Here is a 57671-nt window from a genome sequence, read left to right as displayed (position 1 = left end):
TAACATATTCTAGTTGTTTATCCGTAAGATTTTGTTCTTTGTTTTCGAGCAACATCTGCGATAAGATTAATAAACTGTTCAAAGGTGTTCTAAGCTCATGAGACATGTTTGCTAGAAATTCAGATTTATATGTTGAACTCGCTATAATCTCTTTTGTCTTTTGCTCAAGTCTATCTTTTATCTCTTCTAATTCTTTTGTTTTTAACTCAGCACTTCGATATTGTGCCTCAATTTCATCATTCATCGTACGCAATTCTTCCTGCTGCAACTGTAATTCTTCAGATTGTGTTTGAAGTTCTTCATTTAAAATCTGTGATTCCTCTAGAAGCTTTTCTACCTGTTGATGCTTAAAAATTCTGCTAAAGGTAGCTCCCAGCATTTCATTTGCCTGCACAAGAAAATCCTGATGAAGATCTGTAACTGGTTGAAGTGTTGCAAGCTCTATCACACCTAACAACTCATCCTCAAGAACAATAGGCACAATGACAATCCTCGTTGGATTGGTATGGCCTAGCCCTGAAGAGATTTGAATGTAATCATGAGAAATGTTTTCTAACAAAATCATCTCTTTTGATTTTGCACATTGACCAACTAAGCCTTCACCAATATGAATTCTATTGAGTGCAAGTTTATTACTTTTTGGTGTAGTATACGCGTAAGAAGAAAGCTTTTCTAAATAAGGATTCTCCTCATCCACATGTAATAAATATAGGACACCATAACTAGCCCCAATGGTTTGGGAGAGTTTCTGTATGTAACGTTCGCCTGCTAAGTTTAAATCATTAACCCCTTGTATGAGGACAGATAATTCGGCAATGCTTGTTTTTAACCAGTTCTGATCTTCTATTTTTATTCGATATTGCTGTTCAATTTGTTCTTGTTTTTCTAAAGTACTGACTAATTCATTATAAGCGTTTGCAATCTGACCGATTTCGTCATTCGAATGAATATCTACTCTCGTATACCCATAATGATCATCTGCTAATGTGACTAATACACTCTTAAACTTTCGTAACCGTTTTGTTATATTATTTACAACGATAAACGTAATTGTTAAAGCAAAGAGAAGACCAATCGCCCCAGCCATCAATATGTTTTTTAACACATTACTATATGCTTCCTCTGTTTGCTTTAAAGTATCCTGCATGACCTTTTCTTGAAAGTTTATTAGTTCTTCTACAGTATCAGTTAGATTTGCTTTATCTTCTTTTACACGTTCTAGCAAGTTTGAGCCGCTATCACTTGCTTGATTCGATATTAACTCATCATAACTAAATCGAAAAGAATCATAGTTGTTAGAGAGTTTTGCAAATATATCCTTTGCCTGTTGAATATCTATTAACTTCTCTAACTCTACTAATTTCTGATTCGCCCTTTGAAAGGCCTTCTCGGACAATTGAATGGATTGTTGATCAATCTCATTTCTTTCACTTATGTTATCTAAATCAATAGAACTCATTTCATAACGAATATTATTCGCATGTTCAATCTTAATATAACGATCATTCACAAGTTCATTCATCTGCTGTGTCTGGTTTTGATAGGTATTAATAATAATACTTGTGATAATCCCCATTGCAATAATCACAACTCCAAAACCGATGTATAAAGTTGTTTTAAAGTTCACGAAGCTTTGCTACCTCACTTTCGCTTTAATTTTCATAAGATTTAGTCCCCTACTATAATATCACTAATAGGCCATCTTTTTTCCTATTGATGGTAAGTTTGAAAGTATTTTATTTTTGGTATAAAAGCTAGAGGATTATCGGTAGAATGGCTAGCTTCTATTTTATCTATGAGAAGTTTTATAAAAAGTGATTTTATACGAAAGTGTTTTTTGATACAAAAAAAGAGTCAGCATTACTAACTCTTTTCTCATTCATTATTTAGTTCACAAAAACGATCTTCCTTTGAAACCAGGAGCTTAAGTATTTAACTTATAAATCATTAGCAATCAACAACTAGTTAAGTATTTTTCCAACTACTTTAGGAGAAACAATAAAAAAGAGGGGATAGAAATATAAGTATCACTGTTTCCAGCAGTTCTATTCTTTTATATACAAAATGGCTGGCAACAAGTACTTTTAAAAAGTACTTTAACTGTGCTCACACTCCCGCTCATACACCATTATATTATCCTGATGTCTTTTTCTGAAAATAGTTGAAAATATATATTTTTTCTCTACCATAAACTGCTCAAATTGTTCCCCTGAACCTTGAATTTTTACAAACTCTAAATACTCGTATGAATCACTTATCCGTTTAGTTATTTGGCTTTGATCACTTGTCACTGTGCCATGACTTGTGATCAAAGTCCGTTCACTATTCTTTTCGAATATACTTTTCAAGGTTTTTAATGTTCGACCATATTGTTCAAAACTAAAGTAGACAAAAGGAAATTCGATGTCTGAAAGATAATCTCCTACAATCGCTAGATTTTCAGATTCCACTGTTACGATGAGACCATCGTGATTATGCCCAAAAGCATAGTGAAAATTGAACAATGTTTTACCTACCTGAAATTGTTCGCCATCCTCTTTAATCATAAAATCTATTCTAGGGTATTCCAATTGATAGGGACGAACAATATAAAATTCATCGTCATAATTGATCGCTGCTTGTAATTGACTTCCTTTTAGATTATTCGTTACAAATTGCTCACTTGCTATTGTTTTAGCATCAGGAAATGCTCCGTAACCCACAATATGATCAAAATCAGAATGTGTAAAGAAGAGATAGATAGGACGATCATCTTTTATCTTATCAACATATATACGAATTTGTTCAATTTCGTATGGAAGATATCCAGGGTCAACAACAAGTATTAAGTCTTCTGTTGCGACAACTGTTGTATTCAATTGAAAAACGGCACTTTGAAACACGGTCACATTGTTTGATTTATGAATGATCATTAGGATACTCCTTTCCAGTTTATTTCGATTGTATTACTTGATTCCGCAAAGTACGAATCCATGGATCAGAATATATTTCTGAATCTTTTTGCAAGTACTTAATTGCTTTTAATGCTGCGTGATGGGCATCCTCTGTTGAGCCCCTTACTCCGTCATATACAACTTTTACATGGTAATCATGTTGATGTGCGTCCACACATGTATAATGCACACATACATCGGTTAAAAAACCACATATAATCAAAGTGTTTACATCAAGGCCCTTTAACAAGATTTCTAGATCTGTTGCAAAAAAACAACTGTATCTACGTTTTTTTATTATATATTCTCCGTTTTGAGGAGACAGACCGTCAATTAGCTCTACATCGTCTGTCCCTTCCAAACAATGAATGCCTTCTGATCCATCTAACTCTCTACCAAAGTCAACTCGCTCTTTTCTGTGCATTTCCTGAGTATAAATGATTGGAATGCTCGCTTCTCTTGCAGCATCCACTAGATTTTTAATGATGTTAACCGCATTTTCAACATCAAAAACTGAATCCATAAATCCCTTTTGTGCATCAATAATCAAAAGTGCAGCTTTCTCTTGGACGTTTGCCATGTTCATTAGCCTCCTTATTCAAAGATTAATGGATTAATAACTGTAGTGGGATCAATCTCTTTTTCCATATGTTCATTTTCTACAAAAAAGGCTGAAATTTCTTTAATCATTTTTTCCGTCTCAGACTGATTTGTAATTAATAACTCTTCTGCTTCAGCTTTCTTGAACAATTCAATTCCATCCATATATAGACCTACTTCTTGAGCCTCTACACCAATAACTTCTCCAACAATTTTTGCTGTCCCTTCCTCTTCACCTTGAAATGCCTCGACACCTTGATCAATTGCATCAACCAGCTTTTTAAGTTCATCTGAATGTTCTTTTATCATCTTTTCACTTGTTGCCATGACATCGACAATAACCCCTGGAGCATCTGCGGTTGAATAAAGGAGTTTATCTCCTTGAGCTTGTGCTTCAGATAGAAATGGTTCCCACGTAACAGCCGCATCCACTTGTCCACTTATTAAAGCAGCTCCTGCAGCATCAGGGTCCATGTTAATTAAATTCACATCTGCATCTGTTAACCCTACCTCTTTTAACGCATAGTTAAGTAAGAAATGATTGACTGCACCAACAGTGGCTGCGACATTTTTCCCTTTTAAATCTGCTAAAGACTCAATTTCAGCTTTTGCAATAATTCCATCCGCTCCATTTGATACATCTAATGCGTGAAATATATTTAATGGATTTTCTTCATCTTCACTACCCTTTAAAACAACTAGTGTATCTAATGTTGTAATCGTGATATCCACTTGTTCAGAAAGTAATGCCTGTGCAGCTTCTGTTGGATTCGCAAATTCCACTAATTCAACATCAAGCCCCTGCTCTTGAAAGTAACCTTTAGCATCAGCTACAAATACTCCTGCACTTCCAACCCAAACATTATAACCAAGTTTTATTTTCGTCTTCTTTTCAACAGCAGCAGGTTCACCCCCTCCACACGCTGACAACAAACTAATGATTAAAACAAAACCTAACATTCCTATCCACTTCTTCATGGAAGATTCCCCCTTTTTAGTTTTGATAAAAAATAAAAGCCCGAGAGGAAATATTATATCTCCTCCCGGGCTTTTATCCCTCCGTGTACATGTGTATCCACATGTGTTTTCTCTTGGACCAGCCAATTCTTCATTGCGGAACCCTAGAAAACATCGCTACAATCTAAAAATATAGCAATAACTAAACCTTCTCAACAAGGGTGTTAGGAAAGCTTACATGTTTTTTCTTAGAGCAATGAGTCATTTACAATACAAATAACGGAACCAGTATCACCTGATTCCGTTATCAATGTTTTTATATTTCATCAAAATTCTCTGATCCGAAGTTATCGAGCAATGCACGAACCTCATCTGTTGACTTTGTATTCATTAATCTATTTCTTAACTCACTTGCCCCTCGAAACCCTTTGACATAGATCTTAAAAAAGCGATGAAGAGCCGTGAACGGACGAAGCTCTAAACCTGAATATTGATCATGAAGATCCATATGCAATCTTAAGAGATCTAGCAATTCTTCACTACTATGTTCTCTCGGCTCTTTTTCGAAGGCAAATGGATTATGGAATATACCTCGTCCAATCATAACACCATCAATACCATATTCTTGAGCAAGCTTTAAGCCAGTTTGATAGTCTGTGATATCCCCATTGATCGTCAAGAGTGTATCTGGAGCCACCTCGTCACGAAGTTTCTTAATTTCCGGAATTAGCTCCCAGTGAGCAGGTACTTTGCTCATTTCGTCTCTTGTACGCAGATGAATGGAAAGATTGGCAATATCTTGCTTTAATATATGCGTTAGCCATTCACGCCATTCGTCTAATTCCGAGAATCCAAGCCTTGTCTTTACACTAACAGGCAATCCCCCTGCTTTTGCAGCTTGTATTAAATCTGCTGCAACATCTGGCCGACGAATCAGGCCACTTCCCTTTCCGTGCTGCGTCACATTAGGTACTGGACAACCCATATTGATATCGATTCCCTTAAATCCAAGTTCCGCCATACCAATACTCATTTGCCTGAAGTACTCAGGCTTGTCCCCCCATATATGGGCTACAATCGGTTGTTCATCCTCTGTAAAAGTCAAACGCCCACGAACACTTTTTTTTCCCTCTGGATGACAATAACTCTCCGAATTTGTAAACTCCGTAAAAAACACATCCGGTCTTGCTGCTTCACTCACTACATGACGAAAAACAACATCCGTCACTTCTTCCATTGGTGCTAGTATAAAAAATGGCCGTGGTAAATCACGCCAAAAATTTTCAGTCATCTTCAAACTCAAATCCTCTCATTATGGGATGATAGTTTACCTCTTATCCCAAAATTAAAAAAGCAAATGGTTCTGCTCCTTTAACACTTATACCATGCTTGAGTACTTTTTATCAAATTGATTTGATTTGTTAATTTTTACTTCTATATTATTTTGTCTGTCTACTAGGGTTTAGTGGTTCTGTTACTTTAAAGTTTGGCAAAATTAAGGGGGAGGGTATCGGGAAAATACTCAGTGATTTCGAGTTAACAGGAAAAAGTCCCCGAATTTGTTAGAGCATTTTAAAGAAATCGGAGTAAGTCTGACTTTTTTGCTCTTATAATGAATTTTGTGTATGGTTTAGTAATACCTTTCTATAGAAAAGCATTCACATTTCTCTTTTTCGTATGCTTTTGTCACTTTTTTACTGAAAAACGATACGCGTATGGATGTTTTTTACAATTTTAGTCCTTTATGTGGTTAACTTTTCCTTTTTTTTGGAGTTTATGTGTATGCTTTTATACTGCCTACTGCCTACCTTTATAAAAGCATTCACATTTCTCTTTTTCGTATGCAATTATCACTTTTTCACTGAAAAACGATACGAAAAAGGGTGTTTTTTACAATTTTTATCCCTGTCGCCCTCATTTTTACCTTTTTTTGGGTTTAACGTATACTTTTATACTGCCTACCTTTATAAAAGCATTCACATTTCTCTTTTTCGTATGCAATTATAACTTTTTCACTGAAGAACGATACGTAAATGGGTGTTTTTTACAATTTTTATCCCTTTCGCTTTCATTTTTACCTTTTTTTGGATTTAACGTATACTTTTATACTGCCTACCTTTATAAAAGCATTCACATTTCTCTTTTACGCATGCTTTTGTCACTTCTTCACTGAAAAACGATACACAAGTGGATATCTCTTGCAATTTTGGTCCTTTTCGTGGTCATATTTACCTTTTTTTGGATTTAATGTATACTTTTATACTGCCTACCTTTATAAAAGCATTCACATTTCTCTTTTACGCATGCTTTTGTCACTTTTTCACTGAAAAACGATACACAAGTGGATATCTCTTGCAATTTTGGTCCTTTTCGTGGTCAATCTTACCTTTTTTTGGATTTTTCGTATACTTTTACACTGCCTACCTTTATAAAAGCATACAAATTCCCCTTTAACTTTTGCATTCTACACTTTTCATACCCAAAACTATTACCTAAAGCTGTAATACGTAGACTTCCCAGCCTTATCCATCACAAGATGCTCTTTCAATATTTTTTGCATTCTAAGCCTAGTCATGCCAAGCCTACACCAATCATTTGCAGCGGAAACGGTGATTTGTCTTTTCGGAAAAAGCGCCCTATATTCTTCAATCGTCCGCATTATACCAACATGTAGTTCCTCTTTTCCCCCACACCTCTCACACATAAGACCTCTACCATCTAAGCGAATCGAGAGTGACCCACAATTTAAGCATGAAACACCCTTTTTCAAAGAATCATAGGTATATTCAGGGATATGCATACTATTGTAAGGAGAATCTTCAATGTGAAGAGAGGCCAATTTCTTTGCTAAATCTATCATATGTCCGTTTGAATTCATAGAAAGGGAACCTAATCTTTTTATAAAAGAGTTAATCTGTGTAGGTAAGATGATTGGTAGCTGTCTAGTTGCCTGATAGAGCGTGAAGTCGGGATTAACAAAAATAACACTTGCTTCTATGGGAAGATTAAGACCTAAAGTTTGAGTTAGTGGTCTAAGAAAGGATTCTGATCGCTGTATCTGAGGGATAGGATTTTTTATCTCAATGCCAGATGATAAATACCATCGATTACCTTCGATATAAAATTCTCCTTCATAATTTTTGATATCGAAAAGATAAATTTTGTATGGAGAAATGAGCAGTGTATCAATTTGAAAAGTTGTATTCCGCCATTCTAGAAGAAGATCATTTAGCTGAAGATAAGTGGAGACAGGGGATTGATTGATTAGTTCGTCAAAGTGACACTCACCTTCGAAGCCTTTTTCATCAGCTTGGAACTTTTTTAATTCTCCATCCGTGAACGTCATTCGGGGCTTTAAGTAGTAACGTAATTGTAAGGGCTCGGGGATTTTTCGAGGTTTAAGAATCATTTTACAGCATTCCTTTCAAATACTTAGTCTATTTTTAATAGGTGTATGTAAATATAGAGGCAATATGAGGTTGTCTTTATAGTTTCATGGTTGGCTAATTTTGTCAACGACCTATATATAATTCATCAAAATCCATTTCTGCTTGTTACACCTTTTAAAGACCAAAAGGCAACACCCAAAGGGGTAGTTGCCTTCTTTCAAAATAAGTTGCGCCACACACTCCACATAGCTTGGGTCGCGATGGTAGTTTAGCAGCTTTAAGCAAGTGGATCGATAACTCCATTGATCGTCAGAAGTGCATGGTGTCACCTCATCAAGATATTTCTTTATCTCAGGGATTAGCTCCCATTTAGCATCTACTTACAGTTATTAAAAATGATTATGAGAACGTCCCTATGCTTCCCCTAAAATCTATACCTAGTTCCTACGATCCAATCTAATAACTCTTCCTCATCTATAGCAACAACTCGATCATCCGTTTTAAGCTCTTTACAAATAGAAAGTATCTTTTCATTCGGTAAAGTTGTCAAGGAAAAGGAGAAATTACTTCCATTAACATGCCATTCATTATCTATCATATAGAAAGAAATCGTTGTTGGATCTAAAAGGAAGCCACAGCCTAATGCTTTAACATAGGACTCTTTTAACACCCATAGCTCTGTTAACAGATCCCTGTCTTTTTGTTGCTGGATGATAATTTGCTCATGCTCTGATAAAAATAAACTACCATCAATATCCACTAATTCACTTTCAATATCAATGCCTAATTTACCAGATGACAGACCTACTGCAACGGTACCGTCACTATGGGAAATCGAGATCTCCCCACTATATCCAACAAAATACGGTTTCCCTCTATCTGTATGTGTTATAGGATACGAGCTATCTAACTCATCTTTTTGAATCATTTTAAGTAAAAAGATTCCTAATAATGAATCATATTTTTGCCTAAAAAGCTGATATTTCTCAAGATACTTCTTTTCATAAAAAGAGGCATGACGGTATAACTCATCATATATCATCTTACTATAGGTTGCTTCTGCCGTATAAATTAATGGGTTTGTTACATCCCTCATACTATTCCATCTCTTTGGGAATAGGTAAAAAACCTACTTCGACCGCATGTGTTAACATACGATGTATGAAATCCTCATCAGGAATAGGAAAGATAATGCCCTTTTTATTAAGCGCATTTGTTGTAGCAGGACATGCATATACTAAAGGTGAATTCTTTGCTCCATCACCCTCTAATCCTGCCATCGCCAACTCTAATCCCTCTTGATTTTTCGGATTATCATTATATAACCAGTCCTCATAGACGTTTAGATCAACTAGCTCAATAGGATAACCAAACGACTTAATACTGCTTAACATGTCTGCATATGACACATTATGAGGATTACAAATATGAAAAACCTTTCCAACAGATTGATCATCTAAAGCTAATGCAACAATTGATTTACTAGCAATATCAACCATCGCAAAATCCATATTTGCATCTACCTTTGGAGCTTTACCTAGTAATATAAAACTCTTAATCATGCGATAGACAGCATTAGAATTAATGTTTGTCTGGAACTTACCTGATTCAAAATGACAAGTTACGTTACCTGGTCGATAGATTGTCACTGGTATGCCTTCATGATAAAACTTTTCTACTAGTTTCTCAGACTTTAATTTACTGTTCGTATAAAGATTTGGAAGATCAGGTGCATCTGAAATATTTTCAGACGTTATGAATTTGTCCCAATATCCCTCTAAAGCCAGTTCTTCCGGAATTCCGATCGTTGAAACATAGTGGAAACGACATCCTTGATCTTTAGCAATTTGCAGTAGATTTTCTGTTCCTACAACATTGGACATTGTAAAAGATTCTTCACTCCCAAAATGGCGTACATCTGCACCACAATGAATAATTGAATCAATTTGTCCCAATTTATTATGATCTTTCACATTTAACCCTAAATTCTCTTTACTAAAATCTCCAACAAGGAGCTTTATTCTCTTATGAATATTCTCATCATCCAGTGATCCCGTTGTAGCATAGTAATTTAATGTTGATTGAACCTTAGACCATCCCTCTTCTTCGCTAGATGCTCTTACTAATACATAGATCACATGTGTAGAAGCATTTAACAAATCTAATAAAATATGAGACCCCAAATACCCTGTAGCTCCAGTTAAAAGAATAGTTGTTTGTTCTTTCAGTTGAACTTGTTTATTTGTAGATAAAGTTATTGGATGCTCAATAAGTTTAATTTTTTTATTAAATTGTAAAGAGTCATTTACGTTCGTTTCATTCGTTTGATTTGTTAAAATATACTGTGATAATGACTCAATAGTAGGATTCGTAAAGAAATCATTTATTTTCAATGATTTATAATCTTTCTTCAGAAGAGTTAACGCACCTAATACCTTAAGGGAATGACCACCTAACTCAAAGAAGTTTTCGTCAACCCCAATATTCATTATCCCTAAGACCTCTTGCCACACTTTCAGGAGCTTAGCTTCTACTTTATTAGAAGGCTTCTTCTTATCCTCATCATATGAAGCTGAATTCTCTAGTGGTAACGTAATTAAATGGTTGCGATTGACTTTAAGTGTAGGAGACAATGGAATAAAAGGCAATTCAATAAAATAAGTAGGAATCATATAGCTTGGTAGACCGTCTGAAATAATATCTATAACTTCTTTCTTTGTAGCACGATGACCTTCTTTTATTGAGTAGTAAGCAACAAGGACTTTATCACCATTTACTTCCTTTGGAACCACTGCCCCCTCCTCAATAAAATCGGCTCTAAACATTCTATTCTCTATTTCTCCTAATTCAATCCGATAGCCTCTTATTTTGACTTGCAGATCAACACGTCCTAAGAACTCAATATCACCAGATGGCAATAATTTCACTCTATCACCAGTGCGATAAACAACTCGATCGGAATAAGGAACTTTAACAAATGCTTTTTCTGTTTTTTCAGGTAAGTTATGATATCCTTCTGAAACAGAAATGGAGTCAATTAACAATTCTCCTTCAACCCCAACTGGATTCAACTCCAAATCATCATTTACAACATAAAACTTATAATTTGAAAAAGGTTTTCCAATCGGTACATTTTCTACTTTACTATCCTTTTCCCCGTCTACTCGATAGTAAGAGGCAGCAGCAGTTGCTTCTGTGGGTCCATATAAATTAACAAGTTGAACATGCTTAAATTTGTTATGAAATAAGCGAACCACTTCACCTGTTAATGCTTCACCTCCAACACCAATCATTTTTAAGGAGTGAGTTTTTTTCGTATCATCTTCATTTGCATAAGTAGAAAACTGTTTTAATGCAGTGACTGGAAAAGCCATAACATGGGTAATTCCATATTTCTGCACAGTTTCAGCAAATGCAGACACATCAACACGTTCCTCTTTTGTTAAGAAATGTAATCTTGCGCCATTATAGATCATTGTGCACACTTCAATAAAAGAGGCATCAAAAGACAACATAAAAAATTGTGCTAATACATCCGATGGAGAAATAGCAAATTCACGTTTCAATGCATAACCAAAATTAACAATGCTTTCATGGCGAATTTTTACTCCTTTTGGCGTACCAGTTGATCCTGAAGTATATATAATATAAGCAAGGTTAGAATTTTCAACAACGACCGTTGGCGCAGTATTCTCTTCTGAAATATCTTCAATAGATAGATAAGGAACGGCTGATTCTATCATTAAATTAGCTAAAATATCTTTTTGTTCTTTAGATGTTAGTACAAGCTTACTCGAGGAATCCTTAATAATATATTGATTACGTTCCTCAGGATTTTCTGGTGTTAATGGCACATACACTGCCCCAGACTTCATAACTCCTAGCATCGCAATAATTGCTTCAATACTTCGATCCATAAAAACCGAAATGTAATCGCCAATTCGAATTCCTTGTGAAATCAGATAATTAGCAACCATATTCGATTTCTCGTCTAAAGCCTTAAACGTAATTGTTCGATCTCGACCATCTGAAACAGCTATATGCTCTGGATACATGGTAGCTGTTTCCACAAAAACATTATGTAAGCCTATATTAGTAGGGAAAAATTGGTCTGTATGATTAATTCCTGACCATAAGTTCTCATCCTCTACTGATAGTACCTTCACAGGCTTTTGTTTGACTAATGTTGTCATCTATAAACACATCCTACTTATTTATTTGAAAATAACCTTAGTTTTTAAAATGATCCCTCTGCAAAGTTTTTAGCACCAAAAACCTATAGAGACTTTTTCCCTATAGGCCTAGTGAATAATAAAGAATTTTAAGTACTATACTTTTAAAGTTGATACAGCTTCTTCAAGAGTATCAATTACCTTTTTCATATCCTGTGCCGAATCAACAATTGTATCAAATGAAACCTTCTGGGCCTTGATACTATCTGTTAATGAAATAACTGTATCGCTATTTTGTGTTGTTAAATCTGTAAACTGTTCAAAAGTAGCTGTAATTTGTTGATTTTCTGCAGACATTTGTTCTGTTGCTGCAGATATTTCATCCATTTGAGCAGACACATTGCGCGCAGAATCAAGAATATCAGCAAAAAGAATTCCTGTCTCTTTTACAAGAGACACACCAGCGTTCGCGTATTTGACCCCATCATTAATTGAAATAACAGCTTCTTCTGTTTCTTGTTGTATATAATCTATCAATGATTTAATTTTTTCTGCAGAACCTTTTGATTGTTCAGCTAGCTTTTTCACTTCATCAGCAACAATTGCAAATCCTTTCCCATGCTCCCCTGCTCTTGCTGCTTCAATGGAAGCATTTAAGGATAAAAGACTTGTTTGCTCAGAAATACTTGTAATCAGACCAACAATCGAATGAATTTCATTAGAACGTTCATTAAGATTTCGAATAAGTTTTTCGGAGTTTTGAGACGATTGATTAATCAATCCCATTTGTTTTCCTACTTGATCAACTGAGTCACTCCCTTTCATTGCAAGACTCTCAGTTTCTTTCGATCCTTCACTAACATTAGAAATATTACGAGCCACTGTCTCTACTCCAGCAGACAATTGTTGTAATGAAGAGGAAATCTCATAAGCAGATCCACTTTGAGATTCAAATCTTCCTGACATTTCTGACACGTCAGTAGTAATACGATCCATTTTTTCACTAGTATTACTTACAGAAGTGAACAATGAGTCATAGTTACTTGACGTATTCTTCGAAGCAGATCCAATCGAATTAATTAAACTTCTTATATTATCAACCATCACATTAAAGCTTACTGCTACCCTACCTATCTCATCATTCGACTCTTTTAATCTCACATCGTAATTACCTGCTGTGACAGATTCGATCCCACTAGCAAGCTCACCGATCGGTTTATATAGTTTTCCTAATAAGAAATATTCCAGCACAGCAATAACTAAAACGACAATTAATAGAATAATTCCTACAGTCATTAAGATATTTCTTTGGCTATCGACAAAGCTTTGTGCATTAAAGTCCATTCCGTAATAAGCATAAACCTCACCATTTTCATCCACATATGGTTTGGCAACTGTAATCCAAGTTCCTAAACCATCTGAGTAAATATCAGAAACCACTATTTCCTTTTCAGCCGTAAGCTTCTTTACTAGCTTGACAATATTATCAGGCTGACCATACATATCCCCAACTGTTAAATCCGCTTCCGCTTTAAGTATGTCTAATAATTCTGTTGGTGAAGCAACTAAACTCGTTTCTGAACCATTTTCCAGCTCGGTACCAAAGATATAACCTTGTGCAACTGAAGGTTGGTAATTTGATAATTGATCAAAATGACTGATCAAACGCTGAGCAGCTTCACTACTCTCATCATCTGTTTCCATTACTTCCATTACATCTTTAGGATCAATATCCTGTGACCACGTTTCAACAGTTTGTTCAGCATCTGTTACAAGATTCTGTAACATAAACTTAGAATTAACAAAGTAACTTACCCCCGTTACTAAAATAGCAACTAAAGTAGTCGTGATGATACTAAATAAAATACTTTTTGTTTTTAATGATATATTAGAATACCATTTCTTCATTGTTGTACACTTCCCTTAACTTATTAATCAAATTCTATTGCGAAATAACAAAAAATTGCTACAAGTATTCTATCGGCTATATCATCAAATTGCTTAACTCTTTTAAAAATAATCTTTGTTAAACTTGGTTGGTGCTTTCACTGAAGGAAATCGTTTTTGCTGACAGTCAGGGAGTCTAATACCATTCACTTCAATCAACAAAGTAGAAAAATCAACATAAAGCTATAAAATAGCCTAAAAATAAAAAGCTACTTCAATAAGAAGTAGCCCAAAAGAATCACACAATCCCCGTAGTAATTGAATGAAATGCAACTGGCTGACTTATACTTATGTCTAGTATTTAGTCCCTATAGTTTTGCGTCCTATTTTTTCAAATAGTTTGCCTATATTAAATTAGATATATAGCCCTAAGTAATATATCATACTTTTCTCATAATTGGTATACGGAAATAATAATACTGAATATTCCGATAAATAAACGAAGGTGTCATAAGTATAGATTTTGGGACACCTTCCGGGTTATGGTATAGATGCTGTAGATGAATCTTCTGAAATGATTATGCATTAAAAGTAAAAAGGAGTGAGCATCAAGCTACACTCCATAAAGAGAACATTCAAGAAGATATTGAATTGTGCGTATCCACTTTAAGCTGTTTTGCTAATCAAACCGAGGTAACTAAAGAGATGTTACATTTCAAAGCAAACAGTGTTACATTAAACTATTAAAACATTACTGTCTAATTGAAGATCTACTAATTTACAACCCTTCTTGAATACATGGATGTATCATCGCCGTTAAATATCTCATTTTACGTTACACGGTAAAAATTAACAGACACGGCACTTAGCATAGATTTATTTTCTAGTGTCATAGGTGTAGCTTCATCTACCATAGGGGTAATCGTACTTACAAACAGTGATTTGCACAGCCAAGTGTATTTGTCATGTGAAACCTCAAACTTTGGGCAAGTTCTAGCATAACCAGTAGGTGGAAGTTCTTGTAAGTTTATGATCCCGTTGTTCATTACGTAGATAAGTGCGTTGTCATCTGTCTTTAGTGTATATTTAGCTTCTACTTCCATTATTCCATCTGCCCTAATTAACTGCCAGTCAGCTCCACCTGGAACAACTATTCCTTTTAGGTTTTTTCCTTCGAAAGTTCCTCCTGTTATCGGTGCTATATTCCGAATACCGGTTGAGACTGGGCCAATCTCTAATTCTTTGCTAATCGTCACATACGCATGAAATACAAATTCTAATCCAATCGATGACAAGATGAATCAACTCCTCCTAGTTAACTATTATGAAATAGACCCTCGCTTTTAATAGAGTACAAGCCGTAGCCCTCTTAGTTCATAAGGACCTTACCCGACAGGCAGTCCTGACCCTTTGCCAAGTGCTTGTTATTTTGTTTCGGCTATTTTTTCAACGGTAACGGTAGATATGCTGGATTTCTTGACTCTTTGATTAGTCTCAATAAGTCCAAAACTTATGATAGCTACGAGGAAAGTCGCTATCGCGGATACAATCATGACGAAAGAGAAACCATGGACGTCAGCTAAAGCACCTGAACCCCCTACAATAAAGGAACCAAAGATTTCGCCCACTCCAATAATAATAGCGACTGAAGTTGCAGTTAGATGTGGTGGTACCGTTTCTTGAGGAATGACATTAAAAAAAATAGGCGTTAGAGTTCCCAACATTCCACCGAATAACATTAAGAGGATAATCCCGAAAGTACTGACCGGGAAAAAGTATAAACCAAGTGGAGCTAATACTCCTAAAAGGGCGAAAATAATCAATGTCTTTTTTCTACCAAAATAATCTGAAAACATTGGTATACCAATCGTTGTAAGGATTCCCAAAAGCCCCATTGCAGACATTATCATTCCCATTCTTTCAATAGACATCTGCCCTACCGAAGTCAAAAATAGTGGTACATATGAATAGAAAATCCAAATACCTCCCATACCAAAAATTGCAATAAGCATGCAGAGAACATATTTCTATATTTGAAAATGTCGGTAAAACTTGTTTTTTGCTTTTGCTCAGTTTGGTGGATTTTGTCAGGACTTATTTCATTAGTAAACAGATATACTAGTAATCCTAAAATTAAACTAGGAATACTTATGATGACAAACGCCCAATGCCAATTAAGCATAGAAATAGTCTGAGTCACAAGAATTGGACCAAGAGCAACAGCGATAACAGCGACTCCCGCATTGACGATGCCTGCATTTCGTCCAAAGCGTCCCGGGGAAGATGCAGAAGCGATCATTAACATAGCCAACGGATAAATTGGTCCTTCACATACACCGACCAAGAATCGTATGATTAACAGAGAATGATACGAGTTTGCAAGCCCTGATAATGCAGAAAATACAGCGGTTGCCAGGATAGCTGCAATTAATAATGGCTTTCTTTTTCCAGTTTTGTCAGAAATCATACCAATTATAGGCCCTGAAATAGCAAATCCGATTGTTTGCCACATATTGATTTGTCCAACTTGCCCAGTTGTTAATTCCAAATCTCCCACCATAGCAGGGATTATATAGGACAATGCTGATCTATCTAAAAATAAGAAACCCCATGCAAAAAAGATAAGAATGACTAGTCGATACTCATAGAGACGTGATGAATTTGACAGTTGATTTTTCATCCTCTACCTTCCTTTCTTTTCTAGCTAACTTATTTTAAAAATACACATTTGCTTTTGTTAAAATTTAGGGTCAATCGGAGTTGCCATGTTTGACCGTGCTTCTATTATCTCCGCAGCATCAAATAAAGTATCTTCACGAAAACGTCTCCCTAAAAGTTGGACACCATTCGGTAATCCACTTGTTACAGAGGTAGGTACTGAAATAGCTGGGAATCCTAATACAGGAACAGACACCATTGGCCACTGGGCATTTAATAAGCGTTTACTCGCAGAAACACTTTCTATATCTTCATCTTGGAGAAATGCTTGCTCCGTTGAACTAGGGAAAAGAATGAGTGGATATTCTTCTAAGAACTGCTGCAACTGGGCAATAAGTGTACCTCGACGAGCATATCCTTGTTTGTATTTTTCAAGACTAGGTTTACCCCATAATTCTTCAGAAACTTTATAGACATACTCTAAATTCACATTAGCTGCTTTGTCCCCAAATTCTCCAATCATTGGTAAAATTCCACGTAAATCCTCTAAGAGAATTAAAAACCATAGTTTATATGCTTCATAGAATAATGGAAGTTCTACTTCTTCCACAATATAACCGGCATCTTTTAAATACGATGCTGCTGCATCTAGTTCTTGGTTTACGAGTGGATCTGGTTTAGCAACTCCTACATCACGTAATAACCCTACTCGAACAGGCCCTTTGAGAGGTTCACCGATCAGAGGTACTTGTGCATATATAGGATCACGAGTGTCAGGAGCTGACATGGCTTCAAGAGCTATTCTTAAATCCTTTACCTTGCGAGCCAGTGGTCCTTGTACACCCATCATCTGAACAGCCAGTGATGAGTCCACGTTTATAGGACCTGAGCCAGGGACGCGTCCAACAGTAGGTCTTATACCCGTTACTCCACATGCATATGCAGGGTAACGGATCGACCCAGCGATATCATTGCCATGTGCAATAGGTACCATCCCACTTGCTACAGCAGAGCTAGAGCCTCCGCTAGAGCCTCCTGGAGTTCTTGTAGAATCCCACGGGTTTAACGTACATCCATGTAAATCATTATTCGAAAACCACCTTAAACTAAATGAGGGTACGTTCGTTCTGCCAACAAAAATCCCCCCCGCTTTCCGTAAATTAGCTATTGGAGGGCTGTCTTGTGAAGCAATATGCCCTTTATAAGCAACTACCCCGTCTGTTGTAGCGTGGCCCGCATGATCCGTATTAATCTTACTGACAATTGGCACACCATGGAGAGGTCCGATTTTTTCACCGCGCAAAACAGCATGATCAGCGGCATCAGCCTCCCTAAGTGCTTCATCAGCAAGGACTTCGACAATAGCATTAATTTTTGGGTTGACTTGATTAATGCGTTCCAGACAGCTTTTAACTGTTTCGCGTGAAGAAAACAATCCGGTGCGAATTCCGTAAGCCATGTCACTTGCTGACCAGCTCCAAAGAGCATCTTGTCTATTTTTTGCTGGTATAGTATTGAGTTTTTCTTCTTTTTTTGGATACATTTACAGTACACTCCTTTAGTAAAATTAATTGGTAAGGATTATAACCACTTTATAGAAAACGCTTACAAAGTAATTATTGCATCACTTAGACAATTAAGGATATCACCCAAAAGGGTAATATTTTAAATACTTTTTCGTTTAATATTTGCATTATTCAGAAAAATGTGTGGATTTTTCTTCTCTTTAACGATAACATTTATTACATGATATTAATGGAAGGGGATGTATCCAAGGAATGTTAAGCAGGAAAGTACTTTCTGAAAATGAAAAAAGGTTTCAATTTATTGAAGAAATAATGAACCCACAAAAAGACTTTCGAGAACAAGTGCTCACTTCCTTCAATCAACTTTTCGGCTATCAAAAAAGTGTTTTTTGGCGTATAACTGAAACAGGAATTAATTCTACTAATCCAATTTTATTTAATATTGGAAATGAAGAAATGAAAGAATATACAGAGCGATACAGATTACGCGATCCAATCCTTAAATATCAAGATTCATTTATTAAGAACAATGTTATATGCTATAGTGATATTCTTCCTGATAAAGAATATAAACAAACAGAATATTATCATTTTCTTAGAAAGAATAAAAATAAAGACATCATTTTAATTTGCTTAAACGACGGGCAACGCCTAACGGGAATAATTAGTTTTCTGAGGTCGATCGAGGAAGAACAATTTACAACGTTGGACAAAACCAGGATGCTATTTTTATCTAAATATATATCGAAACTATTTGCAACTTCTAATAGACTTGAAGAGAGTGAGCTTCATTTTCACGCAATTAAAGAATATGCAAATCTCCTTCGTCTTGGAATAATCATTATGGATGATTTCAATCATATTTGTTACTACAATAAGCAAGCAGAGGATATTTGTAATGATTATAATAGTAGCCATAAGTATACTATTCAAGAGTTTGTCCAGCATACTCTTGATTATGTTCCAGATTTGACAGACAACTTCACTGCGGAGCTTCCGAAACTACCTAATATCTTTATTAAAATTTACCGGATGGAGCGCAGTAAGCAATTTGTTATTTTCCTCATTCCGTCCGAACAGTCCTTGGAGAAAAAATCCAAAATGTTAGGACTATTAACATTAAGAGAGGTAGAGATTTCAGATTTACTTATGAAAGGTTACACCAATTATAAGATAGCAGAAACATTGTTCATTAGTACAAATACTGTAAAACGTCATCTCCAAAATATTTATACTAAATTAGGGGTACGAAACAGGACTGAGTTATGTTACCAGCTTAAATCCAATTTTGAGAATAAGAAGTTTTATTAACTAGGGGTCTGGCAACATCGGAAATTTTACATACCTAATCAATCGAATTGATTTAAAAGAAGACTGCACTCCGGTGATTCATTACTGATTTGCCGCCCCAACATTTGAGAATAGAAGCAGGTTTTTCCCTTACCGGGAACCTGCTTCTTCTTTTAAAATCATCTGCGATACTACCTCAACATGCGTCGTATGCGGAAACATATCCACCGGCTGCACTTCAACCGTCTTATATCCACCTAACTCCAACACCTGCAAATCCCTCGCAAGCGTTCCAGGATTACATGAAACATAAACAACCTTCTTTGGTTTCATATCCAAGATTGTTTTCAACAATGCTTCATCACAGCCCTTACGCGGAGGATCCACGACAATCACGTTTGCCTGATTGCCTTGCTTGTACCATTCAGGAATAACAACTTCTGCTTCACCAACTGCAAACTCTGCATTAGAAATGCCGTTTAGCTCTGCATTTCGCTTAGCATCTTCTATTGCTTCTGGAACTATTTCCACACCAAAAACTCTCTTGGCTTTTTGGGCAAGAAACAAAGAAATCGTCCCAATTCCGCAGTAAGCATCGATTACAGATTCTTCACCTGTTAATTCAGCGTATTCTAATGCTTTTTCATATAGCACCTTTGTTTGCTCTGGGTTTACTTGATAAAAAGAGCGTGCAGATATGGCAAATTTTACGTCGCCAATTTTGTCGTAAATATACTCTTCTCCCCAAAGCACATTTGTTTCATCGCCAAAGATAACATTTGTTTTTTTGTTATTAATATTTTGCACAACTGACTTCACTTGCGGTAGTTGATTTGTTATTTCAGTGATAACCTCATTTTTATGTGGAAAGTCAGCCGTTCTTGTTACAAATACAACCATGATTTCCTTTGTCACAAGTCCATACCGAACCATAATATGACGAAGCCAGCCTTTATGCTTTTCTTCGTTATAAGCACGAATGCCATGTTTTTCACAAATGGTTTTCACCGCTTGAACAACGTCATCGTTCTCAGCTTGCTGAATGAGACATCTTTCCATATCAATGATGTCATGGCTTCTTTTTTGATAAAAGCCAGCTACTAGACCGCCCTCACGTTCACCTACTGGAACCTGAGCTTTGTTTCGGTAATTCCAAGGATTCTCCATTCCTAAAGTCGGATGTACAGTTACTTGGTTTAAATCTAGTTTGCCTATTCTAGCAAGGACCTGCTCCACTTGTTTTCGTTTAAAATCAAGCTGTCCTTCATAGCTAAGATGCTGTAGCTGGCAGCCTCCGCATTGAGAATAGATTGGGCAAGGTGCATCAATTCGGTTTTTACTTTGTTCATGGAGCTCAATTAGTCGTCCGAACGCGAAGCCTTTGTTTACTTTGATTACCTTTATTTTTGCTCGTTCATCCGGCAGTGCATTTTCAACAAAGATCGGAAAGCCTTCTACCTTTGCGACACCCGCACCTTCATGCGTTAAGTCCTCAAAGGTCACATCGTAATATTCATTTTTCATAACAGGTGCTTGAATTTTCGCCATGTTGTTCTTCCTTTTCGTACAAATTATTTCATTCATTTTACCATAACAATTTCAATAAAAAAAACTTGGCTATTATGTTCTGCCAAGTTTCTATTCTTCCATTTGTCTTACTTTTTCAGCTGACATGATCACGTCAATATGCTGATACATGTTGACGAATTCGCCCGGTAGCATGCCACCGTATTCACCATCTAAATTCAATTGCATTTTATCTTTGTTTATTACTTTTACTCGATTTGCCTTTGTGTAGATAATATGTTCATCGTTTATATGGTCGCCTCTTAGAGCTAGGCTTGCAATACGGATGAACTCTGCTAGATTTGCCTTTTTCAAAATAAGAAGGTCAAACATCCCGTCATCTAATTTTGAATCAGGTGCAAGCTTTTCAAAGCCACCGACTGAGTTCGTTAGTGAAACAAGAAATAACATGATTTCACCTTGAAAAAGCTTACCATCATATTCAATTTCTACCTCAGCAGGGCGTATGGATGGTAACATTTCCATTCCTTTTAAATAATAAGCCAGCTGTCCAACCATTGTTTTCAGCTTACTAGGCACCTCGTATGTTAACTCAGTAAGACGACCTCCACCGGCAATATTGATAAAGTAATGGTCATTGACCTTTCCGATATCAATCTTCTTAGGCGCACCCTCTAAGATAACATCTACTGCTGCAATCACATTATTTAATGGAATACCAATTGCTCTTGCAAAGTCATTAGTTGTTCCTACCGGAATAACTGCAAGCTGTGGGCGATTATCTAATTCAGCGATCCCATTCACAACCTCGTTGATTGTCCCATCTCCACCTGCTGCAACAATTAAGTCAAAGCCACGTTCAGTCGCTGCCTTTGCTGCTTGTATCGCGTCACCTTCACCTGTTGTTGCATGACAAGAGGTTTCATAGCCAGCTTGTTCAAATTTTTGTAGCACCTCTGGCAAATGTTTTTTAAACAGCTCTCTCCCTGAGGTAGGGTTATAAATAATTCTTGCTCTTTTCATTCACACATCATCCTATTTTCAAAGAAATGTATCGATATTTATATAAGTTAAATTCATTTATGATTATGTTCTGTTATCATTGTCTCCCATTTCTATGCTATCGAAACATGATAACCCAACTACCATTATCACCATGTTTTATATAAAAAGTAAAGTTTTTCATGCTAAATCATTGTAAACTTGTTACAATATAAAGCAATTAAAGCCGGAAAGAAGGGAAATTTATGGATGGATTAAATGATCAATATATACGCCGGATTCAATTAAAAAGAGAGGAAGTTCCTTCATTTAGAAAGTATCCATTCAACCTTCCTAGTGTAAAATCTCTTGATGAGTTAGAGCTTCATCCTCATGTTACCTTTTTAGTTGGAGAAAATGGAATGGGTAAATCTACTCTATTAGAAGCTATTGCCCTTGCAATTGGGTTTAATGCTGAGGGTGGTTCGCTTAACTTTAACTTTTCTACCTATGATTCTCACTCTGAACTAGATCACTACCTTAAGCTAATTAAAGGGACTGTTAAACCTAAAGATAGCTTCTTCCTTCGTGCTGAAAGCTTTTATAACGTTGCTTCAAGTATTGAAGAAATGGATAGAGAAGGTCGTGGCCCTCATATTATTGATTCCTTTGGTGGTGTATCCCTTCACGAGCAATCACATGGCGAATCCTTTTTCGCTACCTTTATGAATCGATTTCGCGGACAAGGCATTTATTTATTGGATGAACCAGAAGCAGCTCTTTCCCCACTGCGTCAGCTATCTATGATCACACGAATTGATGAGCTCGTCAAAGATCAATCTCAATTTATTATTGCTACTCATTCACCGTTGATTATGGCCTATCCTTCCGCAAAAATTCTTGAATTAACGGAAGAAGGAATCCATGAGACAACACTTGAAAACACACACCATTATTCAATAATGAAGCAATTTTTCACGAATAAAGAAAGACTTCTTCACCACTTATTTCATGATGATTCCAATTAAAAGAGAGATCTACTTTGTTGTAGATCTCTCTTCTTTCTTATCTTTTTTGAATTTCTTCCATTAACAGTTTGTTTACCATTGGTGGGTTTGCTTGACCTTTAGTTGCTTTCATAATTTGTCCAACTAAGAAGCCAATTGCTTTTTGTTTACCGTTTTTGAAGTCATCAACAGATTGTGGATTGGCATCGATTGCTTCGTTTACAAATTTACGTAGAGTTTCATCATCAGAAATTTGTACTAAGCCTTTATCTTTTACAATCTGCTCCGGATCTCCACCGTTTTCGATTAGCTCTTTGAAAACTTGTTTCGCAATTTTTGAAGAAATGGTTCCATTTTCAATGAGTTTAATCATCCCAGCTAAACCTTCTGGTGTAAGAGCTACATCGTTTAGCTCTTTTCCTTCAGCATTTAGATAAGCAGATACTTCACCCATTACCCAGTTTGAAGCTTGTTTTGCTTCAGCACCAACGGCTAATGTTGCTTCAAAGAAATCGGACATTTCTTTTGTCATCGTTAATACTTGAGCATCATATTCAGGCAATCCTAGGTCATCAATATAACGTTTACGACGTGCATCTGGAAGCTCAGGAATGGAAGCACGAATTCTTTCCTTCCACTCATCATCGATGTAGAGCTCAACAAGATCTGGTTCCGGGAAGTAACGGTAATCATCAGAACCTTCTTTTACACGCATTAAGATTGTTTTCTTTGTTGCTTCATCATAACGGCGTGTTTCTTGTTCAATCACACCACCTGAACGAAGGACCTTCTCTTGACGCTTTTCTTCATATTCTAATCCTTTTTGAACGAACGCAAAGGAGTTTAGGTTCTTAAGCTCCGTTTTTGTTCCGAATTCTTCTTGACCAACAGGACGCAAGGAAATGTTTGCATCACAACGAAGTGAGCCTTCCTCCATTTTACAATCAGAAACCTCAGTATACTGGATGATTGCTTTGAGCTTTTCTAAATAAGCATATGCTTCCTCTGGTGTACGGATATCTGGCTCAGATACGATCTCAATTAGAGGTGTGCCTTGACGGTTCAAATCAACTAAAGAGTAACCATCATTTGAATGAATCAATTTACCCGCATCTTCTTCCATATGGATACGAGTAATCCCGATACGCTTCGTTTCACCGTTTACTTCAATATCAATCCAGCCGTTTTCACCGATCGGTTTATCAAATTGAGAGATTTGATAAGCTTTTGGGTTATCTGGATAAAAGTAGTTTTTACGATCAAATTTTGTTTCAGTCGCAACCTCACAATTTAAAGCCATACAAGCCTTCATTGCGAAATCAACTACTTTTTTATTTAAAACAGGTAAAACACCAGGGTATCCTAGCTCGACAACTGTTGTGTTTGTATTTGGTTCTGCACCAAAGTGGTTAGGTGCACTTGAAAAGATTTTAGAATCTGTTTTTAACTCAACGTGAACTTCAAGTCCTATGACCGTTTCATATTCCATTATTTTCTCACCCCTTACAATTCAGGTTTTGCTTTATGATGATCTGTTGCTTGCTCAAACGCATGTGCAACGCGGTAAACTGTGCTTTCATCAAAATGCCTTCCGATAATTTGTAATCCTAGTGGTAATCCATTTGATAATCCACAAGGAACAGAGATTCCCGGCACACCTGCTAAGTTAACAGGAATCGTTAAAATATCGTTTGCATACATTGTCATTGGATCTTTGACGTTTTCACCAATTTTAAACGCAGGTGTTGGAGTAGTAGGTCCGATAATCACATCATATTTTTCAAACACATCTTCAAAATCTTTTTTAATTAATGTACGGACTTTTTGTGCCTTTTTATAATAAGCATCATAGTATCCAGAGCTTAATGCATATGTTCCAAGCATAATACGACGCTTTACTTCATTACCGAAGCCTTCTGCACGGCTTTGCTTGTATAATTCAATTAAGTTCTCTGCATTATCTGAACGATGGCCATAACGAACACCATCAAAACGAGCTAAGTTGGCAGATGCTTCTGATGAAGATAATAAGTAATAAGTCGCCAGTGCATATTTTGAATGTGGTAACGATACCTCTTCCCATGTTGCACCAAGTCCCTCTAATACTTTTAGAGCATCAAGAACAGATTGCTTTACTTCTTCGGTAACACCTTCGCCTAGGTATTCTTTCGGCACAGCGATTTTTAAGCCTTTTACATCACCTGTTAAAGATGAAAGGAAATCTGGTACTTCTACATTTGCTGATGTTGAATCCATTTCATCAACTCCAGAAATGGCTTGTAAAAGAAATGCGTTGTCTTCAACAGAACGTGTTACAGGTCCAATTTGATCTAGTGATGACGCAAATGCTACTAAACCAAAACGAGACACACGTCCATATGTAGGCTTTAAGCCAACAACTCCACAAAATGCTGCAGGTTGACGAATGGAACCACCTGTATCAGATCCTAATGAGAACGGTACCTCTCCTGCTGCAACCGCCGCCGCAGAACCACCGCTTGATCCACCTGGAACAGTTTCAAGATTCCATGGATTACGTGTTGTCTTTATGCTAGAGTTTTCTGTTGAAGAGCCCATTGCAAACTCGTCCATATTTAATTTTCCAATTGTAACAGCCTCTGCATTTTGAAGATGCTTTACAACTGTTGCATCATAAATAGGATCAAAGTTTTCTAAGATTTTACTTGCACAGGTTGTGCGTAGGCCTTTCGTAACGATATTATCTTTTACACCAATTGGCATACCAAATAATAACCCGAACTCATTTCGGCTATTTAATGCTTCATCTAATTCTTTTGCATATGTACGTGCTTGATCTTCATTTAACGCAAGAAACGCACCAACTTTATCGTCAACTTCTTGAATTCGTTTATAAGATTCGTCAACTAAATCAGAAACAGTGATTTCTTTTTTATGTAAAAGTTCTTTTAATTCTGATATTTTGTGATCAAAAAGTGCCATGCTTGTCCCTCCCTTATTCTAAGATAGATGGTACACGAATATATCCATCTTCATGATCTGGCGCATTTTTAACAACTTCTTCATTGTCTAAACCTTTTTTCGGAACATCTTCTCTCATCACATTTTTCATGTCTAACACATGTGATGTTGGTTTCACATTTTCTGTATCTACTTCGTTTAACTGCTCAGCAAACGTAATAATGGCATCTAATTGCTTGGCAAAAAGCTCTGCATCATCTTCAGTAATGGCTAAACGAGCTAAATTTGCAACGTGTTTTACTTGATCTGTCGAAATTCTAGACATCTTTCCTCTCACCTCCACAAAATCGTACAATCACAATACTCTGATGATACCAAATGAACATATAGTTAATCAACAATTGTAGTGAAAAGCAACCACAGTTGAGGCAAAGTTGTCTCCCCTTTCATTTATTTGCCAATTTCTAAAATTTATTTGCTGTTTTTAACGATTTATTTGCCATTTTGAGAGTTTTATTTGCTAGTTGAGTACTTTTATTTGCTAAATTCCTTATTATATTAGATTTTCGACAAAATTCGGCACAAACAAACCGCTAGCACCACGCCAGCGGCTCAAATATTATTCAATCTCAATCTTCTTCGGCTTCTTTTTATCTAGCTGAATTTTCAGCAAGCCATGTTTATAACTAGCCTTCATATTTCGTCTCAATACATAATGGGGCAATGATACACTTTGAACTCCACCGATGCTCCTGTCTTGGTGACCTTGTTCTTTTACTTCAATCACAACATCGTCACCCCGAATTTCTACATTAATATCTTCCTTAGGCACACCAGGCAATTCAGCAAGAATGTTGAAGTGTTCAGATGTTTCTTTTACATCAACTGAAAAGCCTGCTTTTGATGCTGTTTTACGAAACGCATCATCAATGGAATCTAAAAGTGTACGCTTTGGACGACTTTGAAAAAACTCATTCATCATCCTCATTGGATCATTATTCCTCACGGCACACCCTCCTCAAATCATCATTACTATATCCTATGAAAAAATGAGAAAATTGCCCCTAAAGAAAAAAGTAGGAGCCTGACTGAGGCCCCTACTTTTTTAAAAGATTTATGCTTTTGCTTGTTCGAACTCTTCTTCGATTTCTTTAGAAGGAGCTCCTGTCGCTAGGCTGACAATTAGGACAGCGATCCATGCTAAGATGAAACCTGGTACGATTTCGTAAAGGCTAAATGGAATAGCCCCTGAAGTCGTTAATTGTTTCCATACCACAACTGTAACTGCTCCTACGATCATTCCAGCCAATGCTCCCCAACGATTCATTCGTTTCCAGAAAAGGGAGAGAATGATTACAGGACCAAATGCAGCGCCAAATCCTGCCCAAGCATAACTTACTAAATCTAATACAGAGCTGTCTGGATTTGAAGCTAGTAAAATAGCAATCAATGCAATAGCCGCAACTGAGATACGACCAACCCATACTAGTTCTTTTTCAGAAGCTTCTTTTCTTAAAATAGCTTTATAGAAATCCTCTGCTACAGCACTTGATGATACTAATAGCTGAGAATCAATTGTACTCATAATAGCAGCTAAGATCGCAGCTAATAGAATACCAGATACCCACGGATCAAATAGAACTTGTGTGAACATGATAAATACTTGCTCTCCATCTGCAATTGGTGCATCTGCAAAGTAAGCAATACCAGCAAATCCTGTGAAGATCGCTCCGAATAAAGCAAATACCATCCAAACTGTACCGATCATACGTGCTTTTGGTACATCTTTTTTAGAACGTAATGCCATAAAACGAGTTAAGATATGAGGCTGACCAAAGTATCCTAATCCCCATGCAAGTAAAGAAATAATCGCTAATGCTGACATACCAGAAAATGCATCAAGATAAATTGGATCAATTTCACCAACTGAGTTTACTGTTTCACCCCAGCCACCTAGTTTGTTAACTGCAACAATTGGAACAATAATTAATGCTAAGAACATTAGAATTCCTTGAATAAAATCAGTCCAGCTTACTGCTAAGAAACCTCCAAGGAATGTGTAAGAAATGATAACAATTGCACCAATCCAAAGTGCTTGTGTATAAGATAGGCCGAATGAAGCTTCAAACAACTTCGCTCCCCCAACCATGCCTGATGAAGTATAGAACGTAAAGAATAACAAAATAACTAATGCAGAGATAACACGTAATAGCTTAGAGCCATCTTTAAAACGATTTTCAAAGAAATCTGGAATCGTAATTGAGTCATTTGCAACTTCTGTATACGAACGAAGACGTTTCGCAACGAATTGCCAGTTTAAATACGCACCAATTGCTAAACCTACTGCAATCCAAATTTGGTTCATACCACCAGATGCATACACTGCACCAGGTAAACCTAGTAGTAACCAACTACTCATATCCGATGCACCGGCACTAAGTGCAGCAACACCAGGTCCAAGTCGTCTCCCACCTAAAACATAGTCTGATAGATCACTAGTCATTTTGTACGCAGCGATCCCGATTCCTAACATACCAACTAAATAAATGATAAATGTTACTAAAACACCTGTTTCCACTAATTCCTCACTCCCTTTCAGTAAAGTTTGTAATGATTGATAGTGCCACTAATGCTAACATTGGGACAAATAACCAAAACCACGTTGCTCCAGATAATGCATGTTCCATGAATGCTTCACCTCCTAAATGAGCTATCACCAAATCCTTATGCAGGCTTATGCAATTTCATGATGAATGAATAAAATAGTTTAAAAGGACAACCAAACGCAAAACTCGTATAATATCGTAACATAGTTTGACAAACCGAACAAATTTTCCGATTGTAACAAAAATGGAAAATGAATAAATATTCACAAAAACGTATCAAATAGGCAAAATATCCTACTATAGATTATATCTATTCATAAAAATTCATAAAATTAAGTTCGCAAAACTCGAGGTTTTGCACATGGTTTTTGATGAGAATTGTCTATCCCATTTCTAATTTAGTTAGATTTATAAAAGAAATTTTTTCGTTTTTTCCTTTTCTTTAAATGGGGCTTTTTTGAATTTCTGGAGGAAACTCTCCATTCGTGATAAAATTGGACAAGGATAATTTCCGTCAGGAGTGATATCATTGAAAAAATTTTTAATTGGCTTTGGTGGGTTATTAATCCTGCTTGGAGCAGGCGGCATCATAAATCATGTATCCATGGCATTTAAAGCTGTAGAGGAAGAAAGAGAGATGTACGGCGGCTCTGTTCAATTTATGCTGTTACAATTGATTGGCTCCCTTGGACCATACTTAACTTGTTTAGTAGGTGGCGGAATAATCATTGCCCTTGCTGCGTTTATTATTGAGTATCAAAAGCGTAGTGAGCTTACCTCTGAACTTATTAGAGCTGTTTCAACACAAAGATTAGCCCCTATAGAAGAAACAAGAACGACCAACAAACAAGTACAACCACAGTTAAAAGAGGAAAAAGATGAGACTGAGGAATATGAGCCCTATCCTCAACAAGAGAACCGAGAAGAACGACTTTATTGGAATGGATAATAATATAGACAATAACAAGGGGCGTCCAGTAGAATTGGACAGCCCCTTTGTTTTTATAACAATTCAGATGTTGTTTTTGCTTGCATATGAAGAAGTAAATAATCTGGTCCACCTGCTTTAGAATCTGTACCAGACATATTAAATCCACCAAACGGTTGATAACCAACAATGGCTCCTGTACAGCCACGGTTAAAATAAAGATTTCCAACATGAAAATCTTCTCGTGCCTTTTCAATATGCTCTCGATTATTTGTTAACACTGCACCTGTTAGACCATAATCAGTGTTATTAGCAATTTCAAGGGCATGATCAAAATCCTTAGCCTTACAGAAAGCAACAACAGGGCCAAAGATTTCCTCCTTCATAAGTCGCGCATTTTCATCTACGTCGGCAAATACTGTTGGCTCAATGAAATAGCCCTTTGAGTCATCACCTTTTCCCCCGGCTACTAAACGTCCTTCTTCTTTACCAATATCTATATAACTCATAATCTTATCGTAGGCTGCTTGATCAATAACAGGCCCCATATACACAGAACGATCTTTTGTTTCCCCTACTGATAGATTTTTAGTGAGTTCAATCACCCTATCTAATACAGGTTGGTATACATCTTCAAGGATGACTGCCCGAGAACATGCAGAACATTTTTGTCCGGAAAAGCCAAATGCAGATGCCACAATGGATTGTGCAGCCAATTCTAAATCAGCTGACTGATCAACAACGATTGTATCTTTACCACCCATTTCGGCGATCACACGCTTGAGCCATTTTTGCCCCTCATGTACTTTGGCCGCTCGTTCATAAATTCTCACACCTACATCTCTAGAGCCTGTAAAGCTAATGAATCTAGTACGAGGATGATCGACTAAATAGTCACCAACCTCTGAACCACTTCCAGGTACGTAGTTAACAACACCAGCGGGTAAGCCAGCTTCCTCTAGCACCTCAATAAACTTTGCCGCAACAACAGGTGTTGTACTTGCAGGCTTCAACAATACTGTGTTACCAGAAACAAGAGCTGCTGCTGTCATTCCTGCCATAATAGCAAAGGCAAAATTCCATGGAGAAATCACGATACCAACACCAAGTGGTATGTAATTAAAACGGTTGTATTCAATTGGGCGACTTTCTACAGAAATACCATCTTTTAAATCTAGCATTTGCCGTCCGTAATATTCCATAAAATCAATGGCTTCAGCTGTATCAGCATCAGCTTCATTCCATGGTTTTCCTACTTCTTTTATTAATAATGCAGAAAACTCATGCTTTCGTCTGCGAACAATAGCTGCTGCACGAAATAAAATATCCGCTCTCATTTCAGGCTTTGTTTTACGCCATGTGTTAAATGTTTGATCTGCAATTTGCATCGCTTTCTCTGCATGTTCCCTCGTTGCCTTTGAGACCGTGCCTATCACTTCCTGCTTATTGGCTGGATTCACGGAAACGATCTTATCTTTTGTAGAATAGCGCTTTCCACCAATCACTAAATCATAATCATTATTCAAATAAGATTGAACAACATGAAGGCCATCCTCTAGTGCCTGTTTATTTCCTTCCACAGAAAAATCAGTAAACGGTTCGTGCTTGTAAGGTACTACCATATTCCTTCGCCTCCCCGAAAATTTAATTGAAAGGTTTAGACCAAAAAAGAATAGTTAAAAACATTTCCATGTCTTTAACCATTCATGCTTCATTCGTATGCAGCTAAATATATAGAAATGATTAATACCTCAAATCTAATGTTGAGCAGAAAAAAACAAGCTAAGAACGAATCTTAGCTTGTTTTTTTATTTATATATATGAACTGTTGGTATTTCTTGATTTGGTTCCTTTAGAACAAGAGCTTCTTGTCCAGAGTTAGACATAATATTCACTTCAAGAGAAATGTAGTCTGGGAAGTAATCCATGACCTTGCCTGTAACAAATTGAGTAAAAGCGACAACCTCAGCTTTTCCATAGAATTGCATTGGAATTTCAATATCCAGATAGTTTAATTCACCATTTTTATAGAAAGCTTTTCCGATTACCCCAGTGTAATTAGGGAAAAACTCTTCAATATCCTGTTTAAATCGATTAAACATTTGTGCATCATCACGGTAAGCTTTCGTTCCTTCTGTTGATGGGAAAAAGTAATATTCTTCATCAATTTCTTCCCATTTCCCTAAAGAATTACTGCCTTGTTTTACGACGTTTTTCGCAATAAAGTTACCAGGTACAATCGAGGATTTTTCCTCTTGTTCATATAAAGCAAACACAATTGGAACATTTTCTAATCCTTTTGTTTTTCTCACTCGATTAATAACTTCCTGCGCTATTTCGTTTCCTTTGGATAAAATTTCTTCCCTACTTATTTTATGCTCCCTAGCATATCCGTCTTCTTGTTTAAAATAGTAAACAGAATTCATCGCTAAACCGATCACAACACCACCTAATTCCACTGTATCGTCATTACGAATTAAGTAGTTATGCTCAAGCATATGAGCTAAATAGATTGGGTTTTCTTTATTTTTTTGTTCCAGATTGTCATTTCCCTCAGGAAGTGCTGGGTTCAAGCCAAGCTCTACATATTCTTTTTCATCTTCTTTGGCTGCAGCTTGTGCTTCTTCTAGTGCTTTTCCGGTTAGCTTTCTTTTTAACCAGCTGTTTATTACATCACCTTTTAAATACTGTCCCTCTTGATATAAATATTCCTTTTCAGTTGGGAATGTATCCTGCGCCACTCTCATTAATCCCGTTTCAAATTCATCAATATCTAAGCGTGTGTTTAACTGCTGTGAAACAAGTCCTCTCGCTTCCCCTGCCTTGAAAGGTAGTATCATTTTGTAGTAAGAATCTGAAATATTATATTTGGGGATAATCGCTGTTTCCTTTGATTCATCCTCTGTTTCCTGCACGATTTCCTCTTGCTCTCCAAAGTTAGGTGCACAGGCAGTTAATAGAAACATGCTTGTTAACACCATAAATAGTTTCTTTTTCAATTTAAGTCCACACCTCTTATTTTATACATTTCGCTAGGACTGTTTGTTATGATGACTGACTCTCGTTATCTAATTCTTCTACTAGTCTGTTTTCATCCCATACTTCTATCTTTAAATCTTCCGCTTTCTTTAGCTTGCTGCCTGCTGCTTCACCTGCAATGACAAGATCTGTGCTTTTACTAACACTTCCTGTAACTTTACCACCTAAGGCTTCAATTCTTTCTTTCGCTTCATTTCTTGATAATTGCTCTAGCTTCCCTGTTAGAACAATTGTTTTTCCTGCAAAGTATGAGTCACTATCCTCGGGCTTAACTAGCCTCGGTCCTTTATAGGCTGTATTAACACCTAATGACTGAAGCTCACTAATAAGATGTTGCACATCAGGATTTTGGAAATATGTCGTAATGGCATCTGCCATTTTTTCCCCAATTTCATTTATGGCAACTAGTTCTTCCAAAGTCGTTTGTTGAAGATTTTCAATCGTCTCATATTGCTGTGCTAACGTTTTAGCTGCCTTCGCTCCTACATGACGAATTCCTAATCCAAAAAGCAGTCGCTCAAGAGAGTTGTCCTTCGATTGCTCAATTGCATTTAATAGGTTATCTGTTGATTTTTCACCCATTCTTTCGAGCTGAAGTAATTGATCTCTCGTTAGTCGGTATAAATCAGCAACATCTTTAATTAATCCCTCTTGAAACAATTGAGCAACAACTCGTTCTCCAAGGCCATCAATATTCATCGCATTTCTAGAAACAAAATGAATCAATCCTTCTTGAATCTGAGCAGGACATTGCGGATTAATACAACGTAGCGCAACTTCTCCTTCAATTCGAACAAGCTCACTGTCGCAGGCAGGACAATTTGTCGGCATAGTAAAAGTTTGTTCTTCACCTGTACGTTGTTCTACTAACACATTAACAACCTCAGGAATAATATCACCTGCTTTTTTCACAACAACTGTATCACCAATTTTGATATCTTTTTCCCTAATCAAATCCTCATTATGAAGAGAAGCACGTTGAACCGTTGTTCCCGCTACTCGAACCGGCTCTAAAATCGCCGTTGGTGTAATCACACCTGTTCTTCCTACACTTAACTCAATATCTAATAGCTTCGTTGTTACCTCTTCAGCTGGAAACTTATAAGCAACAGCCCAACGAGGACTTTTTGCTGTGAATCCTAATTCATCTTGCTGTGCTAGAGAGTCTACCTTTATCACAATACCATCAATATCATAAGGTAAAGATGCTCTTTTTTCTTGAAGGTTTTCAATTAGAGTGATAACTTCATCAATGCTTTCACATTTTCTTCGCTCTTTATTTGTTTTAAACCCTTCTTTTTCCAAGAAATCTAACGCTTCGCTATGTCTGTCAATACCCGTTCCACCTAAGTCCGCAATACTATAAACAAAAATATCCAAATTTCTTTTCGCAGCAATTTTAGGATCAAGCTGCCGGATAGATCCAGCAGCTGCATTCCTTGGATTTGCAAACGGCTCCTCTTCAAGCTGTAGACGGAGCTCATTTAATCTTTCAAAGGAAGCCTTTGGCATAAATACTTCTCCACGAGCCTCAAGAGAAACATCTGTTTTAAGTCTTAGTGGGATAGATCGAACTGTTTTTAAGTTTTCTGTTATATCCTCACCAGTTGTTCCATCTCCTCGTGTTGCTCCTTGGATGAATAACCCATTTTCATAGCGAAGAGAAACGGCCAAGCCGTCAATTTTCAATTCCACAACATATTGAACATCATCACCAACAGCTTGTCTTACTCTGCGGTCAAAATCACGTAAGTCTTGGTCATTGAAGGCATTTCCAAGGCTAAGCATCGGTGTTCTGTGCACAACCTTTTGAAAAGACTCAAGCACACCACCGCCGACCCTCTGTGTTGGTGAATCTGGGGTTTTCAGTTCTGGGTACTCTTCCTCCAGCTTTGAAAGTTCCTGGATAAGCCGATCATACTCTGCATCTGAAACGCTTGGTTGATCAAGTATATAATATTCATAATTATACGTGTTTAATAACTCATGAAGCGCATGAGCTCTCTCTTGTGCTGATTGTTTATCCATTAAGATATCCAATCCTTTCTACCGAAAATTGATTTCTAGGTTCTATATCATTAAACCCGATTAATAGGTGCAAATGCAGCTAATAGTCGTTTTATTCCGACTGGGCTTGGGAAAGCAATATCTAATTCCTTTCCTTCTCCGGAGCCTTTTACACTTACAACTGTACCAATTCCCCATTTTTTATGTTCAGCTTTATCACCAACAGCCCAAGAAATAGCTTCTCCTCCTGTTGATGAAGGTGTGACTACAGGTCGAGATACCGGTGGTCGCTTTTCTTGGCGTTCTTGACGACGAGCTGCACTGAAGGATGAAACAGATTTCTTTGCTTGTTCATTCAGATTTTCGATTAATTCGCTTGGAATTTCTCTAATAAAACGGGATTCTGGATTCATATTCGTTTTACCAAATAACGTACGCATTTGGGCATTAGAAAGGAAAAGCTCCTGCTCCGCTCTTGTAATCCCTACATAGGCAAGACGGCGCTCCTCTTCCATCTCATCTTCTTCCATTAAGGAACGACTATGTGGGAAAACACCTTCTTCAAGACCGATTAAAAACACAACAGGGAATTCAAGACCTTTCGCAGAGTGAAGCGTCATTAAGACAAGGGCATCACTTTGCTCTTGCTCATCTTCATCTAGTTTATCAATATCTGAAACAAGTGCTAAATCAGTTAAAAAAGCAACAAGACTTTTATCTTCATTTTGCTTTTCGAATGTTTGGGTAACAGATAAGAACTCATCAATATTCTCTAAGCGACTTTGTGCCTCTAACGTTTTTTCCTGCTTCAGCATTTCTCTATATTCGCTCTTCTCAATGATTTCTTCTGCAAGCTCTGTTACTGATAGATAATCCTGCATATTCCCAAGATTACGGATCATTTCCCGGAAATCTGTAAGAGCATTGATCACTCTTGCACTCACACCAATTTGTTCAATTTCATCTAAAGCCTGAAAAATGGATATATCATGGTCGATCGCGTAATTCGCGATTTTATCAAATGACGTTGAACCTACACCACGTTTTGGCACATTAATAACCCGAGCTAGGCTTATGTCATCATCTGGATTAGCAATTAATCGAAGGTAAGCAAGTAAATCTTTAATCTCTTTACGATCGTAGAACTTAATGCCTCCAACAATTGTATAATTTAAGTTCGACTTCAGCAGAACTTCCTCAATAATACGAGATTGAGCATTAGTACGATATAAAATCGCAATGTCAGAAAGCTTTCTTTGACCGGAATCCACTAACTGCTTAATCTTTCCTGCAACGAACTGGCCTTCTGCCGATTCACTCTCAGCACGGTAATAGGTAATTTTGGAGCCCGGCTGATTCTCTGTCCATAGATTTTTTGCTTTACGGTTTGAATTTTGTTTGATCACTTCATTTGCTGCTTGTAGGATCAACTGTGTAGAACGATAGTTTTGTTCTAGTAAGATCACATTTGCTTGAGGATAATCCTTTTCAAATGAAAGGATGTTAGCAATGTCAGCTCCACGCCAGCGATAAATCGATTGATCCGAGTCACCGACAACACATAGATTTTGAAAACGAGCAGCTAATAGCTTTACAAGCATATATTGGGCTCTATTCGTATCTTGATACTCATCAACATGAATATACTGAAACTTTCTTTGATACGATTCAAGTACTTCTGGTACACGTTGAAATAATTGAATAGTTGTCATAATGAGGTCATCAAAATCTAGTGACTGGTTTTTACGTAGCTTCTTTTGATAATCCTTATAAATATCACTAACAATTTGTTCATAGTGACTACCCGCTTGTTTTTCAAATTCTTCAGGTGTAATCAGTTCATTTTTGGCACTACTAATGGACCCTAGTAAGCTTCTAGGATCATGTTTTTTTGGATCGAGGTTTTTCTCTTTTAAAATGGTTTTAATAACCGACAATTGATCTGTCGTATCAAGAATAGAAAAGTTACGATTAATTCCCATTCTGTCACTATCTCGACGTAAAATTCTTACACACATAGAGTGAAACGTAGAAATCCAGATTTCATCTCCGCCAGAACCAAGAATTCCTTGAATTCTCTCTCTCATTTCTCTTGCTGCTTTATTTGTAAACGTAATGGCTAGTATATTCCACGGAGCTATTTGCTTTTCTGTCATTAAATAAGCAATTCGATGAGTTAATACTCTTGTTTTCCCACTTCCAGCTCCAGCCATAATCAATAAAGGACCATCTGTTGTTTTTACCGCTTGTTGTTGCCTATCATTCAAACCTTCAAGTAACTGATTTGATAAAAATTGCAACCAATCCACCACCCTTTTTTTAAAAACATATGTTCTATTTTATCGTCATCTCTATCATCATTCAATCATGTTGACGGAGAAATTTATTTCGCTTCTTTCGCTTCTTTCACTGCATTAACTGTTTTTAGTGCTGACTTTAAGTCATTATAGATAACATTCCCTACGATCACTACATCAGCATATTTAGCAAAGTTTTCAGCTTCTTCTGGTGAGGTAATTCCTCCACCATAAAATAGCTTTGTATTGGAAAGTACCTTTTTTGTTGCTTCAACAACCGCAAGGTCCCCTAACATCCCACTGTATTCAAGGTAAAAGATTGGAAGATGAAACAGATTTTCCGCTACACGGGCATAAGCTTTTACATCTTCAATCGAAAGCTCGGTATTAGCATCTGTTAAGGCTGCAGCCTTACAGTCTTGATTTAGGATGCAATATCCCTCTACAATAATTTCATCCCAGTTCATGATATCTCCATATTCCTTCACAGCTTCTTGATGAAGGTCCATCATCCATGTCGTTTTACGACTATTTAAGACTGTAGGAATAAAATATAGATCAAAACCAGGAATAATAGATTCTGTTGTAGAAACCTCCAACACACATGGAATAAGATAACGACGAACCCGGGACATTAGGTTTAACACATTATCTTCTGTTATATTATCACTTCCACCAACTAAAATCGCATCTGTTCCAGACTCACATATTTTTTCTAAGTCTTCATCACTTATATCTTTATCAGGATCGAGTTTAAAAACATGTTTCCACTCGGTAATATCATACATTTACTGGACTCCTCCATTCAAAAACATCCATTTTCCTATTATAACAAATTACATGAAGGCAAAAAACTAAAAGGAGAAGGAAGATACTTGAAGATTAGAAAAGCGCAAGCGCCTTGGTCAGCCTCGGGCAATAAGACGATTTGGAATAGAAGGCGCTCTTTGCCTTATATTCCAAATTGGCTTATGACCTCGAGGGGCTAGGCATCTGACTTTTTGCCAAAAAGTCAGACTGCTGGAGCTAGACACTAAAACTACGTACAAAATTTTATACTTTCTTACCTTTTTAGAAACCTAAGGCTTTCACCAAGTCATAATGGTGAAAGCCTTAGGTTTCTTATTTTATAGTAAAAAATAAAAGCACCGTTATAATCGGTGCTTTTACTTTATTCTTCTTCTATTTCCTTTTCTCCATGAACACGTTCCAGAGCCATTGTGTAAGCATCATTTCCATAATTTAAGCAACGTTTTACGCGGGAAATCGTTGCTGTACTTGCACCAGTCTCTGTTTCAATTTTATGATACGTATATCCATCACGCAGCATTCTAGCTACTTCTAGTCGTTGTGCAAGTGATTGGATTTCGTTTACAGTGCATAAATCATCAAAGAAACGATAGCATTCCTCTAAATCTTTTAATGACAAAATAGATTGAAAAAGTTGATCTAATTCTTTTCCACGAAGCTTTTCTATTTGCATAATCTATTCATTCTCCTTTTACTATTACGATTGAATTAGATATTGATCCAAAGATGGGACGACATTCACCCATGTTCTTCCCGGTACTAGCTTAACAACTTCCCCATCTTTTACCGGTAGAATTCGACCATCATGATTCTCCCATTCTACCTCCTGCATCATACCCTTTTGCATCAGTAGAGCTTTACCTCCTGATGTCATGTCGATTGTACGTCTGCCTTCTTTATCAATCACCTTATGTTTCATTTGAACAACAAAGATATTTGTTAGTTCTACAGAATCTCCACTTTCTAAGTCAACCGTGTCTTCATTACCACTATATCTTTTATAGGTCTGTTCAGTTTGATTATACTCGTATGTGCTTTGCCATGTTTCAGATTTGTCATATTTTATAACAAACTTGTTTACCTGCTCTCCCTTTATCTCCTTCATTTCTTCTTCAGTAAGAAAATCGAATGGGATAACATCTTCCGTCATAGTATATTGTTTTAACTCTGCACCTTGTAAGATATTGTCCTTTGAGATATATGAATTATGAGGTGCGTTACGATGATCTGCCCTCCAAAAAAGAGTGCCATCGTGTAACATACCGTTTATATGATCAACCTCATTACTTACAAGCCTCTCTTTTGCTGAAGGACTCCATCCATGGCTAATATATAGAGCATGAAATCCCTTGCTTATATCAATATAATAATCCCTAGCACTTCTAACCGGTCCTATTATATCAGGTACTTCACTTTGAAATACAGCTAAAAACCTTGTAATATTTCCTTCTGCAAGTACTTCATATACAACATCAGCTTTCGTTAGTCCTGACTGCGGTCTCGCCTTAGGATGATTATTAATCATCACAGCAACTGGACGTTGTATAATGTTCTGCTCTTCTGTTGCAATTCCGGTTAGGGGATAGATAACGCTTTCTTCAGCTTTAACCTCTGCAACGACTGGTTCATCTTCTTGCTGAACAACATCATCTTTTTTAACAATGCTTTCGGCTTGGTCCTCGTTTTGATTACATGCGCTTAAGAAAACAAGCAATGATACGATAACCAATGAATACTTACCCTTAATCAAACTAACACAACCTTATCTTTTTATTACACTTTTATATTTTAACGCATTATAGATGGAAAGAGTACCGTTTTTTTCATCACATCAAAAATCCCTCTTGGTGTAATTCGTATATACGGTAAATGAGTAGATGACAGAAATAGCAAGGAATGAATAGGATCATCAAAACTGTATCCTCTTTCTTGTAATAAAGAGGTCAATTTTGCTTGCTTATCAATCACATGTGTAAGCTCTTCATTTGAAGCTCCACCATTTAATTGTAAAGACATTTCAAAAATCACGTCACTGTTTTCTGTCAGGACAATACCGCCACCAATTTCCTTCATTCTTTCAAAAGCAGCAAGCATTTCTGTTTTTCGTTTCCCTATAATAATTATATCTCCCGTTGTTGAATAGGAGCTCGCAAAGCCTTGAACATGGTTGGCAAAGCCTTTTATCACTGTATTGATTCGCCACTCACCATTACGGTCAATTAAGGCTAAAAAGCTCTCATCGTGTTGTTCTGATAAATCATTTGCTGAACTATCAATTGTAACAGAGTATGGTTCCATGATGACCGCATTTCGCATTTTCATACCTAATGGCATAGAAAATTGTAAATCGTCCATTGTTAAATCCCATTTAAAATCAACCGGTTCAAGACCATATTGATTCCAATCGACCTCATGATCCTCTTGTTGAGGTACTCCATCTTGCATGATCCATTTTCCTTTTGTCATGACCGATATTGGATCAGGACGGTCTATTGATTCAAGAATATTCAGCGTTGCCACCCTTCCTGGAGCAATGACACCGATTCTATCTTCTATTTGATAGTATTTTGCAACATTAAAGGCCGCCATATTATAAGCATCAATTGCAGGAACATTGCTATCAAGCGCTATTTCAATACAACGGTTAATCATACCTTTTTCATAAAAGTCGGGGTTTGCTCCATCCGTTGTGTAGTATAAATGATCGTAAGTTGTGAGCCCCTCATCCTGAACCTCTTTTATCAGCTTACTTAAGTCTGGTCTTATGGATGATTGCCTTAATGCTGCTGTGTACCCCATTTTTAACCGGTTCATAACATCCTTTCCAGTCATTGATTCATGATCACTATCAACACCAAATAATTTCATTTTTGTTAATGTATTTTCCGAAGCACCTGGAAAATGGCCTTCGAGTCTTTTCCCTTTTCGTTTTGTTTCCTGTAACCAATAGAGAATCCAATCATCACCATCTCTAAGCTTAGGCCAGCCCGTTAATTCACCACCCTGTAAGACCGAATGATGCTCTAGCCATTTTTTCACAAAATCATGTGAAAAAATTTTTTCTTCAGAATGCACTTCTGTTTGTAGATCGAATCTTGCCCACCAATAAAAATGGTAAGGCAACTTATCCATTTCATCGATAAAAGTAAGCGCTTTCTTTTTGTTGCAACGTAATAGCAGAAAAAGGTTATCACTTATTAAGGTTGTTGTACCCGTTTGTGACACATACTTTGCTAATGTGTGGGGATTATATAACTGAAATGGATGAGCATGTGGCTCAATATATCCTGGTACAACCACTTTGGCAGAACAATCAATCACTTCTGTTTCTGTTGTTTTTTCAGGTGAATTGTCTCCCACATAAACAATGCGATCATCGTAGATCCAGATATTAGCTTTAATCCATTGTCTTAAATATGAGTTAAGATATGTGACGTTTTTCAAAATTGTTGTAGGTGATAATTTGTTTGATAAAACATCTATCTGCTTACGTATTTGACTGTTTTTCCATAGAAATTTTTGCTCGGGCATAAAAATCCCCCCAATTTTTGTAAGACTATTTAAATACTATGTTAACACAGGATATTTATTAACGCATTAAAGTTTTATTTCAATTTAATGACAAATATTGGAGGTTGTGATTTATTATGGTACGACCAAATATAGGTATCGTTAATGCTTTAATTCGTATAACATGTGGTCTTTCTGTTTTATCATGGGCTACTTCAAAATATTGTAAAAAGCCATGGAGAGATTCTTACCTTATTGCCATCATCCTAGGTGCAATGAAGGTTGGTGAAGGAATTTTACGCTTTTGTCCGATCACCTATTTATTTGAAAACTCATCATCAACTCTCTTCTTTGATGATGATGAAGAAGATTACTTTGACGATGAAGAAGATGCTGTTACGTACAACCCTTCATAATGACTCTAAAAATAGAAAAACGGGACTGGCCATTAGTAGCCAGTCCCTTGTTTAACAGGAGGTGTATAAAATGTTTTTAGAATATTTAACAGATATGTCTTTTATTCTTATTGCACTAATCGGCGGAATTGTTGCATTACTTTTCGTTTTTATTAAGAAACGCCGTGCTTAATCGCTTTATTGCCAATATCTTTACGATAGAATAAAGCAGGTGCAGAAATCTTTTCAACTAATGCATATGCTTGCTCTTGTGCGTCACTAATTGTTTCACCATATCCAGAGACAACAAGCACACGTCCACCGTTACCCACAAACTGATCATCAACTTTCTTTGTTCCTGCATGGAAAATGACTGCTTTTTCATGCTTCTCAGAAAGTTGTCCAATCGGAAGACCTTTTTCATAGTCATTAGGGTAACCTTTTGAAGCAAGTACTACACCAAGAACAACTTCTTGAGACCATTCTAAACTCACTGGTTCTTCATTTAAAATAGATAATAATGATGATACTAAGTCCGATTTCAGCCTTGGTAAAACAACCTGAGTTTCCGGGTCACCAAAGCGAGCATTAAATTCAATTACTTTAGGGCCATCATTTGTTAAAATAAGACCAGCATATAAAATTCCTGTAAATGAACGACCTTCACTTACAAGAGCCTTTGCAGCAGGCTTCAAGATTGTTTCAACTGCGGTATTCACTACTTCATCTGAAATTTGTGGTACAGGAGAATATGCACCCATTCCACCAGTGTTTGGCCCTTCATCATTGTCATAAGCACGTTTATGATCTTGAGCAATGACCATCGGATAAACCTTTTCACCCTTCACAAATGCCATTAATGAAAATTCTTCACCAGCAAGAAATTCCTCAATAACAACAGAGCTTGAAGCATCACCAAATTTTGCATTTGCAAGCATATCTGTCACACTGTCTAAAGCAACATCAAGTGTTTCAGCAACTGTTACACCTTTTCCAGCTGCTAACCCGTCAGCTTTAATAACAATAGGTGCACCTTTTTGTTCAACGTAAGATTTTGCTTCATCTACATTCGTGAACGTTTGATACTCCGCTGTTGGGATCTTATATTTGATCATAAGTTCTTTCGCAAAATTCTTGCTACCTTCAATAAGGGCAGCTTCTTTTCTTGGACCAAATATGTTTAAGCCTTCACTTTCAAAGTCATTCACAATTCCGTTTAGTAATGGAACTTCTGGACCTACAATTGTTAAATCGATGTTTTGCTCTTTTGCAAAGGCAACTAGTGCTTCATTATCATTTTCACTAATAGCTACTCTTGTTGCTAGCTCATCCATTCCATCATTGCCAGGTGCAACAAAGACCTCTTCTACAAGATTGCTTTGTGCTGCCTTCCAAACTAACGCATGCTCACGTCCGCCTTGTCCGATAATCAGTACCTTCATGAATACACCCCACATATATTTTATTGCACTTTGGTTTTATGTTTATATGCTAAAAGCTATTATCCTCTTGTTCATATCTTGTTCTACAGAAATTAGATATCAGAGGTTAGAATAGAAGCAATTGGCAAACAGCCAATTGCTAGATTAAGTATTTTAATGTTTAAAATGACGTACTCCTGTGAACACCATTGTGATTCCGTATTCATCAGCCATGCGGATAGAATCTTCATCACGGATTGAGCCACCAGGTTGGATGATTGCTGTTACACCTGCTTTTGCAGCTGCTTCAACTGTGTCTGACATTGGGAAGAAAGCATCAGAGCCCATTGCGCTACCTTGTGCTTTTTCACCAGCCTGCTCAATTGCAATTTTAGCAGCTCCAACACGATTCATTTGCCCTGCACCAACTCCAACTGTCATTTCATCTTTTGCTAATACAATTGCGTTTGATTTTACATGCTTAACAACTTTCCAAGCTAATTTTAAATCTTTCCATTCATCTTCTGATGGCTCACGCTTTGTTGGGATTGTTACTTCCACATCATCTAAAGAAAGTGTGTCTTCATCTTGAACAAGTAAGCCACCGTGAACAGATTGAAGAACTTTTTCAGGCTTAGAAGCTGCTGAAACATCAATTGTTAATAAACGAAGGTTTTTCTTAGCTGTTAAAACATCTAATGCCTCTTGACTGAATGATGGGGCAATAACAATCTCAAGGAAGATTTCATGTAGCTTTTTAGCTGTTTCTACATCAACTTCATGATTCAGTGCAACAATACCACCGAAAATTGACGTTGGATCTGCTTCGAAGCAACGAGTGAACGCTTCTAATGTAGAAGTACCTACCCCTACTCCACAAGGGTTCATATGTTTAACTGCTACTGCAGCTGGCTCTGTAAATTCACGTACAATCTGAAGAGCTGCATCCGCATCTTTAATATTATTAAAAGAAAGCTCTTTTCCATGAAGCTGCTCCGCATTTGCAATAGATGCTACTGGAACGAATGGCTTTTGATAGAAAGTAGCACTTTGATGAGGGTTTTCCCCATAACGAAGAGATTGCTTTTTCTCAAATGTATAAGTAACTGTTTCAGGATCTTCTTCACCAATTGTTTTTGTTAAAAATTCTGCAATTAAAGCATCATAAGCAGCTGTGTGTCTGAAAACTTTTGCAGCTAAACGTTGTTTCTGAGCTAGAGAAACTTCACCTGAAGCTTTTAGCTCTTCTAAAACAGTACTGTAATCTTGCGGATCAACAAGAACGGTTACATCTTCATGATTTTTTGCTGCAGAACGAAGCATTGATGGTCCGCCAATATCGATATTTTCAATCGCATCTTGGAATTGAACGTCCGGCTTAGAAATTGTTTCTTTAAAAGGATAAAGGTTTACAACAACCATATCGATTGTTTCAATGTTATTTTCTTTTAATTGATTCATATGACTAGGGTTATTACGTACCGCTAGTAAACCACCATGAATGTTTGGATGAAGTGTTTTTACACGACCATCCATGATTTCCGGAAATCCTGTTACTTCAGAAATTCCAATAACATTTAAGCCATTTTCCTCAAGTAATTTTTTGGTTCCGCCAGTAGAAATCACTTCAACGCCTAATTCAATCAATTCCTTTACAAATGGGACAAGATTCTCTTTATCTGACACACTAACTAGCGCACGTTTCACTGCCATCAATTTTCACCTCTACACATTATTTTGATACTAATTCTTGAATGACTTTCGGATATAAAACATGTTCAACTTTATGGATTTTTTCTGCAATCATATCTTCTGTATCACCATAAGCAACCTCGACTGCTTGTTGAGCGATAATCGGCCCTGTATCCATTCCTGCATCCACATAATGAACGGTAACACCAGTTACCTTCACTCCTGCACGATAAGCTTGTCCTATCGCATCTTTACCAGGAAAAGATGGTAGTAAAGATGGATGAATATTCACAATTTTATTTTCGTAGGCATTCAGTAACGTATCCCCAATTAATCTCATATAACCTGCTAGGATAATGAAATCTATTTGGTGATCACGTAAATGAGTCAAGATTTCCTCTTCGAATTGTGCTTTGTTTTCAAAGTCTTTTTGTACAAAACTAATAACAGGAATGTTTGCTGATTTTGCACGCTCAATGACACCTGCTTTAAGCTTATCACAAAAAACAAAACCAATCTCAGCATCTACTACACCAAGCTTCACTTGATCAAGGATTGCCTGAAAATTACTGCCATTCCCTGACGCAAATATGGCTATTTTCTTCATTAACGTGCTCCTCCATTAAACGTAACACCAGAGCCTTCTACAACACGCCCAATACAATAGCCTTTTTCATTGTTAGCTTCTAACTCCTGCATAACATCTTGTAAAAGCTCTTCTTTTACAGCAAGCACAAAACCGATTCCCATATTGAACACATTATACATATCGTCACTGCTTAATTGTCCTTTTTCCTTCAAGAAGTCAAAAATATCAAGCATTGGCCAACCACCAAGATCGATTTCAACACCTGTTTCTTCCGGCAGCATTCTAGGAATGTTTTCAATAAATCCACCACCAGTAATATGAGCCATTCCATCTACTTGATACTTTTTAATTACTTCAAGTACAGGCTTTACGTAAATTTTTGTTGGAGTTAATAATACCTCTCCTAAGCTTTGTGTAAACGGCGCATATACCTCATTCAAATCAAGCTTTTGATCTTCAAGAAGAATTTTACGAACTAGAGAAAATCCGTTACTATGAATACCGCTTGATGCAAGTCCGATTAATACATGTCCTGGCTTAATGTTCTCACCTGTTACAATATTATCTTTTTCAACAACACCAACAGAGAAACCAGCAACATCATATTCATCCTCTTCATATAGTCCAGGCATTTCCGCTGTTTCTCCACCGACTAATGCACAACCAGATTGTTCACAGCCATCCGCGATCCCTTTTACAATTTGTTCAATTTTTTCAGGCTTTGCTTTTCCAAGGGCTAAATAATCTAAGAAAAATAAAGGCTCAGCTCCTTGAGCTAAGATGTCATTCACACACATTGCAACTGCATCAATTCCAATTGAATCATGCTTATCAGCCATAAAAGCAAGCTTTAATTTTGTCCCAACACCATCTGTACCTGAAACAAGTACAGGCTTTTTATAATTTAATTCACTTAAATCAAACATCCCACCAAAGCCACCAAGGCCACCTAATACACCTGTGCGCATTGTTTTGGCAACATGCTTTTTCATTCTTGAAACAGCCTCATATCCTGCTTCTATATCAACACCAGCTTGCTTATAAACGTCAGACATGTGTGTGATCCTCCTTATAATTCGACAAAATTCGGGCGGTGCCAGGCACCTCAAAAAACACGTACCGAAAACAAGACAGGAATCGAAACACTCGATTCCTATCAGCATTTTCTATTTACGCCTTCTCATGCGGCAATACCGTGTCCGCGTAAATTTCAGTTGGGTAGCGTCCTGTGAAGCATGCTAAGCATTGACCTCTTGTTTCACCTTCATATGGGCGGCCTAGTCCTTCGAGTAAACCTTCAACACTTAGGAATGCTAAGCTGTCTGCTCCAATGATTTGACGGATCTCTTCCACTGAATGGTTAGAGGCAATGAGCTCTTCATGTGTTGACGTATCAATTCCATAGAAACATGGATTTGCAATTGGTGGTGAACTGATTCGCACGTGAACCTCGGTTGCACCTGCTTCACGAAGCATATTAACTATACGTCGACTTGTTGTTCCTCGAACGATCGAATCATCAACCATCACAACGCGCTTTCCTTCAACAACACCACGTACAGCAGAAAGCTTCATTTTAACCCCTTGTTCACGAAGAGATTGAGATGGTTGAATAAACGTACGACCTACATAACGGTTTTTAATTAATCCTAATTCATAAGGAATACCTGTTAACTCAGCAAAACCAATCGCAGCGGAGATACTTGAATCAGGTACACCTGTTACAACATCTGCATCTACCTCAGATTCAACAGCTAATCGTTTTCCTAGATTTTTACGGGCAGTATGAACATTAATTCCATCAATATTACTATCCGGACGAGAGAAATAAATATATTCCATACTGCAAATAGAACGATTAATATTCATTGAAAAACGCTCAGAACGAATACCTTCATCATTGATAATAAGCAGTTCACCAGGCTGAACATCTCTTTCATATTTCGCTCCAACAACATCAAAAGCACAAGTTTCAGATGCAATTACATATGCATCACCCATCACTCCGATCGATAATGGACGTAAGCCATTAGGATCTAGAGCAACCATCATTTCTGTTTCTGTCATGATTAAAAAGGCATACGCTCCTTTAATCATCGTTAGGGCATTTTTCACTGCTTCCTTCAAATCTTGAAAACCACTTCTTCTAATAAGGTGGGCAAGAACCTCTGTATCAGAAGTTGTTTGAAAAATACTTCCTTGGCTCTCAAGCTGATGCTTAAGCTGTGTAGCATTTACTAAGTTACCGTTATGAGCAAGAGCTAATCCGCCGCTATGTGATTTAAAAAGCAAAGGCTGGACATTTTCATATCCGCCTCCGCCAGCTGTTGCATAACGAACGTGACCAATTGCTGCTTTACCGGATAGTTCATTTAATTTTCCGTCAGCGAATACTTCGTTAATGAGGCCTAATCCCTTCATTCCTGTAAGCTTTTCGCCATCACTTGTTACAATCCCAGCGCCTTCTTGTCCACGGTGCTGTAGGCTGTGAAGACCATAATAAGTGATTTGTGCTGCTTCAGGATGACCCCAAATTCCAAAGACGCCACATTCTTCGTTTAATCCCTTGATTTCAGCAAGCATGGGATTGCTCCTTTCCATGCATCCTTTAATTCTTCAACAGATGCATCGACAAGTGTTTCGTTCTTCTCATTTGAAATGATAAGTTTGCCAGTATCTGTTACTTCTCCAATACAAACTGCATCTACTAAACTTTCAAATGCTTCTTTGTTTTCCTTTTTCACAGAAAGGATAAATCTTGTTTGAGATTCACTAAATAATGCTGCTGTTGCATCACCTTGAAGAGTAACAGAAGCTCCTAGTCCTTCACGACCGAATAATGGTTCAGCTAACGCAACCGCTACACCACCTTCAGATACATCATGAGCAGATGCTACTGACTTCGCACGAATCGCAGCAGAAATCTGTCCTAAAACTTTGCTTTCATTCTCTAAATCTAGCTCTGGTGATTGACCAAAGATTTCACCTTGTGTTAGCTTTTGAAGCTCACTACCACCAAACTCCGGCTTTGTTTCACCAACTAGGTAGATTAGATCTCCAGCTGCTTTAAAGTCTTGAGTTGTAATATAATCTGTATCTTCAATTAATCCAACCATACCAATAACAGGTGTTGGATAGATTGCTGTTCCATTTGTTTCGTTATATAAAGACACGTTACCGCCGATAACTGGTGTATTTAATACTCGGCAAGCTTCACTAATTCCATCAGCCGCTTTTTCAATTTGCCAGAAAATTTCTGGTTTCTCAGGGTTACCGAAGTTCAAGTTATCTGTAATTGCAAGTGGTGTTGCACCAGAACATACGATGTTACGAGCTGCTTCTGCTACCGCAATTTTCCCACCAACTTCAGGATCTAAATAAAGATAACGAGAGTTACAGTCAGTTGTCATCGCTAAAGCTTTTTTCGTATCCCGAATACGTACTACTGCTGCATCAGAACCTGGTGCTACAACTGTATTTGTACGAACCATATAATCATATTGATCATAAACCCATTCTTTAGATGCAATTGTTGGTTGCTTTAATAGATTCACAAGTGTTTCTTTATAGTTATCTACTTGAAGAGGAGCTACGTTCATTTGTTGGAACTCTTCATAATAAGCAGGTACTTTAGATGGTTTGTGGTAAACAGGTGCTTCTTCTGCTAAAGCGTCAACTGGTAGCTCACATACCACTTCACCATTATGGAAAAGACGAAGCATTTTATCATCTGTTACTTTACCAACTGAAACAGCTTCTAAATCATATTTCTCAAAAAGGTCAACGATTTCTTGCTCTCTTCCTTTTTCAATAACAAGCAGCATTCTTTCTTGTGATTCAGAAAGCATCATTTCATAAGCTGTCATGCCTGTTTCACGTTGTGGAATGAGATCTAAGTCCATTTCAATACCAGAACCAGCTTTACTAGCCATCTCTGCTGATGAGCTTGTTAATCCAGCTGCACCCATGTCTTGAATTCCAACTAAAGCGTCATTCTTAATCACTTCTAAACAAGCTTCTAATAAAAGCTTCTCCATGAATGGATCGCCAACCTGTACAGCAGAACGATCTGCACCAGAATCGTCGGTTAATTCTTCAGAAGAAAATGTTGCACCATGAATTCCGTCACGACCAGTTTTAGCACCAACATACATAACTGTGTTGCCAACACCTTTTGCCTGACCCTTTTTAATATCTTCATGGTTAATTAACCCAACACACATTGCATTAACAAGTGGATTTCCTTCGTAAGAATCATCAAATTGGATCTCTCCACCAACAGTTGGAATACCAATACAGTTACCGTACCCAGCAATCCCTGCAACAACCTCTTCAAATAAATATTTCACACGAGGAGTTTTTAGTTCTCCAAAACGTAAAGAATTTAAAATCGCAATAGGTCTAGCTCCCATAGAGAATACATCACGGATAATCCCACCTACACCAGTTGCTGCACCTTGGTAAGGCTCAATTGCTGAAGGATGGTTATGACTCTCAATCTTGAATACAACCGCTTGATTGTCTCCAATATCAACGATCCCTGCTCCCTCACCAGGACCTTGTAATACTTTTTCACCTGTAACAGGGAACTTCTTTAGAATTGGTTTAGAGTTTTTGTAGCTGCAGTGCTCCGACCACATAACCGAAAAAATACCGATTTCTGTGTAGTTTGGAAGACGTCCAATAATTTTTTCAATCAGGGCAAACTCGTCATCACTTACACCCATTTGTCTGTAGATTTTTTCATCTTTTATCATCTGGTTTGTTGGTTCAAGCAGTAGTGACATGAGATTCCCTCCAGTTTTTTACGATCGATTGAAATAATTTTAATCCGTCAGCACTTCCTAATAATTCATCAACTGCACGCTCAGGGTGAGGCATCATCCCTAATACATTTCCGCGCTCGTTTGTAATGCCTGCAATATCTACTAAGCTGCCATTTGGATTTTTTTCGTACGTAAACACGATTTGATTGTTTTCTTTAAGCGTTTGAAGTGTTTGCTCATCACAATAATAATTCCCTTCTCCATGTGCAATCGGAATTGAGATAACCTCATCCTTTTCATAAGCTGAAGTAAAGGCTGTTTCGTTGTTTGCAACCTTTAAATGAACTGGTCGACACATAAACTTTAAGTTTTCATTTCTCTTCATTGCACCTGGCAGTAAACCAACTTCTAATAAAATCTGGAATCCATTACATACACCAAGAACAGGCTTACCAGCTTCTGCTGCTTTTACAACTTCCTTCATTACATTTGAGAAGCGCGCAATCGCACCTGAGCGTAAGTAGTCTCCGTAAGAAAATCCACCTGGTAGAAGAATGCCATCAAACCCACTTAAGTCAGTTTCATCATGCCAAACATATTCTACTTCTTCACCAAGCTCATCTTTAATTGCATGGTACATATCAACATCACAGTTAGACCCTGGGAAAACGATCACAGCGAATTTCACTTTGTGACAACCTCCTGTACCTCGTAGCTAAAGTCTTCAATCACTGTATTAGCAAGTAATTTTTCACACATTTCACGAACAGCTACATCTAAATCACGGTCTGATTTTTCAATTGTAAGTTCCATATACTTTCCGATACGTACATCTTGAACTTCTTTGTAATCCATGCTGTGTAAAGCACTTTTCACTGCGCTTCCTTGTGGATCTAATACACTTTCTCTTAACGTGACATAAACTTTTACTTTATACATGTTGATTGGCCTCCAAGTCTAGTTAAAATAACTTCATATGCATCTGTTAAACTACCAATTTCTCGACGAAAAACATCTTTATCGAACTTCTCATTTGTGTTGATATCCCATAAACGACATGTATCTGGTGATACTTCATCAGCAAGTATAATGTTCCCATCCTCTGTTAAGCCAAATTCCAATTTAAAATCAATTAGGCGGATGTCACATGCAAGGAAATGAGCTTTAAGCACTTCATTCACCTTTTTAGCTAGAGTTTTTAATGTTTCAACTTGTTCTGGCGTTGCAACTTCTAATAGTGCGATATGATCTTCCGTAATTAATGGATCACCTAAATCATCATCTTTGTAGTAAAACTCTACTAATGGATGTTTAATTTCTGTTCCCTCTTCAATTCCAATTCGTTTAGAAAGGCTGCCAGCCACAACATTTCTTACTACTACTTCTAAAGGAATAATTTCTACCTTTTTGACAAGTTGCTCAGTAGCTGAAAGTCTTTTTACAAAATGATTTTCAATGTTGTTTGCTGTTAACTTCTCAAAAATCAATGTAGAAATTTCATTATTTAAACGACCTTTACCTGTGATCTCTTCCTTCTTCACACCATTAAAGGCTGTTGCAGAATCTTTGTACGAGACCCATAAAATAGTAGGTTCGTTTGTTTTATAAATTCTTTTTGCTTTACCTTCATATAGTAATTCAAGCTTTTCTGTACTCAATGAAAGCCCTCCTAAACTGAATATTGGGAACCTTAAGTATATACAAACTATTTGTTAGATTTTCTAACCATATTTTTTTATCAAATAGATAGCAAGGGACTTTTTAGCCCTTGCTATTTGCTTTTTATAATCCTAGACGTTCGAAAATAGTATCGACACCTTTTAAGTGGTAGTTATAATCGAAGCAGTCAGCAATTGTTTCTGCTGAAAGACGAGAAGTAATCTTTTCTTCTGCTTCTATTAATCCACGGAAAGGTACTTGTTTTTCCCATGCTTCCATTGCTTTTGGTTGAACAAGATCATACGCTTCTTCTCTTGTCATACCCGTATCAATTAGCGCTAATAGCACTCGTTGAGAGTAGATAAGACCTTGAGTACGGTCCATATTACGCTTCATGTTTTCAGGGAATACCGTTAAGTTCTTCACGATATTTCCGAAGCGATTTAACATATAGTTAAGAGCAATCGTAGCATCTGGTAGGATAATACGTTCAGCTGAAGAGTGAGAAATATCTCTTTCATGCCATAATGGAACATTTTCGTAAGCTGTTAGCATATACCCACGAATAACACGTGCAAGACCTGTCATGTTTTCTGAACCGATTGGGTTACGTTTATGAGGCATTGCTGAAGATCCTTTTTGACCCTTTGCAAACGATTCTTCCACTTCACGTGTTTCACTCTTTTGTAGACCACGAATTTCTACAGCGAACTTCTCTATTGACGTTGCAACTAATGCAATAGAAGCCATATAATCTGCGTGTCGGTCACGCTGTAAAGTTTGTGTTGAAATTGGAGCAGGTTTTGTTCCTAGCTTTTCACACACATATGATTCAACAAAAGGATCAATGTTTGCATAAGTTCCAACAGCACCAGAGATCTTTCCGTATTCAACACCTTCTGCAGCACGCTTAAAGCGATCTAAATTACGTTTCATTTCTTCATACCATAATCCAAGCTTTAAACCAAAAGTTGTTGGTTCAGCATGTACACCATGAGTACGTCCCATCATTACTGTGTATTTATGCTCTTGTGCTTTTTCTTTTAAAATTTGAATAAAGTTTTCAATATCTTTTAACAGAATATCGTTTGCTTGCTTAAGTAAATAAGATAAAGCAGTATCTACAACATCAGTTGACGTTAAGCCATAATGTACCCATTTACGTTCTTCACCAAGAGTTTCCGAAACCGCTCTAGTGAAGGCAACAACATCATGACGAGTTTCTAATTCAATTTCGTTAATACGGTTTACATCGAACGATGCATTCTTACGAAGAAGTGCAACATCTTCTATTGGAATCACTCCAAGCTCTGCCCATGCTTCACATGCTAAAATTTCTACCTCTAACCAAGCTTTAAATTTATTTTCCTCCGTCCAAATCGCACCCATCTCTGGTCTTGTATAGCGTTCAATCATGTTTTTGCCTCCGTTCTATTTATAACCCCAAATTTGATTTACTTTATTTATATCTTTTTCTATTGTTTCACTAATAAACGTGATATGTCCCATTTTGCGTTTTGCAACAGGGTCCTTCTTTCCATATAGGTGAAGCTTTGCATCTTTAAGTAATGAGAGTTGATCACTCACTATTGATAAATCTTCGCCTAATAGATTCACCATCATACCGCTTTGAAGTAATGTTGTTCGCCCTAAAGGCAGACCACAGACAGCACGGATATGTTGTTCAAATTGATCTGTTTCACATAAGTCGATTGTATAATGACCTGAGTTATGTGGGCGAGGTGCAAGCTCATTAATATAAATATCTCCATTTTTCGTTAAAAACATTTCAACTGCAAGTGTTCCGACAAGCTCAAAACTATTTGATAGTTTAATAGCTAGCTGTTCTGCTTTTTGAATCACTTCATCTGACACTCTTGCAGGTACAATGCTTTGATACAGAATATTGTCTTTATGAACATTTTCAGCTACTGGAAACGTCTTTGTCTCACCACTAACAGAACGTGTCACAATAACGGATATTTCCTTTTCAAAAGCAACCCACTTTTCTAATATACATGTTCCATGAGATAGTAATTGTTTCGCTTCCTCTAGATCTTGATCACTACGGAGTACTCTTTGTCCTTTACCGTCGTAACCACCTCTACATGTCTTTAACACACTTGGATATTCAAGCTTTGCAACTGCCTTATATAACTCTTCATCATTATGGATAATTTGATAAGGTGCTACCTCACAACCCGCTTTCTCTATGGCTGCTTTTTCTGTTTCACGATCCTGTGTTAAAAGAAGCAATGAGCTTTTCTGTGGTAAATTCGCATTTTCTTCTAACCAACGGAGTGCTGTGTAATCGATGTTCTCGAATTCATAGGTAATAACATCACTAACCTCAGCAAGTCTCTTAATTGCATCTAACTCATCATAACCTGCTGTAATCTCTATATCTGCAATTTGACCACAAGGACAATCTTCTGTTGGATCCAATACCGCGATACGATAACCAAGCTGTCTAGCTGCAATGGCCATCATTCGACCAAGCTGACCTCCACCGATTATCCCAATTGTTCCTCCAGGCAATATCGTTTGGTTATTCAAGTTCATCACTGCTTTCTAACACCTTTTGTCGAAGCTCTTCTCTTCTTGTATCTAATTTATCTGCAAGAGATTGATCACCTGTTGAAAGAATCTCAGCGGCTAATAAACCTGCATTCGTTGCACCTGCTTTTCCTATCGCAACCGTTGCAACTGGAACCCCTCCTGGCATTTGAACAATCGATAACAATGAATCAAGTCCATTTAGAGCCTTTGACTGTACTGGAACTCCAATGACTGGTAAAGATGTTTTTGCTGCTACCATACCTGGTAAATGTGCAGCACCTCCTGCACCAGCAATAATAACCTTTAAACCTCTTTTTCTAGCATTATCAGCATACTCAAACATGTAATCTGGTGTACGATGCGCTGAAACAACCTTCTTTTCATAAGGAACATTCAACTCATCAAGAATATCACATGCAGCTTTCATTGTTTCCCAGTCAGACGTACTTCCCATGATCACTCCTACAACCGGCTCCATCTTTTCCCCACCTTTACAAAACTAGAAAACTCGGCTTGTCGCTAAATACAAAGGCGAAAGCCTTATTTTTAATAAACTCTGATACTAAAAAAGCTCGATATCTAAACTCTCTCTAATCCATAGAGAAAGTTCAGTATATCGAGCTCGGATTATTGGTCTATTTCCGAATCGTATATACATGACTTTCCCTCATAGTCCGGTGATTTACGGTCATCGGGTAGAAACTTCTGGGCCATATTCCCAATTATATATGAGGTTTATCGTTCATCAATTATTTACATGTTTTATATTAACAATGAAGCTTTTCGATGTCAACGTAAAATCGAACGATTTATTTTATTGACACATTAATGTTCGTGTTTTACATTAATTTACCTTCAAATGTAATACTTCTACCACAAGGAACATGTTCAACAACATTATCTCGTTTTTCTTCCTTAAAGATAGGTTGCTCCGTTCTTCTGACAGGAAAGTACCCTTCCTTACTCATTCTATCTAAACAATCATCTATCGTTTCATTATCTTCTACTATAAATTTTTTCTTTTTTGGCTTACTTGTCATTCTTCAACCTCCATAAAGTACAATCCCTATTCATTAAAAAAGTACTATCATTTTACCACTATTTTAATACCTCTACTTATTATTTTCGGGTAATTTTACTACACATATACTATATAAAAGTAGAAAATTGGATGGATAGGTACTAACTAGGGTGTGATTTTGGTCATTACCATGCGTGTATTCGTTATTTAATGGGGAACAACCTTCCATAATACACGTTGGGTATTTATGGTAACATTACTATGCTAGCTAAATTTTTTCGAAACATTAATTAAAGGAGGTTTTGTTACTCCATTTTAAAGGAGGGCTTTTCTTTGTTAATCACTATTGCCGTTTTGTTTTTTTTAGGAATTATTTCTATTGCTTATCAACAAATCGTGTTCTCCGCAATTGTTATTATTGGATTATTAATGATGCTATCAACTAATAAAGAAAGAAAATTTGTTATTTCTCTACTGTTATCATTTTTAATTGGCTTTGTTGTATTTATGGTTACTAATAATTTCATTGAAACAATAAATATACCAAAAGAGATAAAGGTTATCCTTAATCGTATTTTTCTGGTTTTTATCATTATAGGCATCATTTTAATTCATCTTTTTTTCCATAAGACCATTTCTTGGTACAACAATAAACCAGATTGGCAAAATCCAATTATCCTACCATTTCATAAAGTTAATACATTTTGGTTTTGGGTAATTGGAATCACTGTTAATGGGGTAGTATACTTGTTCTTTATCATTCAAAAAGATATTGAATATATTCAATCACTTCTATTGTTTTGCTTAACTTTTTCACTAATCAATGCTGTTTTTGAGGAAATTATTTGGAGAGGAATCATGATTTCCAGTCTTAAGGAATATACATCTACAGGATTTGCTATTTTTATTACAAGTGTCGGATTTGGACTTCTCCATCTAGCAATCGGCTTTTCAATGCCTCTAAGTTTATTAATTTCAGCTGCAGGAGTAATTTACGCATTAATCACAATTAAAACCAACAGCATCTATCCTAGTATTATCTTTCATATCATCATTAATATCGGAATGGTATTAAGTGGATTTATCATTTAATGCTCTTTTAAAGAAGAAGCTCAGAACCTAAAGCTCTGAGCTTTTAATTAATGCTTTCTATATTTATTAAATTTATTGTTACAATTAATCAAAGAACTCCATATGTTTCTTTTCCTTCTTATAATAGTCCAAACGATCCTGTAATGTTCCCGTATGAAATTCAAATTTATGTCCATCTGGATCAGTAAAATAGATCGATTTTTTATCTTTTTCATCTCTTGGACGCCCCGAAAGTATTGTTACATTTAATTCAATTAGTTTGCTGTAAACTTGATCAAAATCCTTTTCTTCTATAGAAAAAGCAATATGTGTATACGAATTTACAATTTCATTCCTTGGAATATCTTTCTCCTCATTCAACGCTACCCAATATCCATTCAAATCAAAATAAGCAGTACTCCGACCTTTTACTAATAACTTTGCACCAAATACATTTTGATAGAATTGTATTGATTGATTTAAATCGGAAACTGAAAACAGAAAATGGTTAACTTCTTTAATCATTAATTTGCCCTCATCTTAATTTACTTTGAACTTCACATACTATTTAATATAGCATATCTATATAAAGTGTTAGAAGATGATTTCTGTTGGACCTTTTTTATATAACTATCTACTTAGACGTTGAAAGAACAGGCACGGAGATTTAAAAACACTGAACTAATCGGGTTGTATTGTTTTTATCTACGATTATGAGAGGTTTATCTTCGATTTTTGATGTTTTATCTACGATTTTGAAGTAGTTATCTGCGATTCCACAAAATTTGACAAATACTGCACAAAAAAAGACCAGTATTTTCTACTGATCTTCTTCCTCTATTTACTTGGCGACGTCCTACTCTCACAGGGGGAAACCCCCAACTACCATCGGCGCTGAAGAGCTTAACTTCCGTGTTCGGCATGGGAACGGGTGTGACCTCTTCGCCATCATCACCAAATAATATTTAGTTTGAAGGATATTCCTTCAAAACTAGATAACGATTCACAATTCAACTTCACTAAGCTTACGCTTTTATTAGGTTAAGTCCTCGATCGATTAGTATCAGTCAGCTCCACACGTCACCGCGCTTCCACCTCTGACCTATCAACCTGATCATCTTTCAGGGATCTTACTAGCTAATGCTATGGGAAATCTCATCTTGAGGGGGGCTTCATGCTTAGATGCTTTCAGCACTTATCCCTTCCGCACATAGCTACCCAGCTATGCCTTTGGCAAGACAACTGGTACACCAGCGGTGCGTCCATCCCGGTCCTCTCGTACTAAGGACAGCTCCTCTCAAATTTCCTACGCCCACGACGGATAGGGACCGAACTGTCTCACGACGTTCTGAACCCAGCTCGCGTACCGCTTTAATGGGCGAACAGCCCAACCCTTGGGACCGACTACAGCCCCAGGATGCGATGAGCCGACAT

Annotated in this window: 48 protein-coding genes, 2 rRNA genes and 3 riboswitches (2 of these 53 running past the window's edge); of the genes, 6 read left to right on the top strand and 44 right to left on the bottom strand. The window is 36.9% G+C overall.

Translation table 11 applies throughout. The annotated features are described in order from the left end of the window. The 13 genes from D9842_RS22130 to D9842_RS22070 all read right to left on the bottom strand — a co-directional run. Nucleotides 1–1627 carry the 5' portion of a response regulator gene (locus tag D9842_RS22130; protein WP_121664335.1) on the bottom strand. 1043 nt of this gene lie to the left of the window's left edge, so 1627 of the gene's 2670 nt are visible here — the first part of the coding sequence; the start codon lies at nucleotides 1625–1627; its stop codon lies beyond the left edge, outside the window. Nucleotides 1628–2096: 469 nt separating this feature from the next. Next, nucleotides 2097–2912 carry an MBL fold metallo-hydrolase gene (locus D9842_RS22125; RefSeq protein ID WP_121664334.1) on the bottom strand — a complete coding sequence of 272 codons (816 nt, stop codon included), beginning with the start codon at nucleotides 2910–2912 and terminating at the stop codon, nucleotides 2097–2099. Nucleotides 2913–2931: 19 nt separating this feature from the next. Continuing rightward, a complete protein-coding gene (locus tag D9842_RS22120) occupies nucleotides 2932–3513 on the bottom strand; it encodes a cysteine hydrolase family protein (protein WP_121664333.1) in 582 nt (193 codons plus the stop codon). A 14-nt stretch (nucleotides 3514–3527) separates the two neighbouring features. Then, on the bottom strand, nucleotides 3528–4511 hold the full coding sequence (locus D9842_RS22115; RefSeq protein ID WP_121664332.1) for an ABC transporter substrate-binding protein: 984 nt from the start codon (nucleotides 4509–4511) through the stop codon (nucleotides 3528–3530). A gap of 60 nt (nucleotides 4512–4571) precedes the next feature. Next, a riboswitch (guanidine-I (ykkC/yxkD leader) is annotated at nucleotides 4572–4669 on the bottom strand. 137 nt (nucleotides 4670–4806) lie between these two features. Further along, nucleotides 4807–5781, bottom strand: a complete 975-nt coding sequence (locus tag D9842_RS22110; protein WP_121665160.1) for a tRNA dihydrouridine synthase — start codon at nucleotides 5779–5781, stop codon at nucleotides 4807–4809. A gap of 1197 nt (nucleotides 5782–6978) precedes the next feature. Next, a complete protein-coding gene (locus tag D9842_RS22105; protein ID WP_121664331.1) occupies nucleotides 6979–7899 on the bottom strand; it encodes a nuclease-related domain-containing protein in 921 nt (306 codons plus the stop codon). Between the two features lie 404 nt (nucleotides 7900–8303). Beyond that, entirely contained in the window at nucleotides 8304–8975 is a 672-nt protein-coding gene (locus D9842_RS22100) for a 4'-phosphopantetheinyl transferase family protein (protein ID WP_121664330.1), read from the bottom strand. A 1-nt stretch (nucleotide 8976) separates the two neighbouring features. Then, entirely contained in the window at nucleotides 8977–12072 is a 3096-nt protein-coding gene (locus D9842_RS22095) for a non-ribosomal peptide synthetase (RefSeq protein WP_121664329.1), read from the bottom strand. A 135-nt stretch (nucleotides 12073–12207) separates the two neighbouring features. Next, the gene (locus D9842_RS22090) at nucleotides 12208–13959 is read right to left on the bottom strand and encodes a methyl-accepting chemotaxis protein (protein WP_121664328.1); all 1752 of its coding nucleotides are present in this window, start codon (nucleotides 13957–13959) and stop codon (nucleotides 12208–12210) included. A gap of 304 nt (nucleotides 13960–14263) precedes the next feature. Further along, nucleotides 14264–14353: riboswitch (cyclic di-GMP riboswitch) on the bottom strand. Between the two features lie 415 nt (nucleotides 14354–14768). Next, nucleotides 14769–15233, bottom strand: a complete 465-nt coding sequence (locus D9842_RS22085) for a DUF3237 domain-containing protein (protein ID WP_218975595.1) — start codon at nucleotides 15231–15233, stop codon at nucleotides 14769–14771. A 129-nt stretch (nucleotides 15234–15362) separates the two neighbouring features. After that, nucleotides 15363–15929, bottom strand: coding sequence for an MFS transporter (locus tag D9842_RS22080; protein ID WP_257536075.1), 567 nt, complete (start codon nucleotides 15927–15929; stop codon nucleotides 15363–15365). Further along, nucleotides 15884–16618 (bottom strand): MFS transporter, encoded by a 735-nt coding sequence (locus D9842_RS22075; protein ID WP_121664326.1) that lies wholly within the window; start codon nucleotides 16616–16618, stop codon nucleotides 15884–15886. The genes D9842_RS22080 and D9842_RS22075 overlap by 46 nt, the downstream gene beginning before the upstream one ends. A 57-nt stretch (nucleotides 16619–16675) precedes the next feature. Next, nucleotides 16676–18139: an amidase family protein gene (locus D9842_RS22070; protein ID WP_121664325.1), complete on the bottom strand. Its 1464-nt coding sequence runs from the start codon at nucleotides 18137–18139 to the stop codon at nucleotides 16676–16678. Between the two features lie 235 nt (nucleotides 18140–18374). Between D9842_RS22070 and D9842_RS22065 the strand changes: the two genes are divergently transcribed. Next, complete coding sequence (locus tag D9842_RS22065; protein WP_218975594.1) at nucleotides 18375–19433, top strand: response regulator transcription factor; 1059 nt, start codon at nucleotides 18375–18377, stop codon at nucleotides 19431–19433. A gap of 129 nt (nucleotides 19434–19562) precedes the next feature. On the opposite strand, the gene rlmD is transcribed toward D9842_RS22065, so the two are convergent. Both rlmD and D9842_RS22055 read right to left on the bottom strand, forming a co-directional pair. Then, nucleotides 19563–20960, bottom strand: a complete 1398-nt coding sequence (gene rlmD / locus D9842_RS22060) for a 23S rRNA (uracil(1939)-C(5))-methyltransferase RlmD (RefSeq protein WP_121664324.1) — start codon at nucleotides 20958–20960, stop codon at nucleotides 19563–19565. A gap of 90 nt (nucleotides 20961–21050) precedes the next feature. Beyond that, nucleotides 21051–21962, bottom strand: a complete 912-nt coding sequence (locus tag D9842_RS22055; protein WP_121664323.1) for a diacylglycerol kinase — start codon at nucleotides 21960–21962, stop codon at nucleotides 21051–21053. Nucleotides 21963–22186: 224 nt separating this feature from the next. On the opposite strand from D9842_RS22055, the gene D9842_RS22050 reads away from it, so the two are divergent. After that, nucleotides 22187–22948: an AAA family ATPase gene (locus D9842_RS22050; RefSeq protein ID WP_121664322.1), complete on the top strand. Its 762-nt coding sequence runs from the start codon at nucleotides 22187–22189 to the stop codon at nucleotides 22946–22948. A gap of 37 nt (nucleotides 22949–22985) precedes the next feature. On the opposite strand, the gene gatB is transcribed toward D9842_RS22050, so the two are convergent. From gatB to putP, 5 genes are all read right to left on the bottom strand, one after another. Continuing rightward, nucleotides 22986–24416, bottom strand: a complete 1431-nt coding sequence (gene gatB / locus D9842_RS22045) for an Asp-tRNA(Asn)/Glu-tRNA(Gln) amidotransferase subunit GatB (RefSeq protein ID WP_121664321.1) — start codon at nucleotides 24414–24416, stop codon at nucleotides 22986–22988. 14 nt (nucleotides 24417–24430) lie between these two features. Further along, nucleotides 24431–25888 carry an Asp-tRNA(Asn)/Glu-tRNA(Gln) amidotransferase subunit GatA gene (gene gatA, locus D9842_RS22040; protein ID WP_121664320.1) on the bottom strand — a complete coding sequence of 486 codons (1458 nt, stop codon included), beginning with the start codon at nucleotides 25886–25888 and terminating at the stop codon, nucleotides 24431–24433. Between the two features lie 13 nt (nucleotides 25889–25901). Further along, nucleotides 25902–26192, bottom strand: coding sequence for an Asp-tRNA(Asn)/Glu-tRNA(Gln) amidotransferase subunit GatC (gatC, locus tag D9842_RS22035; protein ID WP_098797692.1), 291 nt, complete (start codon nucleotides 26190–26192; stop codon nucleotides 25902–25904). Nucleotides 26193–26486: 294 nt separating this feature from the next. Further along, a complete protein-coding gene (locus tag D9842_RS22030; protein WP_121664319.1) occupies nucleotides 26487–26873 on the bottom strand; it encodes an Hsp20/alpha crystallin family protein in 387 nt (128 codons plus the stop codon). 108 nt (nucleotides 26874–26981) lie between these two features. Next, entirely contained in the window at nucleotides 26982–28445 is a 1464-nt protein-coding gene (putP, locus tag D9842_RS22025) for a sodium/proline symporter PutP (RefSeq protein WP_121664318.1), read from the bottom strand. Nucleotides 28446–29002: 557 nt separating this feature from the next. Between putP and D9842_RS22020 the strand changes: the two genes are divergently transcribed. Then, the gene (locus D9842_RS22020; protein ID WP_121664317.1) at nucleotides 29003–29422 is read left to right on the top strand and encodes a hypothetical protein; all 420 of its coding nucleotides are present in this window, start codon (nucleotides 29003–29005) and stop codon (nucleotides 29420–29422) included. 53 nt (nucleotides 29423–29475) lie between these two features. Here the strand turns inward: D9842_RS22020 and pruA are convergent, their stop codons facing one another. The 8 genes from pruA to D9842_RS21980 all read right to left on the bottom strand — a co-directional run bounded on the left by pruA (nucleotide 29476) and on the right by D9842_RS21980 (nucleotide 41085). After that, nucleotides 29476–31023 (bottom strand): L-glutamate gamma-semialdehyde dehydrogenase, encoded by a 1548-nt coding sequence (gene pruA / locus D9842_RS22015; RefSeq protein ID WP_121664316.1) that lies wholly within the window; start codon nucleotides 31021–31023, stop codon nucleotides 29476–29478. Between the two features lie 186 nt (nucleotides 31024–31209). Further along, nucleotides 31210–32400: a CamS family sex pheromone protein gene (locus tag D9842_RS22010; RefSeq protein ID WP_232273694.1), complete on the bottom strand. Its 1191-nt coding sequence runs from the start codon at nucleotides 32398–32400 to the stop codon at nucleotides 31210–31212. 46 nt (nucleotides 32401–32446) lie between these two features. Beyond that, the gene (gene ligA, locus D9842_RS22005) at nucleotides 32447–34468 is read right to left on the bottom strand and encodes an NAD-dependent DNA ligase LigA (RefSeq protein WP_121664315.1); all 2022 of its coding nucleotides are present in this window, start codon (nucleotides 34466–34468) and stop codon (nucleotides 32447–32449) included. Nucleotides 34469–34518: 50 nt separating this feature from the next. Continuing rightward, nucleotides 34519–36747 (bottom strand): DNA helicase PcrA, encoded by a 2229-nt coding sequence (gene pcrA / locus D9842_RS22000; protein WP_121664314.1) that lies wholly within the window; start codon nucleotides 36745–36747, stop codon nucleotides 34519–34521. A gap of 83 nt (nucleotides 36748–36830) precedes the next feature. Then, nucleotides 36831–37532 (bottom strand): heptaprenylglyceryl phosphate synthase, encoded by a 702-nt coding sequence (locus tag D9842_RS21995; protein ID WP_121664313.1) that lies wholly within the window; start codon nucleotides 37530–37532, stop codon nucleotides 36831–36833. A gap of 383 nt (nucleotides 37533–37915) precedes the next feature. Beyond that, a complete protein-coding gene (locus tag D9842_RS21990) occupies nucleotides 37916–38227 on the bottom strand; it encodes a YerC/YecD family TrpR-related protein (protein WP_098797700.1) in 312 nt (103 codons plus the stop codon). Nucleotides 38228–38251: 24 nt separating this feature from the next. After that, nucleotides 38252–39304, bottom strand: coding sequence for a DUF3048 domain-containing protein (locus tag D9842_RS21985; RefSeq protein WP_121664312.1), 1053 nt, complete (start codon nucleotides 39302–39304; stop codon nucleotides 38252–38254). A gap of 38 nt (nucleotides 39305–39342) precedes the next feature. Further along, complete coding sequence (locus D9842_RS21980; RefSeq protein WP_121664311.1) at nucleotides 39343–41085, bottom strand: adenine deaminase C-terminal domain-containing protein; 1743 nt, start codon at nucleotides 41083–41085, stop codon at nucleotides 39343–39345. A gap of 116 nt (nucleotides 41086–41201) precedes the next feature. Between D9842_RS21980 and D9842_RS21975 the strand changes: the two genes are divergently transcribed. After that, nucleotides 41202–41480 carry a YgaP family membrane protein gene (locus D9842_RS21975; RefSeq protein WP_180320403.1) on the top strand — a complete coding sequence of 93 codons (279 nt, stop codon included), beginning with the start codon at nucleotides 41202–41204 and terminating at the stop codon, nucleotides 41478–41480. Nucleotides 41481–41550: 70 nt separating this feature from the next. After that, on the top strand, nucleotides 41551–41652 hold the full coding sequence (locus D9842_RS26695) for an EYxxD motif small membrane protein (protein WP_331275793.1): 102 nt from the start codon (nucleotides 41551–41553) through the stop codon (nucleotides 41650–41652). On the opposite strand, the gene purD is transcribed toward D9842_RS26695, so the two are convergent. The 13 genes from purD to D9842_RS21910 all read right to left on the bottom strand — a co-directional run bounded on the left by purD (nucleotide 41633) and on the right by D9842_RS21910 (nucleotide 55185). Next, nucleotides 41633–42901: a phosphoribosylamine--glycine ligase gene (gene purD, locus D9842_RS21970; RefSeq protein ID WP_121664309.1), complete on the bottom strand. Its 1269-nt coding sequence runs from the start codon at nucleotides 42899–42901 to the stop codon at nucleotides 41633–41635. The genes D9842_RS26695 and purD overlap by 20 nt on opposite strands. Nucleotides 42902–43054: 153 nt before the next feature. Beyond that, nucleotides 43055–44593: a bifunctional phosphoribosylaminoimidazolecarboxamide formyltransferase/IMP cyclohydrolase gene (gene purH, locus D9842_RS21965; protein ID WP_121664308.1), complete on the bottom strand. Its 1539-nt coding sequence runs from the start codon at nucleotides 44591–44593 to the stop codon at nucleotides 43055–43057. A 19-nt stretch (nucleotides 44594–44612) separates the two neighbouring features. Continuing rightward, nucleotides 44613–45179, bottom strand: a complete 567-nt coding sequence (purN, locus tag D9842_RS21960) for a phosphoribosylglycinamide formyltransferase (RefSeq protein WP_121664307.1) — start codon at nucleotides 45177–45179, stop codon at nucleotides 44613–44615. Further along, nucleotides 45179–46216, bottom strand: coding sequence for a phosphoribosylformylglycinamidine cyclo-ligase (purM, locus tag D9842_RS21955; protein WP_121664306.1), 1038 nt, complete (start codon nucleotides 46214–46216; stop codon nucleotides 45179–45181). Before purM ends, purN begins: the two co-directional genes overlap by 1 nt. Nucleotides 46217–46331: 115 nt before the next feature. Beyond that, entirely contained in the window at nucleotides 46332–47744 is a 1413-nt protein-coding gene (purF, locus tag D9842_RS21950) for an amidophosphoribosyltransferase (protein ID WP_121664305.1), read from the bottom strand. Further along, nucleotides 47720–49948, bottom strand: coding sequence for a phosphoribosylformylglycinamidine synthase subunit PurL (purL, locus tag D9842_RS21945; RefSeq protein ID WP_121664304.1), 2229 nt, complete (start codon nucleotides 49946–49948; stop codon nucleotides 47720–47722). Before purL ends, purF begins: the two co-directional genes overlap by 25 nt. Next, nucleotides 49932–50615, bottom strand: coding sequence for a phosphoribosylformylglycinamidine synthase subunit PurQ (gene purQ, locus D9842_RS21940; protein WP_121664303.1), 684 nt, complete (start codon nucleotides 50613–50615; stop codon nucleotides 49932–49934). The genes purL and purQ overlap by 17 nt, the downstream gene beginning before the upstream one ends. Then, entirely contained in the window at nucleotides 50612–50866 is a 255-nt protein-coding gene (gene purS, locus D9842_RS21935) for a phosphoribosylformylglycinamidine synthase subunit PurS (RefSeq protein ID WP_098797711.1), read from the bottom strand. Before purS ends, purQ begins: the two co-directional genes overlap by 4 nt. Then, complete coding sequence (gene purC, locus D9842_RS21930) at nucleotides 50854–51585, bottom strand: phosphoribosylaminoimidazolesuccinocarboxamide synthase (RefSeq protein WP_121664302.1); 732 nt, start codon at nucleotides 51583–51585, stop codon at nucleotides 50854–50856. Before purC ends, purS begins: the two co-directional genes overlap by 13 nt. Nucleotides 51586–51709: 124 nt before the next feature. Next, on the bottom strand, nucleotides 51710–53002 hold the full coding sequence (purB, locus tag D9842_RS21925; RefSeq protein ID WP_121664301.1) for an adenylosuccinate lyase: 1293 nt from the start codon (nucleotides 53000–53002) through the stop codon (nucleotides 51710–51712). A gap of 15 nt (nucleotides 53003–53017) precedes the next feature. Then, a complete protein-coding gene (gene purK, locus D9842_RS21920) occupies nucleotides 53018–54148 on the bottom strand; it encodes a 5-(carboxyamino)imidazole ribonucleotide synthase (protein WP_121664300.1) in 1131 nt (376 codons plus the stop codon). Next, on the bottom strand, nucleotides 54135–54623 hold the full coding sequence (gene purE / locus D9842_RS21915) for a 5-(carboxyamino)imidazole ribonucleotide mutase (protein ID WP_121664299.1): 489 nt from the start codon (nucleotides 54621–54623) through the stop codon (nucleotides 54135–54137). Before purE ends, purK begins: the two co-directional genes overlap by 14 nt. A gap of 172 nt (nucleotides 54624–54795) precedes the next feature. Further along, a riboswitch (purine riboswitch) is annotated at nucleotides 54796–54897 on the bottom strand. A gap of 87 nt (nucleotides 54898–54984) precedes the next feature. Further along, nucleotides 54985–55185, bottom strand: coding sequence for an NETI motif-containing protein (locus D9842_RS21910; protein ID WP_121664298.1), 201 nt, complete (start codon nucleotides 55183–55185; stop codon nucleotides 54985–54987). A 314-nt stretch (nucleotides 55186–55499) separates the two neighbouring features. Here D9842_RS21910 and D9842_RS21905 point away from each other — a divergent pair, with 314 nt between their 5' ends. Then, entirely contained in the window at nucleotides 55500–56258 is a 759-nt protein-coding gene (locus tag D9842_RS21905) for a CPBP family intramembrane glutamic endopeptidase (RefSeq protein ID WP_121664297.1), read from the top strand. 84 nt (nucleotides 56259–56342) lie between these two features. On the opposite strand, the gene fosM is transcribed toward D9842_RS21905, so the two are convergent. The 3 genes from fosM to D9842_RS21890 all read right to left on the bottom strand — a co-directional run. Beyond that, nucleotides 56343–56762 carry a FosM family fosfomycin resistance protein gene (gene fosM / locus D9842_RS21900; RefSeq protein WP_121664296.1) on the bottom strand — a complete coding sequence of 140 codons (420 nt, stop codon included), beginning with the start codon at nucleotides 56760–56762 and terminating at the stop codon, nucleotides 56343–56345. 318 nt (nucleotides 56763–57080) lie between these two features. Next, nucleotides 57081–57196 (bottom strand): 5S ribosomal RNA (gene rrf / locus D9842_RS21895). A 78-nt stretch (nucleotides 57197–57274) separates the two neighbouring features. After that, nucleotides 57275–57671 (bottom strand): 23S ribosomal RNA (locus D9842_RS21890) (it continues 2532 nt past the right edge of the window).

Origin of the sequence: Metabacillus litoralis (assembly GCF_003667825.1) — a bacterium.
Taxonomy (GTDB): domain Bacteria; phylum Bacillota; class Bacilli; order Bacillales; family Bacillaceae; genus Metabacillus; species Metabacillus litoralis_B.
Note: the sequence above shows the minus strand (reverse complement) of the source record. Positions and strands in the feature narration are given on the sequence as shown.

Coding starts and splice junctions, on each gene's coding strand:
- D9842_RS22070 (WP_121664325.1), bottom strand. CDS start 18,139: ATGTATCCAAAAAAAGAAGAAAAACTCAATACTATACCAGCAAAAAAT.
- D9842_RS21980 (WP_121664311.1), bottom strand. CDS start 41,085: ATGCCCGAGCAAAAATTTCTATGGAAAAACAGTCAAATACGTAAGCAG.
- purK (WP_121664300.1), bottom strand. CDS start 54,148: ATGAACTTGAATAACCAAACGATATTGCCTGGAGGAACAATTGGGATA.
- gatA (WP_121664320.1), bottom strand. CDS start 25,888: ATGGCACTTTTTGATCACAAAATATCAGAATTAAAAGAACTTTTACAT.
- D9842_RS22100 (WP_121664330.1), bottom strand. CDS start 8,975: ATGAGGGATGTAACAAACCCATTAATTTATACGGCAGAAGCAACCTAT.
- purH (WP_121664308.1), bottom strand. CDS start 44,593: ATGGCAGTGAAACGTGCGCTAGTTAGTGTGTCAGATAAAGAGAATCTT.
- D9842_RS21910 (WP_121664298.1), bottom strand. CDS start 55,185: ATGACAAGTAAGCCAAAAAAGAAAAAATTTATAGTAGAAGATAATGAA.
- pruA (WP_121664316.1), bottom strand. CDS start 31,023: ATGGTAGTACCTTACAAGCACGAACCGTTTACTGATTTTTCTGTGGAA.
- D9842_RS22080 (WP_257536075.1), bottom strand. CDS start 15,929: ATGGGAGGTATTTGGATTTTCTATTCATATGTACCACTATTTTTGACT.
- purF (WP_121664305.1), bottom strand. CDS start 47,744: ATGCTTGCTGAAATCAAGGGATTAAACGAAGAATGTGGCGTCTTTGGA.
- purL (WP_121664304.1), bottom strand. CDS start 49,948: ATGTCACTACTGCTTGAACCAACAAACCAGATGATAAAAGATGAAAAA.
- D9842_RS21990 (WP_098797700.1), bottom strand. CDS start 38,227: ATGCAAATAGAAAAGCTTCGTGGAAAAGAATTAGATCAACTTTTTCAA.
- D9842_RS26695 (WP_331275793.1), top strand. CDS start 41,551: ATGTTTTTAGAATATTTAACAGATATGTCTTTTATTCTTATTGCACTA.
- D9842_RS21975 (WP_180320403.1), top strand. CDS start 41,202: ATGGTACGACCAAATATAGGTATCGTTAATGCTTTAATTCGTATAACA.
- purB (WP_121664301.1), bottom strand. CDS start 53,002: ATGATTGAACGCTATACAAGACCAGAGATGGGTGCGATTTGGACGGAG.
- purE (WP_121664299.1), bottom strand. CDS start 54,623: ATGGAGCCGGTTGTAGGAGTGATCATGGGAAGTACGTCTGACTGGGAA.
- D9842_RS22110 (WP_121665160.1), bottom strand. CDS start 5,781: ATGACTGAAAATTTTTGGCGTGATTTACCACGGCCATTTTTTATACTA.
- D9842_RS22120 (WP_121664333.1), bottom strand. CDS start 3,513: ATGGCAAACGTCCAAGAGAAAGCTGCACTTTTGATTATTGATGCACAA.
- D9842_RS22105 (WP_121664331.1), bottom strand. CDS start 7,899: ATGATTCTTAAACCTCGAAAAATCCCCGAGCCCTTACAATTACGTTAC.
- ligA (WP_121664315.1), bottom strand. CDS start 34,468: ATGGATAAACAATCAGCACAAGAGAGAGCTCATGCGCTTCATGAGTTA.
- purN (WP_121664307.1), bottom strand. CDS start 45,179: ATGAAGAAAATAGCCATATTTGCGTCAGGGAATGGCAGTAATTTTCAG.
- D9842_RS22115 (WP_121664332.1), bottom strand. CDS start 4,511: ATGAAGAAGTGGATAGGAATGTTAGGTTTTGTTTTAATCATTAGTTTG.
- purS (WP_098797711.1), bottom strand. CDS start 50,866: ATGTATAAAGTAAAAGTTTATGTCACGTTAAGAGAAAGTGTATTAGAT.
- D9842_RS22125 (WP_121664334.1), bottom strand. CDS start 2,912: ATGATCATTCATAAATCAAACAATGTGACCGTGTTTCAAAGTGCCGTT.
- D9842_RS22090 (WP_121664328.1), bottom strand. CDS start 13,959: ATGAAGAAATGGTATTCTAATATATCATTAAAAACAAAAAGTATTTTA.
- gatB (WP_121664321.1), bottom strand. CDS start 24,416: ATGGAATATGAAACGGTCATAGGACTTGAAGTTCACGTTGAGTTAAAA.
- fosM (WP_121664296.1), bottom strand. CDS start 56,762: ATGATTAAAGAAGTTAACCATTTTCTGTTTTCAGTTTCCGATTTAAAT.
- rlmD (WP_121664324.1), bottom strand. CDS start 20,960: ATGGCGAAAATTCAAGCACCTGTTATGAAAAATGAATATTACGATGTG.
- D9842_RS22055 (WP_121664323.1), bottom strand. CDS start 21,962: ATGAAAAGAGCAAGAATTATTTATAACCCTACCTCAGGGAGAGAGCTG.
- D9842_RS22065 (WP_218975594.1), top strand. CDS start 18,375: ATGTTAAGCAGGAAAGTACTTTCTGAAAATGAAAAAAGGTTTCAATTT.
- D9842_RS21995 (WP_121664313.1), bottom strand. CDS start 37,532: ATGTATGATATTACCGAGTGGAAACATGTTTTTAAACTCGATCCTGAT.
- purD (WP_121664309.1), bottom strand. CDS start 42,901: ATGAAGGTACTGATTATCGGACAAGGCGGACGTGAGCATGCGTTAGTT.
- D9842_RS22095 (WP_121664329.1), bottom strand. CDS start 12,072: ATGACAACATTAGTCAAACAAAAGCCTGTGAAGGTACTATCAGTAGAG.
- D9842_RS22050 (WP_121664322.1), top strand. CDS start 22,187: ATGGATGGATTAAATGATCAATATATACGCCGGATTCAATTAAAAAGA.
- gatC (WP_098797692.1), bottom strand. CDS start 26,192: ATGTCTAGAATTTCGACAGATCAAGTAAAACACGTTGCAAATTTAGCT.
- D9842_RS22075 (WP_121664326.1), bottom strand. CDS start 16,618: ATGAAAAATCAACTGTCAAATTCATCACGTCTCTATGAGTATCGACTA.
- purM (WP_121664306.1), bottom strand. CDS start 46,216: ATGTCTGACGTTTATAAGCAAGCTGGTGTTGATATAGAAGCAGGATAT.